Source organism: Microbulbifer sp. A4B17 (genome assembly GCF_003076275.1).
Taxonomy (GTDB): Bacteria; Pseudomonadota; Gammaproteobacteria; order Pseudomonadales; family Cellvibrionaceae; genus Microbulbifer.
The window spans coordinates 4,980,515-5,035,829 of sequence record NZ_CP029064.1; the positions used below are offsets into that span (position 1 = coordinate 4,980,515).

The window sequence follows — 55,315 nt, forward strand, 5'->3', positions numbered from 1 at the left end:
CAGGGGGTATATTGGGTGGACTGGTAAGCAGCCTGCATACAGGAACCCTGACACCTATTGCAGGATCAATGGCAGGTTGTGCCTTTGTGGCACTGCTATCCGCACTTTTCCTGGCCAGGGCACGCAAACCGATAGAATCAGATATACCGGCTAGCCGGAGGTTTACCCCACGTTAATTGAGGCTTTTTTATACAGCTTCCAACCCCTCTTCTTGAAGGGCCCGCTGTACTGCTGGCCGCTCTTCCATGCGCTTCTGGAAAGCCTGAAGCTGGGGCCAACGTGACATATCAAACTGCTGAAGCTTCAACCACCGCGAAAGCACATACAAGTAAGCATCGGCAACGCAGAAACTGTCCCCCATTAAATAGTCCTTATTCAGGCACCCCTCGATATAATCAAACCAGTGGATTAGCCGCTCCCTGGAGTACTCTTGTTCCTTCTCTGTACCATTCCAGAAAAGTGGTCTGAATAATTTATGGACCTCTGCGCTGAGAAAATTCAGCCACTCCAAGACCCGGTAGTGGGCCAGGGTACCCACCGCTGGCGCTAACTGTGCATCGGGTTTTTGCTCCGCCAGAAACTGAACAATCGCAGGACCTTCAGTAAGCACTTCACCCCCCTCAAGTTGCAGTGCGGGTACATATCCTTTTGGGTTTATCCTTGTGAAGTCGTCGCCGTTTCCCAGCTCGTGGTTTTTTAAATTGACCTTCTGCAGTTCCAGATCAATACCCGCCTCACAAGCGACTATATGAGGTGATAGAGAACACACACCCGGTGCATAAAAGAGCTTCATGGTGATCCCCTGGGGTAATAGCCCATTTCTCAGCAGTATAGGCGCAGATTAGTTTTTCCCGACAACACCTCAAGTGCTACAGATTTAACACCCTTAATCCCGCTGATGCAGAAATCTATTTACCGCGAATCCAATGATCCAGACTGAAGCGACCGGCACCGGCACAGGTGAGAATCAGGAAACCACCGGCAATAGTGATGTTTTTCATAAAGTTGGTCATCTCAGCCGCATCACCCGGGGCCAGGTGTATCAGAAAAGCTGAGGCAAGGCAGAAAAGGAAGAGGATAAAAGCTGAGATTCGGGTGAATATCCCCAGTAGAACTGCGAGCCCGCCCACCAGCTCTACTACGATCACCAGTGGCAGAATGAAACCGGGTATGCCCATGGACACCATGAAGTCTTCTGTCATTTCGTAGCCGCCAATTTTATTCCAGCCAGCACGAATAAAGATAAGCGACATCAGAACCCGGCCAACCAGCTTTGAGGTGTCGCACAATATCGGATGATTCACTACCACTTCCTCGATCTACATTGCGCATTGATGGGTATGGACTCACAAATAGTGTAGACACTGTCGCAGCATTTCCTGGTGTCGACCGAGGCTTCCTTTACCCCTAAAAGGTCAAAAGCTCCTTTTGGCGCAATAATCATCCTTTTATTTTTAATTACATGTGGAACTGTACTAACAGGCTGCGGAAAAGTAACGAAATGATATTTAAAAAGCTAAGGCATTTATGAGCTTTTTGTGGGGAGAGGGATGAAATCCGCTTGAACGCAAAAATGAAAAATGCAGTTGTGTGGTGCTCATGAGCCGCTACAATTGCGCGCCCATATAGAGGGAGTTGGCCGCTTGTGCCCGCGTGGTCCGCCCCAGTGTAATCCTGTTGCCCCATATCCATCCCAAGGAAATTCGAGCAGCCTCTGCACGACTACAATAACGGCACGCTTACCACCATATAAATTGCCGCAGGGGCGCTCCCCGATACGGCGTTAAACCACCCGAGAATTTTTCAGCGCTGGAGTCCACACACGGCATGGAAGTTTATTACACCTTTTGTTTTCTTGCCGCCGTATCAGTATTTCTGGGCTTCCTGAATCAATACGTATTGCGCGCTCAAAACACGATTGCCATTACTGCTGGCGCCCTGGCTTTGTCACTACTGGTCACCGCACTGGGTAAACTGGGGGTGGTGGAGCTGCGCACTTGGGCAGACCAGCTACTCCCTCTGCTCAACCTTGAGGATATCCTGCTTAAGGGAATGCTCGGGTTCCTTCTATTCGCCGGCAGCTTACATATCGACCTGCTGGAACTGCGCAACCAGAAACTCGAAATCGGTCTTCTCGCCATTGTCGGCACCCTGATTTCCACCTTTTTAGTGGGAGCACTGCTGTACTGGTTCCTGATGCTGATCAATATGCCAGTGGCATTTGTTTACTGCCTGTTATTTGGTGCGCTGATTTCGCCTACCGACCCTATCGCCGTACTGGCAATTATGAAAAACCTGAAGGCCCCGGAGCAGGTTTCTATCCAGGTGGAGGGTGAGTCCCTGTTTAACGATGGCTTCGGCATCGTAATTTTCGCGGTGATATACGCCCTCGCTTTCGAGGGCGGACAACCCACGGTGCCGGCAGTGGCAGAACTGTTCGCCGTTGAGGCTCTGGGAGGCATTCTGCTGGGACTGATCATTGGTGGTGTTTTCCACTGGGCCATTTGCTGCACCAATGATCACAGCCTGGAATTGATGCTGACCATGGTTATTCCCACCGCCGGTTTCTCCCTGGCCAATGTCCTCGGCGTCTCCGGTGCCTTGGCGATGGTGGTGAGCGGCATCATTATCGGCAACTTTACCCGCGAACGCGGCTTCTCCCGGGTGAGCCAGCACGAACTGGATAATTTCTGGAGTATTACCGAAGACTTCCTCAACGGCTTGCTCTTCCTGTTGGTGGGACTGTTCCTGATCACCATTGACCTGCGCCCCTCCGACTACCTGCTGATGGCTGTGGGTATTGTGATTGTCCTCACCGCCCGGGTTTTCGCTGTGGGCATTCCCTTTCTGTATTTGAAGAGCCGCCGCAAGTACCACCCCTATACCAACCGGATTTTAATCTGGGGGGGACTGAAAGGGGGATTGGCGCTGGCGCTGGCGATGTCTATCCCCGCCGGTAGTGCCTTTGTGCAGGGTCAGGACCTGCGCTACCTGTGGGTGGTAATGACCTATGGCGTGGTGCTCTTTTCTATCGTCGTACAGGGCTCTACCATAGCGCCATTGATCCGTCGCAGCCGGGAATTTGCTGAACCGGAGCGCGACAAACCCCAGCAACAGACAGCCAAATAGCGATAACGAACAAATGGAACACTCCGGCTTCCTTATTGAGGCAGTAATATTTATGGCTGCCGCAGTGATTGCGGTGCCTATTGCCACCCGCCTGGGCCTTGGCTCAGTTCTCGGTTACTTACTCGCCGGTGTGGCCATAGGCCCCAGCGCCCTCGGCCTGGTCGGCGATGCCAGCGATGAAATGCACGTCGCAGAATTTGGTGTGGCGCTGATGCTGTTCCTGATCGGCCTGGAGCTGCAACCCAAGAAACTGTGGAAAATGCGCGGCGCTATCCTAGGCACCGGTAGCGCCCAGCTGCTTTTCTCCGCTGCGGCTATCGCCGGGCTGGTACTGGCTTTTTCCGGGATGGACTGGCGCTCATCGGTCGCGATCGGACTGATCCTGGCACTCTCCTCTACAGCGATTGTATTGCAGTCCCTCAGTGAGAAGGGCCTTCTCAAAAGCCAGGGCGGGCGGGCTGCGTTTGCGGTATTGCTGTTCCAGGATATCGCTGTTATTCCCATTCTCGCGCTATTGCCGCTACTGGCGGGTACTGCAGCCAGCCCCCACGAGAGCGGCTTGAGTGGCTGGTATTACGCATCGGCGGTTATCGGCACCATGCTGGCTTTCATTTTTGCCGGGCGTTATCTGCTAGGTCCCTTGCTACGCCTGATGGCAGGCAGTCAGGTGCGCGAGTTGTTTACCGTCAGCGCTCTGCTAATCGTATTTGCCGCAGCTGCGGTAATGACCTGGCTGGACCTGTCTCCGGCACTGGGTACTTTCCTTGCCGGGGTACTGCTGGCCGAAAGCGAATTCCGACACGAACTGGAAGCGGACATACAGCCCTTCAAGGGCTTGCTTCTGGGCCTCTTCTTTATCGCCGTGGGCGCCAGCCTTAATTTCTCCCTGATCGCAGATAATCCGCTGGTGCTAATCGGGTTGGCACTGGCGTTGGTACTGGTTAAATTTACCGTTCTTTTTGTACTGGCGCGCAGCTTGAGAATGTCGAAGGGGGAGGATTGGCTATTCGCCCTGTCGCTGGCGCAAGCCGGTGAATTCGGTTTTGTACTGGTGGCATTCTCCACCCAGCTCCAAGTACTGAGTGCAGACATCGGCAACCTGCTTGTGGCACAAATTGCCCTGACCATGGCACTTACACCGGTGCTGCTGCTGGTCTATGAGCAGTTTATCCAGCCTCGTTTTGTCGCCGGCCCCGAGGTCCCTGACAACCTGGATACCTCACCACCAGTGGATTCCGGCTCACCGGTAATCATTATTGGCTATGGGCGCTTTGGGCAGATTGCCGGGCGACTTCTGAATGCCTGCGGTTTCAATACCACCCTGCTCGAACGCAATGCGGAGCAGTTGGATTTGGTACGGCGTTATGGCATCAAGGCTTATTACGGAGACGCTTCACGGGAAGATTTACTGCGCGCCGCCGGAGCCCAGAATGCAAAGCTGGTTATCCTGACTTTGAGCGACCAGGCCGCCTGCCTGGAAATTGTGGCCCAGCTGCAAAAGCACTTCCCCAATGTGACTATCCTCGCCCGCGCCCGCAACCGAATGCACCAATATGCTTTGATGGAAGCCGGGGTGCGCTATATCTTCCGCGAAACGGTGGATTCGGCCCTGACCATTGGGGAAAAAGCACTGGAGTTATTGGGGCTCAGCCCAATACAGGCGCGCCGCGCCGCGCTGAAGTTCAAGCAGCACGACCAGCGTATGCTGGAGGCGCTCTTTCCCTACTGGCGCGATGAGTCCCAGCATATTGCACAGACCCGGATTTATCGCGAACAACTGCTGCAGGCATTGCAACAAGATCGCCGCGACAAGGATCTACACCTGGATCACTACTGGGAAGAAGCCAAGCCTGAGATGGAAAAGCAGTAACCCGTTTAATGACTTTGAGGGCTATCACTGAGTACAACAATGGCAGCCCTTCCCGGACTCAGGCTTTCGCTGATATGCCCCTCTCCCTGCAAATCATTGGCTAACAAGATATCCCCGGGAGCAAAGGTATGTTGCGCGCCGGAACTGGTCGTTAGCTTTACTCTGCCTTCAAGATAAAGAATAAATTGTGCCTGTGGGGCGCAGTGCCAATCAAATCGCTGGCCCCCGGTAAATTCACGGAACTGCACCTGCTTGGCGGGGTAGGGGGTTGAATAATTACCCAAAGGCTCACGTTGTGGACTGTCTATAACTCTTTTCCGAAGCAGTGAAACCCCATCATCTGCATAAAGCTCTACGAATTCCATATTAAGAATTTTCCAGATCGACAATGATAGTTACAAGATAGAGATTTACTCTTTGCTTATTAAACTCGCCTCAACCAGATCAACTTCTAAAACAAGTTTGCGATGAAGTTCATCATCAATCTTTCTTGTGATACGTAACTCCAATAGTTGTTCACGTTCGGCAGAAAGTGCAGCGAGATGATAGTGGCGCTCTACTTTGGATCGCATCCAGATAATCTCTTCGCTTTCATCGTCTCCCAAAGTGATACGCCGCCGATAAATTGCCAAGAGGTGATCCACCGCCTCAAAAGCGAGATCCTGATTTAGTTCGCGTCGATCAATATCATGCCGCATATTTATCAATTGATTAACCGCTGCTTTCGCAGCAGAAATTCGCGCTCCCTTTTCATCTCCAATTGCAGCAAAATTCGGCGCTTCAGGTAAGTGACGTAAAAGAACAGGCAGTAAAAATCCAGCGAGTAATAACGACAGTAAAATAACCCCCATAGCAATAATTAATGCCAGATCACGACCAGGTAGGGGATTTCCATTATTCAAAGTAAGAGGAAGAGAAAAGGCTCCCGCCAGGGTGATAGCTCCTCTTACCCCAGCAATCGTCAACACGCTTACCAATAAAAAATGTGTACCAAAAGATTCGACTTTCTGACCAAAGCGCGAAAGGTATAGAGATACCCAGACCCAAACAAAACGTAAAAGCAGCAGCACAATAAATATTGCCAGGACATAATAAATGATCATCAAGTCACCGGTGTGACGCGCGCCAGAGAAATCCGCTCCGGTAATTCGAACCAATTGCTCTCCCAACAAAACAAAAATAATACCATCCAGAACAGCTTGTACCGTTTTCCACACTGCGCGGCGGTCCATTCGTGTAGTGGACATTTCCGCCCCATGTAAGGTGGTATAGTGAGTCGCAATACCTGCACTGGCTGCCGCTAAAATACCCGATACTTGTAATGTGTGAGCGGCGATATAAGCAGCAAATGGCACCAACAAGCTCACTAGAACTTGTACAGTAGTGTCCTCTCCTCCAATTCTGACCAGCAGACGTAAAATATATCCACAGGCAAATGCTGCTCCAGTGCCAATAACCACACCGCCAATAGCGACCCAGAAAAAACCAGCTAGTGCATGGGGAAATGAAAAAGTCCCGGTGAGAGCGGCAATGACTGCGAAACGGAAAATATCCAGGCCCGAGGCGTCATTAAAAAGGGATTCTCCGGCGAGGATATGCTCCAGGCGTGGCGGCATGGACGTTCCGCCGTGAACTACTGATACCGCCACGGGATCGGTCGGCGCCAGAATCGCAGCTACAGCAAAAGCTACCGCCAGCGGCATTACCGGCACCAACCAGGAGATAAAATATCCCATACCCACAACAGTAAAGAGCACCAAGCCAATAGCCAGGGTGACAATAACACCGATGTCTCGAAGCAGGGCGCCTTTAGGTATTCGCCAGCCGGCAACAAATAACAGGGGCGGCACAAACAGCAGGAAAAAAATTTCTGGCTCTAGGGGGATTTCAATCCCGAAAAAGCTACCTAATATTGCTCCCGCAGTAATTTGTAACAAAGGCAATGGGATGGGTAAGGGCAACAGGCGCGCAATAACCAGAGTAATGGCCACAACTAATAACAGCACCAGCGCGATAACCAGGTAGTGCATTACTCGTTAAAGTTCCCTGTAACATCTTATAAAAATAGATCTCTATCGAGTAACTATTGCAGTTCACTCAATATCAGGCAGTTTAAGCGAGTATAGAAAACAGGAGATAAATACTGAGAAAAAGAACCCGCGTTCTAAAGGATCTCAAAAATTCCGCTCTAAACTTGGCAGAATTTTCAATAATCTTTTACTCAAACATTTCTGGCTGTTCTTCTGCGATAACATTGTATAAAGGCTGAAAACTGAATAACCCCGCCAATTCGGTTCCCACAACCGCCCGAGTTCGTATCGCTACCTCTGGATCAATCAAAACAGGCTGACCAGCGGCTTCTGCCAGTAACTGCGCCTGGCAACTTCTTTCCATGGTGATATACCACCAGGCGGCTTCATCTACTGATTTGCCTACCGTCAATAAGCCGTGATTCTGCAATATCAGAGCTTTGTGATTATCCAAAGCTTTGGCCAGGGCCGCACCTTCTCCCATTTCCAATACCACGCCGGAAAAGGTATCCAGTAAACCGTGGTCCTGATAAAAGGCACAGGCATCCTGGGTAATTGGATCTAAAAGACGCCCGAGGGTTGACCAGCTTTTTCCATAGATCGAATGAGCATGCGCGGCGGCAACAATATCGGATCGGGTCTTGTGTATATGAGAATGAATAGTAAAAGCTGCGCCATTGAGATAGCCGTTACCTTCGACCACTTCACCCTGATGATTGACCAGCAACAACTGCGACATCGTCATCTGTTTAAAGGAAACTCCCATGGGGTTTACCCAGAAGTGGTCATCATGTTCAGGGTCTCGAACAGTGATATGACCGGCAACGCCTTCATCGAAACCAAACTTTCCAAACAAACGAAAAGCCGCTGTAAGCTTTCTCTTGCGCTCTTCACGTACTTGCTCTGGCGGCTGGGTTGGCTCGCCGAGCAACATACTGATGTCGCCATTCATAACAGCAGCACCAATACCAGTTTTTATTTTATTTTTTTCTGTTGTAGTCACCAAGCGGCCCTCTCATCATTGGAAAATGCCGAGGGATGGTTATAACATGACTTTTATTTTCTATGCGAGGGGAAATACCTTAATAGAACGTTGATTGCCTAACGCGGAAAAAATATAAAAGTGACTTTGATGCCTTTTCTATCAGTTTATTTTCTCTCGGTAGAAATATAAGAAAAAATTTACTTCCAAATAATGAAAAATAAGTATCTTAAACTTAACTTCTTTTATCGAATAATTAGGAATGCATACTCAAAGTAAATTCCTACCCAAATGTCATGTAAAAGACTCTGGGTAGGGTAGAGTTTACTCTATCAAAAACCTTCTAGGACTATCTTTCCTTTTGCAGCCTGGGATTCGATAAGCTGATGCGCTTTAAGAAGATTATTCGCGTTTATTTTCCCAAAATTCTGCCCCATAGTGGTTTTAATTAATCCCTGGTCAATTAATTCCGCAAGTTCATTCAACAGAACATGCTGGGCAACCATATCCTCGGTAGTAAACAGCGCGCGAGTAAACATAAACTCCCAATGCAGAGATACACTCTTCTGTTTCAGCGCTATAACATTCAGGGAGGCGGGGTCGTCAATCAAACCAAACTTTCCTTGAGGTCTGATACTTTTGATAATTTCCGCCAAGTGGTCTTCGGTATTAGTGAGGCTAACGACATAGTCGACGCCATCGATACCCTCGCGACTTAACTGCTCGCTAAGGGACTGCCGATGATTGATCACATGGTGGCTTCCAAGCTCTTCAAGCCAGCTTTTGGTTTCGGGACGGGAGGCAGTGCCGATCACAGTCAAATTGGTCAGACGACGGGCCAACTGGACCATAATCGAACCCACGCCACCAGCGGCACCAATGATCAGCAGTGACTTGTTGTTTGCCCCTTTACCCACCGCAACTTGCAGGCGGTCGAATAGCATTTCCCAGGCGGTAATTGCAGTGAGGGGCAGAGCCGCCGCCTCGGCACAGCCAATTGTCTTGGGGGCAGTACCAACGATTCTCTCATCCACGAGCTGATACTGGGCATTACTGCCCGAACGGGAGATATCTCCCGCATACCAAACCCGATCGCCAACCTTAAAGAGTCCCGCTTCCGGGCCTACCGCTTTCACTATGCCCACAGCATCCCAGCCAAGCACTTTCCACTGACCGGCATCCAGGCTGGCCCGCTGTCTCACTTTAGTATCCACCGGATTAACTGAAACGGCCTGTACTTCTACCAGCAGATCCCGGCCGGAGACTTGCGGTATGGGGAGGGTTATATCCTGTAGCGCTTCTTTATCGCTGCTTGGCAGAGACTGTTGATAACCGACGGCCTTCATCATCAGTTTTATCCTTTTCCAATGGGGTAACGAGTGTGGAGGTATCTTAAAAAGGAATATCCACAGGAAAAACTGCCTTCTCGCAGAAGCTGTTTCAATTATTTTTTTAAATTCCAGTAACTATGGATAACTCTATCCACAGTTATCCACAAAGCTGAACTAGGGCAAGGGGAAATGGCGATCTGTGGAAAACTTGAGAAGAAATTTACTCACCAAAGCATTAAATCTTTGTGCTGCTTCCAGAAACAGGAAATGGCTTCCTCCTTCCGCCACATCAAAGATCTCAAGCCTGGAACCCGCAACTTGCTGGTGAATCCACTGCTGGCACTCAATTGGGTGTGGACTGGCGCGACCGAAAGCCACTAGCGTCGGCTTATCAATCCTAGGGATAAAATCCCGCCAATCCTTTGTTACGTTATCCACAAAAAGCTTTGCAGCCCAGCGTCGGGGACACTGCAGATTAACCGCAACCAGCTCATCCCGTTGAGTTTTCCCCATTAAAGGCGTGACCATAGACATAAGAATTTGCCGAGTGGCCTCAACACCTTTATTTCCAACCAAGTTATCCACAAACTGGTAGAGGCTCTCCGGGGTCAGTATGCCTCCAGCTGCCAATCGCTCCGCTTCACTCCAGGCGGGATCTGCCAGTAGACAGGGGGGTTCATCGATAAGCACTAGTGCACTGACCCTATCCCCACCAAACATTTCCAGGTAACTCCATATCACCGAGCAGCCGGCGGAATGGCCGAGCAAATGAAGGGGTTCCAGTTGCAGACATGAGATCAGTTCTTGCAAGTCCTTGGCGAGGCGGGAAATCCGATAGCCATGATCGGGCTTATCAGACTGGCCATGACCGCGCATGTCCAGTGCGATCACACGAAACTGATCGCTGAGCCCAGCGAGCTGATGTTTGTACAACACCGCCCCCTGGGACCAGCCATGTAGCATCAATAATGTAGGGCCGTTGCCGGCCTCCAGATAGCGCAGGGTGACGCCATCAGAGGTGGTAAATTCGCACAGCCTTACTCGCTTGCGCATAAACCTTTTGCAGCTGGTGAGTGGTTATTCAACCGTGACTGATTTGGCTAGGTTTCTGGGTTGGTCCACATCCGTACCTTTCAACAGCGCTACATGGTAGCTAAGTAACTGTAGCGGCACGGTGTAGAGAATCGGCGCCAGACTCTCTGGGGAATCTGGAACTTCCACTACGGTAATACCTTCTTCACTGGTAAATCCGGCCTTGGGGCTGGCGAAAACAAATAGTTGCCCACCCCGCGCGCGCACTTCCTGCAAATTGGACTTGAGCTTTTCCAGCAACTCATCGTTGGGGGCAACGACAACCACGGGCATATCGCCGTCTACCAGTGCAAGGGGGCCGTGTTTCAATTCACCGGCGGGATAGGCCTCTGCGTGGATATAGGAAATTTCCTTCAGCTTTAGGGCACCTTCAAGGGCAATGGGAAACTCAACACCGCGACCCAAGAAAAGAGCATGATTCTTCTCTGCAAAGGCCTTGCTGGTGTTTTTAACCACCTTATCCAGACCGGTAAAACTCTCCATTAGCTCAGGTAACTGGTGCAAGGCGCTGACCAGTTCAGCTTCACGCTCCGCCGACAGGCCGTTGACCTTAGCGAGTGCAATACAGAATAGTTGTAATGCTACCAATTGGGTCGTAAAGGCCTTGGTCGAGGCCACACCAATCTCAGGGCCCGCCTCAGTCATTAGCGATAGCTCAGACTCTCGCACCAATGAGCTATTGGGCACATTACAGATAGCCATGGAGGCCAGATAGCCCAGGTCCTTGCCCTGGCGCAGGGCGGCGAGGGTATCGGCCGTTTCACCGGATTGGGAAATACTCACAAACAGCGTCCCCGGACGCACCACTTTCTTGCGATAGCGCAGTTCACTGGCCACTTCCACCGAGCAGGGAATACCGGCCCAGTCCTCCAGCCAATAGCGGGCTACCATACCCGCATGGTAACTGGTGCCACAGGCTACTATCTGTACCTGCTGCACCTTGGGCAAAATCTCCTGGGCGCGGGCACCGAGGGCCTGGGCCAACACTGAGCGCTCACCGATACGGCCCGCCAGAGTGGCTGCGACCACCTGGGGCTGCTCGAAAATCTCTTTCTGCATAAAGTGGCGATAGCGCCCTTTATCGGTAGCTTCATGACCACCGGTCAACTTGTGCACCGGGCGACTGACTTCCTCTCCCAACTTGTCTCGAACTGCGATGCCACCGCGACGCACTTCCGCAACATCGCCCTCTTCGAGGAATATAAAGCGATCAGTCACCTGCCGCAGGGCCATAGGGTCAGAGGCGATAAAGTTCTCTTCAATACCCACCCCCAAGACCAGGGGACTACCAGAGCGTGCACAGGCCAAAACTTCTGGCTCTTCATGACTAACAACCGCGAGGGCGTAGGCACCTTCCAGTATATGCGTGGCTTCAGTCACAGAGTCGACCAGGCTGCGGCCCTCGGCACTTAATGAGTGAATAAGATGAACTACAACTTCAGTATCGGTTTCGGACTCAAATTCATAGCCTTTTCCCTGAAGCTCTGAACGCAATTCCTGATGGTTTTCGATAATGCCGTTGTGAACCAGAGCAATATGGCCTGACAGATGGGGATGGGCATTTTCATCGGAGGGAACACCGTGGGTAGCCCAACGGGTATGGGCAATGCCAATATGGCCCTCGGCGCTCTCCTCACTTAATTTGGCCTCCAAATCTGCGACCTTGCCCAGGCTTTTGCGCAATTGCAGCTGGCCATCTCCACTGCTTAAGCAGACTCCAGCTGAGTCGTAACCGCGATACTCCAAGCGGCGCAGCCCTTCCAGAAGAATCCCCGTCACATTGCGCTGTGCCAGCGCGCCTACGATTCCGCACATAATTATTTCCTCATTAACCCAGGAGTCTCGCCGCCCATTAACATTTCAGGCTGAGCGCCTCTGCTCCTATCTTCAGCGGCACAAATGAGCTGGATCCCCAGCTGCTCCAGTTTTTGGCCCACGGCATCCGCCAGGCCATCATCAGTTACCAGGATATCGACCTGCTCCCAGGACAATTCCAGATTGGGAATCCGCTTCCCCACTTTACTGGACTCCGCCAATACAACCACTTCCCGCGCAACTTCCGCCATTACGCGGGAGAGGCCAATTTGTTCATTAAAAGTACAGGTACCGCGTTGCAAATCGATTCCATCGGCACCAATAAAAGCGCGATCGAAGTCGTATCCTCTCAGTACCTGTTCTGCAACCTGCCCCTGGAAGGCCTCAAAGTGTGGGTCCCAGGTGCCTCCGGTCATCAACAGCGTCGGTTCGTTTTCAAGTTCGCGCAGTGCATTGGCCACATGCAGCGAGTTGGTCATCACCACTAGGCCACGCTTGCTTTCAAGCTCTGGAATCATTGCCGCCGTGGTGCGACCGTAATCGATCACAATCCGGTGGTGATCCGGTATCAGCTCAGCAGCGGCTCGACCAATGGCCCGCTTACTCCCAGAGGGCCCTTCTTCACTGACCAACTCCCTCGGCACTGGGATAGCACCGCCGTGGCGGCGCAGCAACAAGCCGTGATTTTCCATTGCCGTCAGATCCTTTCGAATCGTAACTTCCGAAGTTCCGAACTGCCGCGCCAATTGCTCGACAGTGGTCTCTCCCACTTCATTTAACAAGTGGAGAATACCGTGGCGGCGCTGTTGGGTGTTGCGTTTGGACATAGGCATATAAGTTTCATTTCGAAACTTAAAGATAGCAAAACGAAACTAAAGTTCCCACAACTTTTATCAATAACCATTACTCAACAGATTAGATACCGGTATAGGACTCACTCAGACTGTCTGCTAGAGAGACAAAGTTTCCAACATTGTCTGAAGAAAGCGCGCCAACTCTCCACCGGTAACGGCCCGGTGATCGGCACTGATGGAGAGAGGGAGTAGGGGGCGAAGTGCCGGCCATCGATTTACCACCACAACTCCCTGGCACACCCGCCCGGCACCGACAATGGCAACAGTGGGCGGCATGACTACCGGAGTGGCATAACGACCGGCTATGGAGCCGAAGTTGGAGAGAAGTATGCTTGCCCCCTGAAGGTCTCGCTGGGCGATCCCGGTCTCGCGGGCCTGGTGTTTAAAGTCCGCCACCTGCTGGAGCAGATCTTCATCAGTACGCTGGGCGACATCCCTGAGTACCGGCACATAGAGCCCTCGTGGAGAGTCCACTGCCAAGCCAATATTGATACTGCCCTGCGGCGCCAGCTTCTCATCCTGATACAGGGCATTGAGGGTAGGTTCCGCCTCGCAAGCTTCCTGTACTGCACGAATCAATCGCAGTAGCGCCGGGGCACTACCCCACCAGTTGGAGATATCTGCATCGTCACACAGCGTTATCTGCTTTACCTCATCCCGCGCACGGCTCATGGACAAACCCATTGCGCGACGTGCAGGCGTCATGACTTCGGACTCAGAATCGAATTGGGGTGCAACGGCTGTAGTTTGTACGGCAGAAGCGCGGGCAGGTGATGGATGCTGCCCCTTCGCCACAGTTTTGGCCTTTGTTTCCGGCCCCACCGCAGTAAGTACCTGAGCTTCCGTTACCAGTGCACCCGCTGATGATATTGACTGTAAATCTACCCCCAAACGCCTGGCCAAGGCCCTTACTCTCGGGGTGGCCAGGCGCTTTAAGCCCACCTCCGGCCCCCGCTCAGCCCCCAACACACCTTGCCCTTGCTCTATTTTTCCCACCACCGTGCCGCTGTCGGCCCGAGGACTAGTCTCTTGTTCCGATTCTTCAGCTTTAGTGGGTGGGCTTTCATCTGCGACTTCTCCCTCGGCCATAAATCCCACCAGGGGGTCGCCAACATTCACGGTCTCATCCACTGCCGCAAACAACTTCTCAATAGTGCCGCCCCAAGGAGCCGGCACTTCCACCAGGGCCTTAGCGGTTTCCACTGTCACCAAGGTTTCGTGGGCGGCTATGGTATCCCCCTCAGACACATGCCACTCCCGCACTACCGCATCGGGCAGACCTTCGCCGAGATCCGGCAAGGTAAAAGTCTTCATTGTGCCCCTCCGTTGGCGTAGTCCAGCACTTCCTGTACGGCCGATAAAATACGCGGGACTCCGGGTAGATACTCATCCTCCAGTTGATAGTAGGGCATCACCGTATCGAAACCGGTCACCCTCTGTACCGGTGCCTTTAAAAGATCGAAGGCATACTCATTAATCTGTGCGACCAACTCGGCACCCAGGCCACAGAACCTGGCCGCCTCGTGCACAACGACACAGCACCCGGTTTTCTCCAGGGAGTCTATTACCGTGTGGATATCCAGGGGTTTCAGGGTGGCCGGGTCGATAACCTCAGCCTCTACCCCTTCCTCTGCGAGCTGCTCTGCGGCTTGCAGGGTCTCTTTGAGGGAAGCGCCCCAGGCAATAAGCGTAATATCGCAGCCCTCCCGCAACACAAAGGCGCGATCCAGCGGTAGAGCTTCACCAGAGTCGGGCACTTCCTGGCGAACTGCTCGGTAAATACGTTTAGGCTCCAGGAAAATTACCGGGTCCGGGTCTCTAATCGCCGCCAATAGTAAACCGTAGGCCCGTGCAGGAGAGGAGGGCACCACAAGGCGCAGACCTGGAATATGGGCGAACAGGGCCTCAGTGCTCTCAGAGTGATGCTCCGGTGCATGGATTCCACCTCCATAGGGGGCCCGATAGACAATCGGACAGGAGAGGCGGCCGCGAGTGCGATTGCGATAGCGCGAGGCGTGGCTGAGGATCTGATCGAGACCGGGATAGATAAAACCCATAAACTGGAATTCAGCCACCGGTCGCAGGCCCTGCACCGCCATACCGACAGCCATTCCGGCAATCATGGTCTCGGCTAAGGGGGTATCCATCACCCGGTCCCGACCAAACCTGGCCTGCAACCCTTCAGTTGAGCGAAATACGCCACCGTTCAGACCAACATCTTCACCAAATAGAACCACCATCGGGTCTGCTTGCATCTCGTAAGCCAGAGCCTGGGTGACAGCCTCGACCAAAGTTATCTCAGCCATTAGCTATCTCCCTGCAACTGTTGATACTGCTCCAGAAAAGGCTCCGGCAACTTTGCATAGAGGTGATCGAATATTGCCGTGGCGGCATCTCTGGGGGTTTCCCGGTAGATGTGGACCGCTCTCTCCAGCTTCTGGGTCAGCTCCCGTTGCAGCTCTTCTTCCTGCGCATCATCCCAGGCACCGCAGTTTTCCAGGTAGGATCGCAGGCGCCGCAGAGGCTCCCGAGACCAGGCTTCACTGACATCTTTTTTGGGCTGGTAGCGACTGGCATCATCGGCGGTGGTGTGGTCACACAGGCGATAGCTGATCGCCTCGATCAGAGCTGGGCCAGCACCACTGCGCGCCCGCTCCACGGCATCACCCACCGCCTCACGAACGGCAATCACATCGTTGCCGTCTACCTGCAAGCCAGGTATTCCGGCGGCAATAGCCTTCTGTGCCAAGGTCTTACAGGCAGTTTGCTCATCTCGCGGTAGGGAAATAGCCCATTGATTGTTGTTGATAACGATCACCAAAGGCAGGTGCCAATCCCCAGCCAGGTTTATCGCCTCGTAAAAGTCTCCCCGCGAAGTAGATCCATCGCCCCCGGTCGAGACAGCGACGCGCATGGGTTCACCGAAATGCTCATGTTTATATTTCAGGGCAAAGGCTACACCGGCACCGTGCAACATCTGGGTGGCTATAGGCACACTCAAGGGCAAATCTTCGCGGCTATGGCGAAAGTTCTGCCCCCGCTCATCGCCCCCCCAGATTGCGTAGATCTCCTCGATAGTGACGCCCCGTCCCAGAAGAGCGCCTGTCTCCCGATAATTGGGGCAGTAGATATCCTCTTTGGCCATGGCGGCTGCGAGACCAACACCAATAGCTTCCTGGCCGAGGCTGGAGGGATAGGTGCCAAGTTGACCGGTACGCTGCATTTTTACCGCGCGATCATCCACCATACGAGCCAGCGTCATCTGGCGGTAGTAAGCAATCAGGGTATCCGGGGTGGCAAATTCCGGTAGGGCTTGAGTCGTCTGTCCCTGTTCATCCAAATATTGCAGCGAAGCAATATCAAAACTGGCAAGCAGCTGTAATCTGGGCTTGTGCATCGGGCCATTCCTTTAGTTCCCGAAGCGCAAGTTTAATGGATAGGGTGGCTATCAACAGGCGTAGAGAGGGAAGGACCGCCGGAATTACAGTTTCCGAGGGGCAACCCAATTACGGTAAGGGTTATTTAGCTTTTCTTGGTCGGACGTTGCCAGCCGCTAATATTGCGCTGCTTGCTGCGCGCTACCGCCAACTCTTCGCTCCCCACCGCCTGGGTAATGGTGGAGCCAGCACCCACTGTGGCTCCAGCGCCCACAGTTACCGGGGCTACCAGAGCCGTGTTAGAGCCAATGAAAGCTTTATCGCCGATCTCGGTCAGGGACTTGTTCAAACCGTCGTAATTACAGGTAATGGTGCCAGCACCGATATTGACCGCTTCGCCCACCAGGGCATCACCTACATAAGAGAGATGATTAACCTTACTGCCCTCACCAATTTTGGCTTTTTTGGTTTCGACAAAGTTACCCACCTTGGCACCGGTGGCCAGCTCTGTGCCCGGACGCAAACGCGCAAAGGGACCGATAGTGCAAGCCTCACCAATCTCAGCGCCTTCGATGATGGAATTGGCCTCTACCTTGGTGCCATCTGCCAGGCGACAGTTTTTTAGCAGGCAATTAGGTCCAATTTGTACTCCCTTACCCAGTGAAACTGTCCCTTCGAAAATGCAATTAATATCAATAGAGACATCGGTATCGCACTCCAGGCTGCCGCGAACATCTATACGCATGGGGTCCAATAAAGTCACCCCCGCATTCATAAGACTGGTCGCATGGTTATGCTGCAAAGCACGCTCCATCTGCGCCTGCTGCGCACGGCTATTTACTCCCGCCACTTCCAGTGGATCACTGGCAATTACGCCCGTAACAGGAATCCCCTCACCGACCGAACGACCGATAATATCGGTCAGGTAGTATTCACCTTGAGCATTGTCACAGGACAACTCCGGCAACCAGCGAGCTAACAGTGCTCCAGGAGTCGCCAAAATGCCGGTATTAACCTCACGGATAGCCAGGGTATCCGCATCGGCATCCTTTTCCTCAACGATCGACTGCACACAGCCGCTGTTATCCCTCACGATGCGCCCGTAACCGGCGGGATTGGCCATTTCAACTGACAGCAGGGCAGGTCCGTGATCCGCTGCCGATAGCAGTGATTGCAAGCTGCCGGCCCTGACCAGAGGCACATCACCATAGAGCACCAAAACAGTGGCTCCCTCGCGGAAATAGGGCACGGCCTGGGCCACGGCATGCCCGGTACCCAGTTGCTGTTCCTGCTCCACAAACCTGACACCACGATCAGCAAAGCGGTCACGTATCAGGTCTGCGCCATGCCCGATTACCACGGTAATCTGCACCTCTCCCAACAACATGGCGGTATCAATTACCCGCTCAAGCATGGGAATACCGCCAATAGGATGCAGCACTTTAGGCAGGTCAGAGTGCATGCGGGTGCCTTTTCCGGCGGCCAAAACCACAACATCGATAGTCATAACGGGTCGATATTCCAATCGTCTACAAAATTTGAGTGCATTGTGGCCACTAGACCCGGTTTACTCAAGCGAACAACAGTTCGCCCCGGGGCCCTGGTATTCAACGCATTAAGATTGCTGCGCCGCTTTGATCCCGGTAATTTACCCCCTGTGAAATCAACCGGTTACTCAACCCAACAAAACAAATATAGCCGCCAAACACAGAATCGGGCGGAGGGATATTTCAATGAACACCACCAAGCAGAACAAGCCGCGCCGCCATTTGTTGGCTCTGGCTGTCCTGGCACTGACCCTGCCGATGGGTGCTGTGGCAGAAGCCGAAAGCGCTCTCGAAGCTACCAAAGAAAAGGAAGTAGAAAAGGCGGAAGCCCAGTCCTGGGATATCAACAAGCCACCCTACGAATTCAAACCGATCCAGTTGGACACCCGCGAGACCACCTGGAGCAACCTGGATATCAGCCCAGATGGCAAAACCATCTTGTTCGATATGCTCGGCGATATCTACACAGTGCCGGTAGCAGGCGGAGAGGCGGTAGCCCTGACCAATGAAATCGCCTGGAATATGCAGCCGCGCTTCAGCCCGGATGGCAAGACCATCGTGTTTATCAGCGACCGTGACGGCGCCGACAACATCTGGCTGATGGATCGTAATGGCGACAACCTTCGCCAGCTCACGACAGAGAAGGAAAACTTGCTGCACTCGCCCAACTGGAGCCCCGATGGCCAGTACCTGGTAGCACGTAAAGGCTTTATGTCTGGCCGCAGTATCCCCGCCGGTGAAATCTGGATGTACCACTACGGTGGGGGTGAAGGTCGCCAACTGAAAGAGCGCATCGGTGGCGATATCGCCCAGAAAAATATTGCTGATCCGGCCTTCTCCCCAGATGGACGCTATGTCTATTACTCCATAGACACCACCCCCGGCACCGTGTGGAAATACAACAAAAACTCCACCCAGGAAATTTTTGCTATCAACCGCTATGACCTCCAGGATGGTGAAGAGGAGACCTTTGTCTCCGGTCCCGGTGGCGCAGTGGCACCTGTACCCTCCCCGGATGGCAGTAAACTGGCCTTTATTCGCCGCCAGGACAACCAGACCTCCCTGTTCCTGAAAGATTTGGATACAGGACTGGAAACACCGGTTTACTCCGGCCTCGAACGCGACCTGCAGGAAATCTTTGGCCCCCATGGCAACTACGTTCAATACGACTGGATGCCCGATGGTGAGTCATTGGTCGTTTGGACTGGCGGTAAATTCCTGCGCATCTCCATCAACGGCGACAGCGTCGCACCGATTGCGGTCCATGTGAAAGTTGAGAAACAGGTAGCGGATGCCGTGCGCTTCCCGGTAGACGTAGCGCCGGAAACCTTCGATGTGAAGATGATTCGCTGGGCGCAGAAATCCCCCAACGGCAAGCAGGTCGCTTTCCAGGCATTGGGCAAAATTTATATTCAGGATGTCGCCAGTGGTGAGCGCCGTCGTCTGACCCGCCAGGACGAGCACTTTGAGTTCTATCCCAGCTGGTCCCGCGATGGTCGCGAGATCACCTATGTCTCTTGGGATGACCAAAACCTGGGCCATGTGAGGGTAGTTTCCGCTCGCAACGGTCGCGGTAAAAACATCACCAAGCAGCCGGGCCTGTACGTTGAACCAAGCTTTTCTCCAAGCGGTGACACAGTGGCCTACCGTCGCTTTACCGGCGGCTATCTGCTCAGCCCTGAATACTCCCTGGAACCGGGCATTTACCTGGCAGACGCCGACGGCGACTGGCAACGCCGGGTCGTAAAGTCCGGCTATGAGCCTCATTTCGGCGCCAGCGAAGACCGTATCTACTTCTCCGAGTACCAAAACGCAGACGGCGGACAGCGCGTGCTGAAGAGCACCAACCTGGAAGGCAAAGATGAGCGCGAGCACCTGCACGGCGCTGAAATTACTTCTTTCCGCCTGTCTCCGGACGGCAAGTGGGTTGCCTTCACCCAGGACTTCAAAGCCTTTGTCGCGCCCTTTATGCATACCGGCAAATCCGAGGTTATCGGCCCCGATAGCAAAGCGGTCAAAGTCACCCAGGTATCCAAGCGCGCCGGTGAAAACCTGCATTGGTCTGCCGATAGCGACACTTTGGGCTGGGCACACGGCCCCAAACTGTTCGAGCGCGAACTGAAGGATGCCTTCGAATTTGTCGCCGGCGCTCCGGAGGAACTGCCAGAGCCAGTTTCTGAAGGCATCGACCTCAGCTTTGAACAGTCCTTCGACAATCGTGCAGGTCTCGTTGCCCTCACCGGCGGCAAGATTGTCACTATGCGCGATGCGGAAAACACCCGTGAAATTATCGACAATGGTGTGGTTCTGTTCCGGGGCAACCGCATTGTCGCCGTGGGACCCGCCGCGGAAGTGGAGATTCCCACCGAAGCGAAGCGTATCGATATCACCGGCAAAACCGTTTTACCGGGGCTTATTGACGCTCATGCCCACGGTGCTCAGGGTCGCGAAGAAATTATCCCGCAGCAGAACTGGAACCTGTTCTCCAGCCTGGCATTTGGAGTGACTACTATTCACGACCCCTCCAATGACAGCAGCGAGATCTTCTCTGCCGCTGAAATGCAAAAGGCTGGCCTGATCACTGGGCCGCGTATTTTCTCCACCGGCACCATCCTCTATGGTGCCAAAGGTCCAGGCTACAAAGCCAAGATCAACTCCCTGGAGGACGCTCAGTTCCACGTGAACCGCCTCAAGGAAATGGGCGCCATCTCGGTGAAGAGCTACAACCAGCCCCGCCGCGACCAGCGCCAGCAAGTGCTGCAGGCAGCCCGCGAAGCCGGCATTATGGTAGTGCCCGAGGGCGGCGGTAAGTACCAGCACAATATGAACATGATTGTGGACGGGCACACCGGTATCGAGCACTCACTGCCGATCGCCAATGTCTACGGCGATGTGGAGCAACTGTGGAGCCAAACCCAAGTGGGTTATACACCGACCTTCGTCGTAGCCTACGGCGGTCTCTGGGGTGAAGAGTACTGGTATGACCGCACCGAAGTGTGGAAAAACGAGCGCCTGACCCGCTTTACTCCGGACTTTATTGTTAACCCCCGCTCTATCCGTCGCCCCACTGCACCGGATGCCCACTACAACCACTTTAATGTGGCCCGTCAGGCCAAGCAGCTGCGCGACGAAGGTGTCACCGTACATATTGGCGCCCACGGCCAGCGCGAAGGACTTGGAGCCCACTGGGAGATGTGGATGATGGAGCAGGGCGGCTTTACTCCCTGGGAAGCCTTCCGTGCCGGTACCATCGATGGTGCCCGCTACTTGGGTATGGACAGTGATATCGGCAGTATTGAAGCTGGTAAGCTGGCTGACCTGATCGTGGTTGACGGCAACCCCTTGGATAACCTGCGCCTGTCAGAGAACATTACCTACACGGTAATTAATGGCCGTGTGTTTGAGGCAGAAACCATGAACGAAGTAGGGGCTGGCGAACGCTTGGCATTCTTCCACGAACGCCTGCCTATCAGCGCTATGCCCGCTCCTACGGCAGAAGCGGTACAGGAGAAGATGGAACGCCACCACTGGGTACACTAATCTCAGGCACAAACTGAGATGCAAACAAAAGGCCGGGGACAAACCTCCCCGGCCTTTTTTGTATAAAGCCCTACCTGGTCCGGCGACGTCCTCCCAGCTTATGCCAGAGAATGGCACGATAGATTGCGACAGGCAGTCTAAAGATTCCCGTAACCAGCCACCAAAATGACTCATAGACGGCAATCGTCTGATCCACTAATGGATGATCCTGGTCGAGCCTTTCTGGATAATGATCGTGTCGCAATATGCCCCGATGAAACAGGAATCTGCGCAAGGGCCGGCTCAGTCGCCAACTAAAAGACTTGGTTATACGGGTCAGGTTATCGGCTAGAAAGCTCTCCGAGGCTACCTTTTGCTCTGTGAGCAGCTCAAAATAGTGGCTTTTGGACTTATTTTCATTCTGCCAATCAATATCAAAATCCATCTTTGTTAGCCAATCGCTTTCCCCGAATCCATCTATCTTGCGCAGATCCGATGTGTACCGAGGGATAGTTATCTGATTTTTAATGATGGCCTTGGAAATGCGATATACATCAGCATTCATTCGGTCAGGGTTCTGCAATTCCCGACTAAGCCTTTGCTGAAAGCCGGACCGGAATTTGAAATGGAGAAGATAAGCGCAATTTTTACTGAGAGGAACCGGCGTACATGAGTGGGTTGAACGTAAATATTGAAAACCCGCCCGCCAATAAACCAGCGGAATTTTATAGGATTTAACAAAGTAATCAGAAATACCAGCTATTTGCGCTCTGGCTTTGGAGCGAATTTCAAAAAAAGGAAAGGCTAATATGCTTTTTTTCTTAAAGTTTTTATAAGACACATAGTTAGGCGTTGCTTCCATTAATTCTAGAAGATTTTTTACGTCGGATGTATTTCCTTGTAGATTATCACTAAAAAAATCTATTAGTGGGGTATATAGAGCAAAAGCTAATTCGCTTTGCATAAGCTGAGTTGTAACTTTCAAGGAAGTTTTACCTGCAACTTCGGGTAACCAGAGAAATTCATCAGCATCTACCACAAGGGTCCATTTTCCCTGGCAGTAGTCCCGGGCAACCCTGTTAACCCAATCAACACCTGCGTTTGCCTGGGGGTAGCCACAATCAACTTCATATAGCTGGACATCATTCTGCTTCTGTAGATAGCTTACCGAGTTATCGCTACTGCCCGTGTCCACCAAGTGGAAACAGGTCACACCTAAAGAACGGTAGTGATCGAGAAAAGCCGGGAGAATATCCAATTCATCACGGAAGACACAAATAAGAGGGAAGCGTGTTTCACTAGCACCTTCAATGTACTTAACTACCTTCAAACTTTCACCCTAGCGAATTTACGCAGTCTTCGCATCGTTCTTTTTAAAAGTCCTGGCTTATATTTTCCTCTTTTATTATTTTTAGCATCTTTTTGCTGTTTTCTTAGTAGCAGGAGGCTTTTCTCTTCTGAGTCTAGCCCTTTAAGGTAAGGACTTATCTGCCTGAAATCTCCTTCTTCTTGAAGGTGATTTCTGGCTTTCATAGAGTTGTCACCGGTGCGATAGTAATATAAAGGATCAGGGTAATAGGACACTTTTTCCTTTGCTAAAATTAGCTTGCTATAGAACTCAATATCATCCTTACCCGTTCTATATCTCTCTGTATAACCTCCGTGATCTCTAAACTTAGTAGCTTTTATCAGACAAGTAGCATCTCCGACTATATTTACTTTCGTTGCCCAAGCTCTAGCTGGCCCCATGAAACGAATTTGAGTTCCGAGCTTACCTTCTGGAGTATTAGGTGCCCCCTTGCCGCTAAATCGGATAGAGCTACAGGTCAGGCAATCAATATCTGCAAAAGTTGCCGCGCTAACCAACTTATCCACCATTTCCGGCATCATGACATTGTCATCGTCAAAAAAAAGTAGATAATCTCCTCTTGCATTTTGTGCTGCAGTATTTCTAGCAGCCCCTACATATCGGTTTTCCTGGTATACAAACTGCCAGCCCTTCTTCTGGTAGTGACTTTCTATAATTTCCAGTGCGTGTAGCGCTTCTTGTGAATGGCTACCATCATCAACCACAATAACTTCTATGTTCTTATAAGTCTGATCTTCAACGCTTTTCAACGCTTGATAGAGAAAGTCTGGACGCTCAAAGTGAGTTACGCATATAGAAACCAAAGGATCATGTCTATTGGAAGATGGGGCGCTTTTAATAATTGAATGCTCTTGGCCATGCCATTTATTCCACACATCTAATGACTTCTTAAGCCGCTGGTGTTTTATACCCGGTGCAGGCAGTTTCTTCGCATGTAGTTCTAACTTTCTTGCTAAAGCAATATGATTTGGCTTGAACAGATTTTTTTTCCCATTTTCGTCATCAAGTAACTCTCGCGTACCACCAGTATCAGCAGCAATAAATGGTATTTTAGTTGCAAGGCATTCGTAGACAGAAATCGGAGAATTCTCTAACAGAGCTGGAATAACAGCTAGTCGTCCTTCTCCACTCAAATACTCTACAGCCTGCATAGCATTACAATCACATCTAAAGGATACTTCTGTACTCCAATGCTTCTGGTTTTCCTCTATGAATTTTCTCGCATCAAATCGATAAGAGTACCCTCCCAAAAAAGTAATCGATGGTAATCTAACTCCTCTTTTAGCAAGAGTGTTTAATGCATTCACAAAAAGAACGATTCCCTTGCGAGGCTCAAGACGCCCGAAAAACACCCATTCTTTTGTCTCTAAGTTACTATTTGTTATGACTTCATTATCAGGTAATAGATCGTCCAAAAATACATTTGGCCAATAGTAACTTCGCTCAGGCAGGCGGTATTTATTATTTTCCATCCAGCAGACTAAATGCTGACTCCCACAGATCAGAGTATCTGCCATCTCGGCACTTCTGCGCTCCATAAATACCCACCCCAATTGCCGTTCCTCTTTAAGGAATTGTTGGTTACCTTCGGCAGACCAGAGTGTTGGGGAAGAACCTTTGACAGCAAAATGTATATCTTGGAATGCAATACCAAGACTCTTGGCAAGTAACGCTATATAACCCATTCCACGCCATTCTGAGACATGGACAATATCAAAGCGATCATTTCTCTTGAGCCACTCATAGGCCGCATAGGGCATTGCCATAGTGCGAGCCATTGTCGTTTTAGCTAGTGCTTGCGGTGCAACTCCATAAAATTCAACATTGAGTTTTGCAAAAAATTTTTTTGTGATTTTCATTTTCACAGGATTTTTTGCTAAACCATTAACGAAACAGATGGTGACTTTGTGACCAGATCTCTGCAGAAAAACAGCCAAATGAAAGTAAGCTGTTCCAATACCACCATTTTTTATTGGACCAAACATATCCTCCGTTAGGATGCAAATACGTTTAGGTTTCTGAACAGCTTCAAGGCGTATATCCTCGTGAAGCTCTTTCATTATTCAAGCCACCTTAGATCGCAACTAACATTTGTTTAAGATAACGTAATCGGCCATTTCGTAAGACAAGTCCATTTTCCTTAATGCGGACGGTGATTTCTGAGTTTTCTTGTTTTATTTCCGGGGTTAAAGAAAACCGGAATCCATACCAAGCTAGTTTCGGGTTTCGAGTACCGAAACGTTCTACGTAACGATTAGCCGTGGTTTCAGCTACAATATTTCCATTCACCTCTAAAACAATCACTAAATTTTTAGCTATATTGCTTCTATCCCATGCCCATCCCTCAAGAACCCGCGGATCGAGTGCAAAAAGTTCTCGTGGCGGAATTGAACCCTTAATAGGTGAGCCGGTATACCCCTTAAATATGCGCTGCAAGGTAGTACCTGATTTTTGAATTACAGCCTGAAAACTAAACTTGGGTTTAAATTCAGTTTCATTGATTTTTCCCTGCTCATGAATAATTTTTGCAATATCATGTTCAGGCTCATCCTTACCTTCTTCTGTATAATCCTTGTCTACAAACTCTCCTGCCTCTGCGTGATTTTGCCCATATAAATTGGTATCTTCAGCATCTACTCCTGGATAGCTTTCAGCTGTGTTATTTTCTGATTTAGAGAAGAAACTCCAGGTATATTTCTGGTTAAATATCTCCTCAACAGCCACTTCGTTAAGTATTGGACTTCCAGAGACAGCTGCAAATACATTTTTAGAAAGTTTTATAACCCGTATAAAACGGGTATAAGTCATTTCTTGATCTTCTAACAGAAACTTAATATTAAACTTTTCACCTTCTTCCCATTTATCTGGAATTGGAAATCTATGTAAAGTAAGCTCGTTATCTTGTAGCTCTAAAGACATTGACTGGGGCTCCCCATTAACGATTAATTGCCTAGTTCCAGCACCTTTAGCTACACAGAGCAAATGGGAATTTCTCTCGTCCAAACCAAGGACCACCCTGGGATTGCGGTTTTTCATTTTACGAGGCCGGTCGGCATGTAAAAGCCATACAGGCTCCTCATCCAAACGATTCTTATCCCGATAAAGTGCCGGTCTTAGCTTAGCTCCAATCGGCTGAGCTGAAGGAAGAAGGGCCAGTTTACGATAGGCAATATTATCATTCTCAATCAACGACATTGACCGTAGATAAACTGAGTTAGCGTTATTTCGATATTCTTCCAGTTTCTCTAAGTAGTAATCACTACAAAGATGGCACTCAGGAATAACCATCAACTCAAACCCAAATTCTTTGTTCGCCCTTAAGATATACTCTTGTATCAAACCGTAGCGAATATCATAAGGGAGTATTGATCCTACCTTGCTCGATACCAGCTTGGGAATACAAATTATATTTGTGCCTATAGCATTTCCGAAGCTGATCTCAGAGATGATATCTCCACCTATCGGCATTACTACTTTATCGTCAGGTAGAGATAAAAAGCTAGTGATTATGAATTCATGGTTTATTTGAAGCGTTTTGCGTAGCTCACCACAAAATTTTCCACCTAATCGGGAGAATGTTCCATCACAGAGAATGCAAGCATCTAGAGTACTTTCAGAAAGACTTTTAGCCAGTGCAATCCCCGCTGGAAATCCAATGAAATCCATCAAACTACAATTGAGACCAGCTTCCAATAGAAAGTCAGAAGCTCTCTCAGCAATATTTTCCAGAGAGGGATCGATTAATAAAAATTTAATGGAGTCGGGCCTATCGACTAAAAGTGCTTCAGAAAACTCCATAACACTCTCAGTATCCCGCAATAGAACAACCACTTCTAGGGTCGGTAGCTTCAGCTCATTGGAAGCTGTTAAAGTGGGAGAGCCTGTAATCTTGGTGATCGCTTCAGCCCCACCAAACTGCTTAAAAAGATCTGCTAAGTAGGCATGAAAACCATACCAAACTTGAAGGTTATAATTGTTATCAAAACTGGGGTGCGCAATCCTATGTCCATTCTTCAGTACCTCTTCTAGCCTTTTCGCAAGCTCATATGCGTAGGGTGCTATAAGACAACTTTCATGATCTTCTTTTGCGATAAGCTCTGGAGTTCCTCCTACACGTGTTGCAATAAAAGGAATATTATTCTCTAATGTTTCATATACTGCCATGGTGGAATTTTCAATCAGAGAGGGCATTACCGCTATCATATCCCTGGAGCATAAGAATGAGAGAGCTTCCAGCTGGTTATAATCTGTGATGCAATTGATTTCAAAACTCCAAGTAGATGCTTTTCGCTCAATATAATCCGCAACCTTCTCATTGTTTTGATTAGGTAGGGCTTCACCATACTTACCTAAGAAATTAACTCTGCCAGGACAATTTCCCGTCCGCTCAAGTAAATCTAACGCGGTACAAAAGAGCTCCAACCCCTTCCGCATCTCCAAACGACCAAAGAAAGTCAATTCATTAGTATGAACTACATCACCAGGCAGTCGATTAATGCGTTTATCATCAACGGGAACTTCAGAAAAATCGAGAATATTAGGTTGAACATAAGTTGCTTTAGGTAACCTATAGCCCACATATCGCATAAAACAGAGCAAGTGAGCACTACCACCAATTACCATATCTGCTAACTCAACACATTTTTGCTCAGCAAAACTAGCCGGCAGTAATTCCCTCTTTACCAAAGGCTGCATCTGGTAGTGACGATTCCATAGATGAGGAGAAGATGTCTTTACAATAAACAGAGTATCTCGAAATGCCAGACCCAACTTCTTCGCCATTAATGCATAAATCAACCCGCCTCGCCATTCGGACGTGTGGATAACATCAAAGCGATCCTGGTCCGCTAACCAGCGATATGCTGCTCCATATCGTCGTTGCCAAGTCTGTGAAGGCCCTATAATCGTTTCCGTTGCATGAACCAGGTAGTGAAGCGACACCCCAAAACTGGAAAATTCATCAATCCAATGCTCAGGTGTTTCATTTTCGACAATCTCACCTTTTAGATAAAGGACATGGACTTGGTGCCCATTCGCAGCCAAACCTTTTGCGAGGTGGTAGTAGGTAGAGGCGATACCCCCGTTCCTCACCGGACCGAGTATCTCTTCTGTCGCAATACAAACACGCAACTTATGATCTGTTTCAAACCCAGCATAGTTATTAAGGTCAGGGAATGACTCTACTGAAAAATTGTCAATCTGCATTCTGTATGGCCCTATGAGTAAGACTGCTGTTCAGAATATCGTCCTTATTGATAAAGTAATCCCACGTAATTTGAATGCCGTCCCTTAAAGATACTTCCGGTTTAAAACCTAAATAATCTGTTGCTTTTGTAATATCAGTATAATTATGACGAACTTCACCTACCCTATAATCATGGTAGGCTAGTTCGAGATTATATTTATGGCCAGATACATCCTTTAGCAAATTTATTATTTCGTTAATAGTGGTTGGCTGGCCACTACCTAACTGAAATACTCCTCTTTCTTTTCTTTCCAGTGCCTTAATTATTCCTTGGCAGAGATCACTGACAAAAATAAAATCTCTTGTCTGGTAACCATCACCGTAAATATCACAGGCTTCTCCTCTTAGGATTTTCTTAATAAAAGCAGCTATAACACTCCCCTTATGAAGCGAAAGCGGACCATAAACATTGGAGAAGCGTAGAGAAGTTATTGATAGACCATAGCTCTGAGAATACGCAGAACAATATGCCTCAGCTGAAGCTTTAGAGGCACCATAAGCCGATGCAGGATTCACAGGCATCAATTCATGTACTGGAGGTTCTGTTTCTCCTATTATCGCCCCTCCTGTAGAGGCATTAATAAGATATTGAACTTTATGCCTTCGCATTGCTTCCAGAATATTTACTGTGCCATGGACATTTACTTCAAAGTTATAGACAGGGTTACTAATTGAATTAATTACACGTGTATCTGCTGCTAAGTGTACAATGACATCTACTTTCTTTACTGCTTCATCTACATCTCTCTGGTTTCTGATATCTCCTCTAATAAACTGATGAGGAACCCCCGCTAATGCTGCTGCAGTACCGGTGATCTCATTATCTAGAACAAAAATTTTGTCAAATAAGTTTAAGGTGCTGAGATATTTGATTAAATTTGAACCTATAAATCCACAGCCACCGGTAACAAGGATGTGCGTAGACATAGCGGAAGTCACCCATTAAGAAATGGTTGCGACAACTTCATTAGTTTTTTCTCGATAGGGTATATCGGCAAATTTATTGGATTTGGTCCAATAGGAGACACAAGGTATTTTAGAGTGATCAGCCCTATCCTTATACTGCATCGTTATATCAGTGATTTCTTTAAGAAGGCTATCTTTAATTAGAATAGGCTTCCAACCAAACGAACGAAGCAAATCATTTTTTACATTCAGATCATTTCTCTCTGCTTCTTTTCTTGGATTTGGTAGATAACTAATATCACAATCTGTCAGTAATTGAACTAACTCAGCCAGCTCCGAGAGTGTTTGTGTCTCTGCCATCTGATTTAGTATCATAGGACGTTCACCTGATGCAGGAGGGTGAAGCAGAGCCTGCTCCACACATTTACAAGTATCAGATATATGTATAAATGCACGAGTTTGTCCGCCAGTCCCATGTACAGTAAGCGGAAAACCTACAGTAGCCTGCATAAGAAACCTATTCAGGACTGTCCCGTAGTCTCCATCGTAATCAAATCGATTTATCAGGCGCTCATCTAAACGAGTAAGTTCGGTCTGGGTCCCCCAAACTATACCCTGGTGGAGGTCAGTTATACGAAGTCCATCATTCTTCGCATAGTATTGAAACATCTGGGAGTCCATCGTTTTGGTCATGTGATAAATAGAGCCGGGATTAGGCGGATAGACAATAGAGTCTGAGATTTGACGATTATCAATTGTCTCTATTTTTACATCCAGATACCCTTCAGGTATTGGGATAGGCTCTTCATGACCGTAGCCATATACCCCCATTGTGCCAAGGTGAACTAAATGTATATCCAGATGAGTTTCAACTATCGCATTAAGTATATTATGGGTACCACAAATGTTATTATAGATTGTATAATTTTTTGTTGCACTGCTTTTCATTGAGTATGGAGCAGCGCGTTGCTCTCCAAAATGAATGATAGTGTCAGGTTTTTCTTCCCTTATCAGATTTACTAGATCATTAAACTCCAGAGAAATATTCATCTCCACGAAACGAATATCTTTTCCTGTTAACTCAAACCAAGTGTCTATACGTTCTTTTAGCTCACGTATCGGCGTTAATGATCCTACATTGAGTTCAATATCAATTTTTCTTCTAGAAAAATCATCAATAATAATTACCTCATGACCTAGATTACTCAGATGTAAAGAGGTTGGCCATCCACAAAATCCATCGCCACCAACTATTATCAGTTTCAAGGATTACCCCCCATAAATTTTACTGATCAGATTACTGTCAGATCAATTTTTAAAAATTAGATGTTATCTTCAACCAAGAGCTTCTTTAATGGATAACGTGAAGTTTACAAAATTCAATTTATAACACAGGCTCCAATGGTTTACAGACTATACAAGTTAGTATCTGCGCCAACTTTCGCTAGCTATATCTTAAATAGTCTTGACAGAGAAAGTAAATTTATTATCTGATAGCTTTAACTTCACATTTTTGAGTAATTTATTCGATGATAAATATTCAGTGTAAGTTGCGGGCATGCACACAATAATAAGCAAGATTATTATATTTGATGTAAATAAAGAGCCATGGCACCTAATTGCTGCATGCAAGTCAATATCCACGCCAAAAAACCTGTTTACTATTACTTGGAAAATTGAATGTCTACTTTAGAAACCAATCAGCTAGATAGTTTTGAACAAGGTAAACAGGCTGCATTAGCTGGAGAGATAGACTTGGCAAGAGAGTTGTTACGCCCCATATCCAACCTCAATCCGTTCCATCCAGCGACATACTTTCTTTGCTATGCCGAATCAAAAAATGGATCAATTCTTAATTGTGATAAATATGTTCTGACATTTATATCTAGATACCCACACCATGTGGGGATGAGAATTATCTCCACTATGCTAAATATTGCTAAGGGAGATATCGATCAAGCTGAAAAAGATATAAAAATCGCTCTTAAATATAATCCTGAACACAAACGAGCATTAAAATTATTTGATCAGGTCAAAATAATGCGCATTGAAAAAAATGCCAGAGAGGCGATTGAAATATTAGACACCTCGCGTTCACACCCTGCCTTTTCAAGGCTGTCCAGATCAAAAGCAGCAAAACAATTAAAAAAGATTAAACCTCTGGAAGATTGGGATAACAACGAGCTTCAAGCTAAGATCGCATTTTTTCATAACTGCTCTAATATACGCCATGCACTAAAGAATTTTAATTCTGATCTTATTACCAGTGCGGTTGAGCTCGGTTATTGTTCTTGGCCAAAGAAATTACATAAATATGTACAAGGGTGCAATGTATTAGATGTAGGCTGTGGCTTTGGTGGCTATGCGATGGGTTATCTCTGCGCGGGGGCAAATAGTTATACTGGAGTTGATCCTGCTATGGTGTTGGATTCCAGGCGAGTTCGTAATAAGCGTATTAGGAAATGGGTAAATGCGCCAATGTCAGGACAGGATATAATAGATTTAATTCCAGATATTGATTTGCACCAGTGTTCCACACGAGACCTAGTTGGTGTAAAAACCTTTGATACTGTTTGCCTTCATAACGTTACAGAGCATCTATTAGAAATTGAGGATGTATTTGAAGATATTGCTGGGCTGCTGACAAAGGGTGGAAAAATTATATTTTTACACCATAACTTTTATGGTTGGAGTGGCCATCATATGCCACCTCATAACCTATCAGTTTTGGATGAGAATAACCCTGATCACCTTAAGTTTTGTGACTGGAACCATATTAATATTTTTCAACAATTACCGCATGATCACTACTTACATACCCATCTCAATCGCATTCGTATTGATGAATTGCGCTCACTAACACGAAAATACTTTAATATTGATACCTGGGAACTCCAGCCTTCTCACGATAATATTATGCAACGTCTAACTCCGGAGATAAAAACCAGAGCAAGAGAAGAAATTCCTGACATTACGTTGGATGAAATGAAAACCAATGTGGTTTTCTGTGTAGCTTATGCAAAATAAATAATTACTTTTGTTCTATCGGAGTTACCTAATGTACGAGATTGATAGTAAGCGTAACATAAACTACATACTTCATTAAATGCAACGGCTCGTGTACCACTTACCGTAATTCATTGGCTATACAAGGTGTTTCAAAAAAATGAACAATGTCATTGCATAATTGGAAGCCAGTTTTAAAAATATTTATGCTCGAGTTTGGTTAGCGACTCATTGCTTACCAATAACCGACTGGCATGGGTAGTTACACTGAATCATTTACACTCTTAAAATATACCAAATTTGGATATTTTGTAGCTGATCATTATTTCGCTGCTTGCTAGATGGAAATGTAACTACAGTGGGAATGTTTGGCATGTAAGTATTTATTGGGGGTCTCTTTTTTCGTTGTGAAAAATAGTGTGTGTGAAGGTTCGTATTTTCACGCCACTGTGCTTTATCTTTTATGACCTGGACAGAGGTTTCCTATATGTACTTATGCTTAATTCTACCTTCCTAATTTCTTTGATGTCAGGCATTCTAATTGCCTGGGCCATTTGCAAAATAGTTGATGATTGTAAGGGCGCCTGTTGTATGGTTGAATATTATAATCATTTGTAGCTCTACTTGATTTGCTGAAATTTTTTGGAATTCCTTTAGCCCTTTTGCGGGCCTAGGCCAAGCTCTCTTTGGTTTACGGCTTGACCATCTTCGTTATAAACTCAAAACGAAAGGAATATAGTATGAAAAATTTGAATGTTAATCTCTTGAAGGCATTGCTCCTGGCTGCTATAGGAGTTGTCAGTCTTTCTTTATCGGGTATGGCATCAGCTGTCAGCTGTGGAGATACTATCACTACGCCAAGTACTTTAACTGCCGCTCTTTCTTGTACGGAAAACCCTGCGGTGACTGTTGAGGGTGCTGGGAGCTTGGACTTAAATGGTTACAGCATTACCTGTACTAATGGATCAGGTATAGGAATAAAAGTGCTTGGTGCGGGCAGGATCATTAACGACTCAGTTGGAGGAAATTTCATAAAGAATTGTGACACAGGGGTGTTCGTGGACGGAATCGGAGGCCATATAATACAAAATGTAAATGCTTTAGAAAACCTTACATCAGGGTTTGCTCTTGTAAGTAACGGCAACCTACTTGAGTCGTCTACCGCAGATAGTAATGATGGGATAGGTGTGCGTATGTTAGGTATTGGAAATCAGGTCAGAAATTCTATAATCACTTTTAACACACTGCAAGGGGTTAGGGTTGCCGGGAATAGCAGTATAGTGTTACTAAATGATATTAGTTTAAACGATGCAAGCGGAGTTGTAATTGCCGATGCAAATAGTAGTTTAATTTCGAGCAATACAGCAAATGACAATGGAACGAATGGGATTTTGTTGCAGGACTTTAGCCAGGTGGGAAATGTTATTGTAGGAAACGATGCGACGGGTAATGCTGGAAATGACTTGGTCGATCAAAATCTTATTCCTTGCATCACTAATATATGGGTTCTAAACACTTTTGACGATTCTAATGACGCTTGCATTAACTAGAGTATAAGCACTTTGAATTGGACCTATATAGCTGAGTAGTTCGTAATATGCAGGCTCATTAAAATCTAAGATGTAGTGGTTCAGGCTTGCTCTGACAGTTACCAGTTTTTCAGAAGGTGTTCTTTCAGGTCAAATTCAGTTTACGGGTTTTTCCTTCCAGATCCTTTTTGCATCTCCAGGTGTTGCGATCGGTGTGCGGTCGCAACACTTTTAACCCTCATGGGTACGGTAATTATTGTAATATGTGAGCCATTCGTCCAGATCCTTTTGTAATTCTTCTCTTGACCCATAGATCTTGCGGCGCAATGAAGGCTGATAGAACTCTTGTAGAATGGTTTTATGGAAGTGCTCACAGATGCCATGCCTGGCTTTTGCCCTGGTGTGTTCTATTTCGTTCACACTCATATATAACTGGTAGTCGTGCTGCTCCAGTCTTTTGTTTGATGATGCGATCTTTTGTATAGATCATGGGGTTTATCCTTGGTTTTGATTTTAGGTTTAGGCACCTTCATCAAAACCGGTAAACCCCTCTTTTTCAAGAGAATGTGTCAGATTTGGTCTGAACTAATCCAGGTAAAATTTAAGTATGAAGTAAAAGGTCAGATATTCACTGCTCTAACCTTTCATTATTTATCTAGCAACTATTGCTTTAAACAGAATTAGTTTCTTTTATAAGAGTTTCATCAAGTTCTTGTGCTCGTTTGAATGCTTGTCGCTGAAATAACCGAGCAACATACTCTTGATCTCCTTCACGATTATCTATAGTAAAACGTTTCCCAGCAATATAAGGGTTTGACTTAATTGCGATAGATAGTACATCTAAGGCAAGTTTATAATTTCCATAACCCAGCATTTGCTGTTTTCTTTAGCCGCTTCTTCACCAAATATGCTTTTATTTACTATGACAGATTCCAGTGGTCCAGCGGAGTAGAACATCCACCGATAGTAGTTTGCGCGCTCTTCACTATTTTTAAGGGATAGACCGAAATCAGGAAATACATCTGCCAGATATACACATATTACAGCGGCTTCAGTAACTATCTTATTATTGTGTATTAGCGTGGGAATTTTTCCCATAGGATTTATCGCAAGGTAACTAGGCGATTTAATTTCTTCGCCATACTCAAGTAATTTTGTTTGGTAAGGTACTGAATGTTGTGGTCAACTCCAACCGGACACTGCAACCTCTCGATTGCGGATTAGTATAAAATATAATCTCGTTAGCCATTCCTAGATCTCGAAGTTAACTTGAGATTTAAATTTTAAGAGTGAATTAATAACCTATGCGAGAGATTTATATGTCAAAGTGGATTATAGGGTAACTATTATTTAATTCGAGATATCACTCAGCTAATTCAACAGTAATATTCTCAGGTCCCAGTAGAAACGCCAGTTTTTTATTTTGATACTCTAATATGCCACTCCTTGGTTTGAGACCATGTTTCGATAAATACTCTAATGTGTCCTTCAGATTATCTACTTTCAAACAAAGATGGTTATAACCAGGTCTCGATAAGTCTTGAATTGATGGATTTGACTCAACTTTTGGGTTTCGATAATGAAGTAACTGTATTTCAAATTTTGGTGAACACTCCTTTAAAACCATTGTAAAGTGATCAGCCTTTACATTATCGACTTGAAGATATCGCGATGCTTTTTCTCCAGATAATAAATTTTTGATTAACAGTTCAAATCCCAGCAACTCAAAAAAACAAACAGCTTCCTCTAAATTAGTAACAACTACTGTTACATGATCTGGATTTCTAAACATTCAATTGGTGCTCTTAATCTAAACACAGCTAAAAGTTTAGCGGTGATTTTTTAACTTTGTAAAAAAAACGAAATAAAAAACTTAGTTGACTTTATTAACCTGTGAATTTTCACTAAATAAACAGCTGGAATTTTTTTTATATTTAACTATATCTGAAAAATAGTGGCATAAACTTGTCATATTAATCATCAAGTGCTACATATATAGGTTTGCTTATCGTTTTAATGGAGTGAACAAGTGGTCATACATTTCCCCTCAAACCTCAATAGTAAACCCTTACTTGTAAAATTATTTTTATTTTTTACAGCTCTTAGTAACTTTGTTTATGCTGAGACTACTATTTATCAAGGAGACCTGCTTCATTTTATTAATGATCCAGCAGAGACAGATAACTCCCATCAATATATTAAAGATGGTGGGCTAATTGTCAAAGATGGAAAATTTGCGGGGATAGTTTCAGCTGAAGAAATTTTATCTAATCACAGAAATACAAAGATTATAGATTATCGAGGGAAATTAATTCTTCCCGGATTTATAGATTCTCATATTCACTATCCACAAACCGGGATGATCGCATCTCATGGTGAGCAATTATTAGATTGGCTTAAAGAATACACTTTTCCAACTGAAAGAAAATTTTCCGAAAAGGACTATGCAAAAGAAGTTGCAGAGTTCTTTATTGAGCAATTACAAAAAAATGGCACAACTTCAGCTCTGGTATTTGGTACGGTTCATCCGGAATCTGTAGATGCACTTTTTGAAGTCGCTCAGCGCGAGAACATGCGGTTAATTGCGGGTAAAGTTTTAATGGATCGTAATGCACCTGAGTACCTGCGAGATACGCCTGAAAGTGCATATACCGATAGCAAAAATCTGATTGAGAGGTGGCATAATAAGGACCGACTGGGCTATGCCATTACTCCCAGATTTGCTCCGACAAGCACTCCAAAGCAACTAATGCAAGCAGCTAAGCTCCTGGATGAATATCCCGATGTATATATGCATACTCATGTTTCTGAAAATAAAGATGAAATCAATTGGGTTAAATCACTGTTCCCACAAGCTCAAAGCTACCTTGATGTTTATAATCTGTATGGCCTGAATCGCGATCACTCTATATTTGCTCATGGTATCTATCTTGATGATCGAGAAATGAAGAGCATGGCTATGGTTGGTAGCGCACTCGCTTTTTGCCCAACTTCTAACCTATTTTTGGGAAGCGGTTTGTTTTCACTAACCAGAGCAGAAGAAACAAAAGTAGACGTAGGCCTGGGAACCGATGTAGGTGCCGGTACCAGCTTCTCAATGTTAGAGACTATGGGTGATGCCTATAAGGTAATTCAGCTACAGAAATCCACTGGCACAAATATTAAAGTAAAAACACTCTCGCCACTCAAAGCATTCTATCTTGCAACTTTAGGATCTGCCAAAACACTGGATATCGATGATAAAGTAGGTAACTTTGAGATAGGTAAGGAAGCAGACTTTATTGTTATTGATTTAGAAGCCACTGATTTAATGAAATTTAGAATGGAGTCTGCGAAATCACTTGAAGAAAAGCTATTTGCACTTCAAGTACTAGGCGATGATCGGGCTATACACAGCACCTACATAATGGGCGAAAAAAAATAGTTTATCTAGATTTTGATATCGCGTGACCTATTTTTCGATATTCTTCCTGTACTCGATCCAGGTTGTCAACCCCAAGGTAGTAGTCACCATTACCGAAAATACTTTCCCAAACAAAAGGGTAAATGGCGATAATCTTGGGGTTTGCTCTGGCAAAATCATAAGCCTGTCTTGCCTGACTAATCAATTGTGATTCTGAAATACTACCGAAGCCTCTATTCGATGTCTTGAATGCTCTTGGTATTAAGTAATAATTAACATCCAAATGGGATGTTTTTATCATTAGCTTTTCTACCAGTTGTTGTTGAAAATTGTCTCCTACATAGTAATTTACAGCAAATAAATTATATTTTTTAGGAATTATTTTCTTGAACTTTGACTTCCTAACCGTTTCATTCATAAATGTAATTGCTCTTTTTGCTTTTGGAAAGCTCTCTTTAACTAATTGAGCAATTTCCTCAAGGTAGAGCTTTAGCGTTAGATTACTTAATTTTGAGCGATGAAACGGTTCATCCAGTGGATCGAAGGCCATAATAATGTCACTAAATGGCTCCAACCGTTTCTTCGCTATTTCCCAGCGCTCCAAATAATCCGCTCGTTTCCTATAGGTAGGATAACCATCAAAAAATATCGGAGCTAATTGTACCCATACCTTTAATCCATGGCTCCTTGCGGCCCTCATAATATCTATTTCATTGTAATAGACGTCAACAAAAGTCGTAAATTGAGACACCTCAGCAATTTCATCTATTGTCCATCCGGAATGAAAGAAGCCAAATTCCACCAGATGTTCAGGCACAGTATTTCCTGGATCCACATATGTAACTGAAGTAATACTTCCATGAATTAGCAGAGCTTTTGGGGGTTCTAGATTTTCAGCTGTAGTAGGTTTTTTACTGGCTTTAATAGAGGCCATAGCCACTGCGCTAGGGGTAGCTAGCAGATGGGAGAACGTGAAAAGTAAATAAGCGACAGTTAACATCCATTTCATAGTTGAAAACTTCTTCAATCCATAAACATACAACCATCACTTGTAACTATAGTCATTAGAAGGTTCGTGCAGGGTAGGGGTGATGATAGGCTTTGGGAAATTTTTCCAGAGAAATAAAAAAAGCAGCCGAAGCTGCTTTTTTGTCGCCTGGAAACAGGCCTTACGAGAAGGTAAAAACTGTTTACTTACCGGCCGCCTTGCGGATTGCCTGCAGGGTACGCAGACGCGCTTCGGCTTCGGCCAGCTGGGCTGAGATGCGCGCGTAGTCGACTTCAGACGGTGCCTTGTGCAGGGCATGTTCCGCTTCTTCGCGGGCCTTCTGCGCGGCGTCTTCATCGATCTCACGTTCGGCTACATCGGCGAGGATAGTCACCATATTAGGTTGTACCTCGGCGTAGCCACCGCTGACGAACAGTACTTCCTCTTCACCACCGGGCTTGATGATGCGCACCGGACCGGCTTTCAGAGCGGTGAGCAACTGGGCGTGACCGTAGGAGAGACCCAGCTCACCCTCGATACCACTCACAATCACCATCTCTACCAGTCCGGAGAAGAGAGACTGCTCGGCGCTGACAATGTCACAATGTACTGTCATGGCCATAGTATATGCCTCTCTCGATTAGCCCTTGGCTTTGTTGGCTTTTTCCACAGCTTCGTCGATGGTTCCCACCATGTAGAAGGCCTGTTCCGGCATGTGGTCATATTCACCGTTCAGGATGCCCTGGAAGCCACGGATGGTTTCTTTCAGGGAAACGTATTTACCTGGTGCACCGGTGAAGATTTCCGCAACGTGGAACGGCTGGGACAGGAAGCGTTCGATCTTACGGGCGCGGGCTACGGTCTGCTTGTCTTCTTCAGACAGCTCGTCCATACCCAGGATCGCGATGATGTCCTTCAGCTCTTTGTAGCGCTGCAGTACAGACTGTACGCCGCGAGCCACTTCGTAGTGCTCCTGACCGATTACCTGCGGGTCCAGCTGACGAGAGGTGGAGTCCAGCGGGTCAACAGCCGGGTAGATACCTTTAGCGGCGATATCACGGCTCAGTACTACGGTGGAGTCCAAGTGCGCGAAGGTGGTCGCCGGAGACGGGTCAGTCAAGTCATCCGCCGGTACGTATACCGCCTGGATAGAGGTGATAGAGCCAGTCTTGGTGGAGGTAATACGCTCCTGCAGAACGCCCATTTCTTCCGCCAGGGTCGGCTGGTAACCTACCGCAGAAGGCATACGGCCCAGCAGTGCGGATACTTCGGTACCGGCCAGGGTGTAGCGGTAGATGTTGTCGACGAACAACAGTACGTCTTTGCCTTCATCACGGAATTTCTCCGCCATGGTCAGGCCGGTCAGGGCTACGCGCAGACGGTTGCCGGGCGGCTCATTCATCTGGCCGTAAACCATCGCCACTTTGGAGTTGGCTTTGTTTTCCAGGTCGACAACGCCGGATTCAGCCATCTCGTAGTAGAAGTCGTTACCTTCACGGGTACGCTCACCAACACCTGCGAACACGGACAGACCGGAGTGCTCGGTAGCGATGTTGTTGATCAGTTCCATCATGTTTACGGTTTTACCTACACCGGCACCACCGAACAGACCAACCTTACCACCCTTGGCGAACGGGCAAACCAGGTCAATTACCTTAATGCCGGTTTCCAGCAGCTCGGTAGAGCTGGACTGCTCTTCGTAGGTCGGTGCAGCGCGGTGGATAGAGGAGCGCTCTTTCTCACCGATAGGGCCACACTCGTCAATCGGGTTGCCGAGCACGTCCATGATGCGACCGAGGGTTTCCAGGCCAACCGGTACAGAAACCGGAGCGCCGGTATTGCGCACGGACAGACCGCGGCTGATACCTTCGGATGAACCCATGGCAATAGCGCGTACCACGCCGTCACCCAACTGCTGCTGCACTTCCATGGTGAGGTTCTTGTCCTCAACCACCAGTGCGTCGTATACATTCGGAACAGAATCGCGTGGGAATTCCACGTCGATGACCGCTCCGATCACTTGCACAATTTGCCCGTTACTCATTTCCGGATCCTCAGCTTTAAATTCTTTCTAGGCTGACCATTACTGGTAGGGGCAGCGGATTAAACCGCCGCCGCACCGCCGACAATTTCGGACAGTTCCTGGGTAATGGCCGCCTGGCGCGCCTTGTTGTAGACAAGCTGCAACTGATCGATCAGCTCACCGGCGTTATCGGTGGCGCTCTTCATCGCGATCATACGCGCTGCCTGTTCACAGGCTTTGTTTTCAACTACTGCCTGGTATACCTGGGACTCGATGTAGCGAGCCAGCAATCCATCCAGCAATTCAACCGGATCCGGCTCGTAGAGGTAGTCCCACTCGTGCATGAGTTTTTCATCTTCGTCCTTCGGCAGCGGCAGCAATTGCTCAACCTGCGGCTTCTGGGACATGGTGTTGATAAACTCATTGGATACCAGGAACAGGCGATCGATATCGCCTTGTGCGTAACGGTCCAGCATTACCTTAACTGAGCCAATCAGCTGGTTGGCCTGGGGCGCATCGCCCAGATCGCGCACCGCTGCGACAACCTTGCTGCCGATGGCATTAAAGAAACTGGCCGCCTTGTTACCTACCGCGCAGACTTCGACGTCGACACCCTTCTCGGACCACGCCTGCATCTCGCGAATAGCGGCTTTGAACATATTGACGTTCAAGCCACCACAGAGTCCGCGGTCAGTGGATACCAGGATAAACCCGACCCGCTTGGCCTCGCGCTCTTGCAGGTAAATATGCTGGTACTCGGCCGAAGCGTTGGCGACGTGGCCGATCACTGCGCGTATGCGCTGGGCGTAGGGACGCCCCAGTGCCATGCGATCCTGAGCCCTGCGCATCTTACTGGCTGCAACCATTTCCATTGCGGCAGTAATTTTCTGCGTGCTCTTGATGCTGGCAATTTTTGTGCGTACTTCTTTTCCGCCTGCCATAGTGATTTACCTTGTTCGCTGGAAGTTAGATTCCGAAAGAGCGGACACGCCGCTCTTTCGCGCTCTCCAGGGAGTTCTTACCAGCTGCTAGTAGCGACGAACTTCTCGATAGCGGCTTTGAAAGCTGCGTCGATTTCGTCGTTGTAGTTACCAGTGCTGTTCACTTTCTCCATCAGCTCTGCGTGTTCGCTGTTCATATAAGCGAGCAGGGCGGCTTCGAAATCGAGAACCTTGGCAACTTCTACTTCTTTCAGGTAACCCTTGTCGGCGGCGTAAACGGAAACAGCCATGTCCGCGATAGACAGCGGAGAGTACTGTTTCTGCTTCATCAGCTCGGTTACGCGCTCACCGTGATCCAGCTGGGCTTTGGTAGCTTCATCCAGGTCAGAGGCAAACTGGGAGAATGCCGCCAGTTCGCGGTACTGAGCCAGAGCGGTACGGATACCACCGGACAGCTTCTTGATCACCTTGGTCTGCGCTGCACCACCTACACGGGATACCGAGATACCCGGGTTGATCGCTGGGCGGATACCGGAGTTGAACAGATCGGTCTCGAGGAAGATCTGGCCGTCGGTAATGGAAATCACGTTGGTCGGTACGAACGCAGATACGTCACCGGCCTGGGTTTCGATGATCGGCAGGGCGGTCAGAGAGCCGGTCTTTCCTTTCACTTCACCGTTGGTGAACTTCTCTACGTAGTCGGCGTTTACACGCGCGGCGCGCTCCAGCAGACGGGAGTGCAAGTAGAAAACGTCACCGGGGTAGGCTTCACGTCCAGGCGGACGCTTCAGCAACAGGGAGATCTGACGGTAGGCCCAAGCCTGCTTGGTCAGGTCATCGTATACGATCAGGGCGTCTTCACCGCGGTCGCGGAAGTACTCACCCATGGTACAGCCCACGTAGGGAGCCAGGAACTGCATCGCTGCCGGATCGGCGGCGCCAGCGGCTACTACGATGGTGTGATCCATAGCGCCGTGCTCTTCGAGCTTGCGCACTACGTTGGCAATAGAGGACTGCTTCTGGCCCACGGCAACGTAGACACACTTAACGCCGGTGCCTTTCTGGTTGATGATGGCGTCGATCGCCACAGCAGTCTTACCAATCTGACGGTCACCGATGATCAGCTCACGCTGGCCACGGCCAATCGGGATCATGGTATCAACCGCTTTCAAACCGGTTTGTACAGGCTGGTCAACGGACTGACGGGCAATAACGCCAGGCGCTACTTTTTCTACCGCGTCGGTCAGCTTGTTGTTCAGCGGGCCCTTGCCGTCGATCGGGTTACCCAGCGCATCTACAACGCGGCCGAGCAGTTCCGGACCAACGGGGGTTTCCAGGATACGGCCGGTGCAACGGCACTTCTGGCCTTCAGCCAGCGCCTTGTAGTCGCCCAGGATTACAGCACCAACGGAGTCGCGCTCCAGGTTCAGCGCCATACCGTAAACGCCGCCTTCGAACTCGATCATCTCGCCGTACATCACATCGGCCAGGCCGTGGATGCGGATGATGCCGTCGGATACGGAAACAATGGTGCCCTCATTTTGGGCTTCAGTGCTCACATCGAGATTTTCGATGCGGCTCTTGATGATTTCACTGATCTCAGAGGGATTCAGTTGCTGCATGCTCTGTTCCTCAAGTCCCCGCCGGCTAACGCCAACGGGGAGAGTAATTTAGGAGTTCATCGCCTCGGCGAGCTTGGCCAGACGGCCGCGTACGGTACCGTCGATGACTGTATCACCGGCGCGGATGATCGCGCCGCCCAGCAGGCTCTCGTCCACCGAGCTGTGCAGATGTATTTCGCGTTCAAACTTCGCGCTGAGCTTTTGGCCCAGTGCTTGCGCCTGTGCATCGCTCAAGGCGTGCGCGGAAACAACTTCCACCTCGAGGGTGGCTTCCGCTTGCGCTTTCAGCTCTTCGAACAGTTCGGAAATTTCCGGCAGCAGCTGCAGGCGGTTGTTTTCCGCCAGCAACCGGATGAAGTTCCTTCCGTGCTCGCCGAGTTCGTCTGAACAGATCGACAGGAATTTATCTGCGCGCTCTTCACTGGTGAGCTGGGGATTATCCAGCAGCTCACGCACTTTTTCGTTCTGGCTGACCGCTGCCGCAGTGCTCAGCGCAGTGCTCCAACCACCTAAGTGGGAGGCTTCCTGCGCATAAGAGAATGCAGCTTTAGCGTAGGGCCGGGCCAGTGTGCTGAGTTCCGCCATGGGGTTCCTCGCTTACAGCTCGGCTGCCAGTTTATCGATCAGGTCGTCGTGCGCCTTAGCGTCGATATTGACCGCGAGAATCTTCTCCGCACCCAGGACAGACAGGTCTGCCACACGGCTGCGCAGTTGCTCTTTAGCGCGATTCACTTCCTGGTCGATCTCAGCTTTGGCCGCAGCTTTCAGGCGATCGCCTTCAGACTGAGCCGCTTGCTTGGCTTCATCGAGAATCTGGTTGGCGCGCTTGTTGGCACCATCGATAATCTCGTTAGCCTGATCTTTGGCTTCCTTCAACTGCTCGGCAGCTTTGCGCTTGGCCAGTTCCAGATCTTTCTGCGCGTGTTCAGCGTCAGCGAGACCATCTGCGATCTTCTGCTCACGTTCTTTCATCACGCCCAAAAGCGGCGGCCAAACAAACTTCCAGCAAAACCAGACGAAAAACAGGAAAGTAATCGACTGGCCGATTAGAGTCAGGTTGATATTCACTCCGACACCTCTTGCTCTTTAAATAGGGTTAAGGGCAATTGGAACGGCGTAATTAAACCAGACCAGGAGCTACGGCGAAGATCAGGTACATAGCGATACCAACACCGATCATCGGAACCGCGTCAAGCAGACCAGCCATCAGGAACATTTTGCCCTGCAGAGCCGGAGCCTGTTCAGGCTGACGAGCGGAACCTTCCAGCAGCTTGCCACCCAGAGTACCGAAACCGATAGCGGTGCCCAGGGCGCCCAGACCGATCAGCAGTGCACTTGCGATGTAAACCAGACCTAATGCTTCCATTGTGTTCTCCAAATCAAAGTTAAAGAGTTGTTGTAAAGGTCGAAAAAAGGGTTAAAAACTTATTGATCGTGCTCGTGCTCATCGTCGCGATGGTGCGCCATCGCCATGTACACGGTGCTCAATACCATAAATACGAACGCCTGCAGGGTAATTACCAGTACGTGGAAAATGGCCCAGCCCATGTGCAGGAGGCCCGCACCGATAAAGCCGAGAACACCAACACCAAAGACAATTGCGATCAGGATAAAGATCATTTCACCGGCGTAGAGGTTTCCGAACAGACGCAGCCCCAGAGAAATCGGCTTGGCGACCAAAGAAACGGCTTCCAGTATGAAGTTCACCGGGATCAGCAGGACATCGAAGAACCACTTGCCGGTATGGAATGGGTGCAAGGTCAGCTCTTTGATAAATCCGAGTGCGCCTTTTTCACGGATACTGAAAAAGATCATCAAAACGAATACCGCCAGCGCCATGCCCAGGGTGGCATTGGGGTCAGTCGTGGGCACGACTTTAAAGAAGATATGCTCGTTACCGGAGATTTTCGCAGCCAATTGCGGCAGCCAATCCACGGGTACCAGGTCCATCAGGTTCATCAGGAATACCCACACAAAGATGGTGAGAGCCATGGGGGCCACCATACTGTTGCGGTGTGGAAAGCTCTCCTTAACCAGCTTGTCGATAAACTCCGTCACCAGCTCCACAAAGCTCTGGAAGCCGGAGGGTCTGTCCACACTGGCTTTCTTCGCTGCGCGAGCGAACAGAAAACAGAAAACAAGACCCAGCCCGATAGCCCAGCCCAGAGTGTCCACGTGCACGGCCCAAAAGCCCATATCCGTGGCTTCCTGAGAGGAATGTGCCATAGTCCAGGTAGACTCATTCAGCACAGTGCCATCGGCGCGGGTGTACCCGGCCGGCAGCTTGCCGTAGGTCATGTTTTGCAGGTGGTGTTGGATATATTCCGTCGCGGTTTGAGCTTCGCCTGCCATAATTCCTCAACAATCGTAAAAGTAAGAATTCTTTTTTTGTCCCGGCTAGCGGACCATGCGCGCTACCAAAATCCACTGCACGATTACACAGAGGGCGTAGCTGATAAAAAGCGCCGCGGCATTGAGTGGTTTGACGGTGGCAAACACCGCTGCAAAACCAGCCATGGTCAATATAAATTTGCCGGTTTCCGCGCGGTAGAAGTTGCCTACCACACGAGGGGCCGCGCGCGCGCCGCTGTCGCGAAAGGCGCGCCTGCCAAAATATGCTCCAGGCAGTGCACATAGGGCACCACCAATAAATACGGAAAGCGCCGTCACCGGTTTGCCACTCAAGTGCAGTACCGCACTGGCCACCGATACCAGCAAAAGCTGTACCGCGGCTATTCGTAATACCGGGGGTTTTGTCATAGACGGGATAAGCCGACTTTTTTACGCTGTCCGCCCAAAATTTGGGCGTGCGAATTATGCGGCAACAGCATCGCCGATTCAACCGGCAAATGTCGTCAACTTATTTGATTTTCAGGAGGTTTTGCACGGAATTACTCGCCGCAGTGAGTATTTGCCAACAGTTATTGCGCGCGCCACTAGGACGCGCATTTCCCTGTGGCCTTAGTCCTCGGCGTAACCCAGGTGGGCGAGGATTCCATCCAGCTCTTCCAGAGTGGTGTATTTGAGTACCAGACGGCCGTTGCCTTTATCGTTGTGATCGATAGACACGGGCACTCCGACTTTTTCTGCCAGGCGCTCAGTAAGGCGGCGGATATTGGGGTCGGGCTTCGGTTTTTCCGGTGCAGGGGCAGCCGGCTGCTGTAAACGGCGCACCAGCGCCTCTGTCTGGCGCACGGTAAAGCTGCGCTCGACCACCTGGCGCGCAGCGGAGCGCTGGGTGGCACCGGATAGGCCGAGCAGGGCTTTGGCGTGCCCCAACTCCAGATCGCCACGCTCCAGGAAAGTCCGCACTTCTTCACTGAGGCTTAACAGTCGCAGCAGGTTGGTTACTGCAGTACGGGATTTACCCACTGCATCGGCCACTTCCTGCTGGGTCAGCTTGAACTCATCCTGCAGACGCTTGAGAGCTACAGCTTCCTCTATCGGATTCAGGTCTTCGCGCTGGATATTTTCAATCAGCGCCATAGCGATGGCAGCTTCATCGGAAACGCTGCGCACCAGTGCCGGCACTTTCTCCAGTCCCGCCAATTGGGCTGCGCGCCAGCGCCGCTCACCGGCGATGATTTCATAACTCTGTTCACCGATACCGCGCACGACGATAGGCTGCATAATGCCCTGGGCGCGTATCGAGTCCGCCAGCTCTTGCAAGGATTCCTGTGGAAAATCCCGGCGTGGCTGGTAGCGGCCGCGCTGCAAAAACTCTATCGGCAACTCCTTCAACTCACCGTCGACCACGGCGGTTTCTGTTTCAGCTTCACCGGTAGCCTCGGCGATCGCGGTGCTGTTTTTATTGCTGATCAGGTGGGATAAACCCCGGCCCAGTCCTTTGCGTTTGGCGGCCATAGTAATTACCCCTTATACGGCTTCCGCCACAGGGCGGCTTTTCTTATTGGAAGATTGATTGGCGGGATGGCGGCGATTGATTTCGCAAGCCAGTGCCAGGTAGGCAATAGCCCCTTTCGAGTGGCGGTCGTAATCCAGCGCCGGCTTGCCGAAGCTGGGAGCCTCTGCCAAACGGACATTGCGCGGGATACAGGTTCGATACAGGCGATCGCCGAAAAACTCCTGCAACTGCGCCGACACTTCGCTGGTGAGGCTGTTGCGCGGATCGTACATGGTGCGCAAGATGCCCTCGATTTTCAGGTCCGGATTGGCGGCCTGCTGGATCTGGGTGATGGTATCCACCAGTGCTGATAACCCCTCCAGGGCATAGTATTCACACTGCATGGGAATCAATACGCCGTGAGCTGCACAGAGGGCGTTTACCGTCAGCATATTCAACGATGGCGGACAGTCGATAATCACGTAGTCGTAACGATTACTCACCGCAGCCAGGGCGCGGCGCAGGCGGGATTCGCGCCCCTCCAGATTCAGCAACTCCACCTCTGCCGCAGACAGATCACCGTTGCCCGGGATCAAATCAAAACCGCTCTCTGTGGATACAATGGCCTGCTCAACGGGTAATTCAGCGGCCAGCACATCGTAACCGGACACCTCCAGGTCACTTTTATCCACACCACTGCCCATGGTGGCATTGCCCTGGGGGTCCAGGTCGATCAGCAATACGCGCCGCTTGTTGGCAACCAAAGATGCGGCCAGATTGACGCAGGTAGTGGTCTTGCCAACCCCGCCTTTCTGGTTGGCCACAGCAAATATCTTGCTCAAGATTCTTGTCCTTTGTTGTTTCCGGGTGCGTTTGCCCCGACGCCGGCTCGGCTTCGGGCGGCGGCTGTTGTGCCCCACGACAGGGGAGCAGGATTGGGCGGGCGACAAACCCGCCAAACTATCATCTTATTCTGTGCGACAGAGCTGAATCATATGTCGCTCACCGTCGCAGCCGGGCACCGACAACCGGTGCACCTGCTCGACCTTAATGCCTTTTGGCAGAGCGCTCAACTCATCCTCAGGCAGCTTGCCCTTCATGGCATAAAAACGACCCTTGGGTGCCAACATGTGCTCACTGCCATTGACCATATCTTCGATGGAGGCAAAGGCGCGGGACACCACACCGGCAAAAGGCTGTTCTGGCACAAAGGCTTCTACCCGCTCATTGACTACCGTGATATTGGGCAGGGGCAGGGTGCTGGCCACTTGGAACAGGAAGCGGGTCTTCTTGCCATTGCTGTCGAGCAGGGTGATGGCGCGCTCCGGATGCACAATTGCCAGGGGAATTCCAGGCAGGCCGCCACCGCTACCCACATCAATTAAAGAGCCTTCGCCACAGAGATTTACCACACTGAGGCTGTCGATAATATGGCGCTCCAGCATCTGCTCTGGGTCGCGTATGGCGGACAGGTTGTAGGCACTGTTCCAGCGGGCAAAAAGCGCTAGGTATTCCAGTAGCTGATCCTGCTGCCGGTCACTGAGTACCACCGACATCTGTGCCGCCGCCTCTAACAGGCGCGGACGAAACTGTTCCATTGAGTGAGAAATGGGTCTATCCCCCAGTAGTCCCGCGAAACTCAAACCCCGCAGGGCCTCGCGGGATACCCTGTGGAAAACCGATTTATACCGCTTTTTTACGCTTCAGCAGCCCGCGCTTTTTCAACTGAATCAGCAGCAGGGATATGGATGCGGGCGTCACACCCGGTATCCGCGAGGCCCGCGCCAGGGTATCCGGGCGGGTCTCTCCCAGCTTTTGCTTAACCTCATTGGACAGACCAGAAATATCGCTGTAGTCGAAGTCCGCTGGGATCGGGGTATCTTCGTAGGCCTGCAAGCGCTCAATTTCCTCGCGCTGGCGATCGATATAGCCGGCGTACTTGGCCGAAATTTCAACCTGTTCGGCAACCTGCTCGTCGGTTACCGCTTCCCCTTTGAGGCCCGCCACATCCTGATAGCCCAGTTCCGGACGGCGCAGCAGGTCCATCAGGCTGTATTCCCGCGCCAATGGCTGCGGCAATTTGGTTTCTACAGAGGCGGCCTGGGGCGTCTTTGGGTGCACCCAGGTATCTTGTAGTCGCTGGGTTTCCCGAGCGATCGCCTCGCGCTTTTCACTGAACGCTGCCCAGCGGGTATCGTCGACCAGGCCCAATTCGCGACCTTTTTCGGTCAGGCGCAGGTCAGCATTGTCCTCACGGAGCAGCAAGCGATATTCTGCACGGCTGGTAAACATTCGGTAGGGCTCTTTGGTGCCACTGGTGATCAAATCATCCACAAGCACGCCCAGGTAGGCTTCATCCCGGCGCGGGGACCAGGCTTCGCGCTCTTGAGCCTGCAGGGCGGCGTTGGCGCCAGCCAGAAGTCCCTGGGCGGCCGCTTCTTCGTAGCCGGTGGTGCCATTGATCTGGCCGGCAAAGTAGAGCCCCTGGATAAATTTGGTTTGCAGGGACGGCAATAGGTCGCGCGGGTCAAAGAAATCGTACTCAATCGCATAGCCAGGGCGAGTGATATGTGCCTTTTCAAAGCCTTTGATGGAGTGCACCAGCTCAATCTGTACGTCGAAGGGCAGACTGGTGGAAATACCATTGGGGTACAGCTCGTTGGTAGTCAGCCCTTCCGGCTCGATAAACACCTGGTGGCTATCTTTGTCCGCAAAACGGTGCACCTTGTCCTCGATGGAAGGACAGTAGCGCGGGCCAATCCCCTCAATCACGCCGGAGTACATGGGCGAGCGGTCGAGCCCGCCCTGGATAATTTCGTGGGTGCGGGCATTGGTGTGGGTAATCCAGCAGCAGACCTGGCGCGGGTGTTGATCGCGGCTACCCAAATAAGACATCACCGGTGTGGGGCTATCTCCCCACTGTTCCTCCAGCTCACTGAAATCTACTGAGCGGGCATCAATACGGGGAGGGGTACCGGTTTTCAGACGGTCGACGCGGAAAGGCAACTCGCGCAGACGATCCGCCAGGGCAATCGAGGGCGGATCTCCCGCGCGGCCGCCGGCATGGTTATCCAGGCCAATATGGATACGCCCACCGAGGAAAGTCCCGGCGGTCAGCACTACGGTCTTGGCGCGAAAGCACACTCCGGCATTGGTGACAACGCCAACAACCCGTTCACCTTCGACAATCAGATCATCCGCCGCTTGCTGGAAGATCTCCAGATTTTCCTGCCCCTCCAGAATGGAGCGGATCGCAGCGCGATACAGGGCTCTATCGGCCTGGGCCCGAGTTGCCCTTACTGCGGGGCCTTTGCGGGCATTGAGGACCCGGAACTGAATTCCGCCCAGGTCTGTTGCCGTTGCCATAGCGCCACCGAGGGCATCGACCTCCTTCACCAGATGACTCTTGCCGATACCGCCGATCGCTGGGTTGCAGGACATTTGCCCAAGCGTCTCGATATTGTGGGTCAGCAGCAGAGTGGAAGCTCCCATACGTGCCGCTGCCAGTGAGGCTTCGGTACCTGCGTGGCCTCCGCCGATCACGATCACATCATAGGTCTTAGGGAATTCCATAGTGGCTGCTACTGGTTACAACTGGGGGCGCACATTTTATAGGCAGTAGGTGTGAGTCAGCAATTGGCTACAAGCATATTCCTGCACTCTAGTTGGTAGAGGCTTGAAAAGCTGTAAAAACGGAGACTATCCAGTCCCATGCAGATCGGGCTCTTTCTCTAAAGAAACCTTCTTGAGCTAGCCTCAGAGGAAATCATTTTTTTGGACTCTCTTAAGTTTATATAAATGAATAAATGTATTTCTTAGAGAGAGGTTTTTGATTTAGTTATTTTTATTAGTGCCCGGCAAATCATGTATAAGCGAAAAAAAGGCATATAAATCAACAGGTTGCGTTGATGAAAACATGGGCAATAACCCCTTGGCTGAAGGGGGGGCAACCCCGGTAGACAATTGTGGAAAGCAGGGACAACTTTGCGCGCCTAGCGCTGGCGGGAAAGTTATCATCATAACGTTCGTTGCTTACGCAGGTGTTTATCCCCTTTTTTACTCACACCTGGCAATTTCAGGTTTTAGCTTGTGTGTAGAAGGTAATAAGACTTGGGGGTTAATTGTGTGTAAGGATGAATATTGTATAAGTCTGTGAATTTCGTTGCTGAATCTATGTGATTTATAGGTGATTGAAGCAATTGAAAAGATATCCACGGGAAATCCCCGTGGACATGTATAACTCTATCGACGCCATATCTTATTTTGCCGAGCTTTTTGCCAGATTTTTTCGCGAGTCTATTTAATAAGATCGGGAAAAAATGGGGACTTAATTTACCGGACCTGAAAGTCGGGGTTAAGCCTGTGTAAAAGAAGTGAGAAATATGTTGGGAAGCTGGAAGGAGAGAAGCGAGGGAGGATAAAATTGCCTCCCCCTTGGGATAACTTGGAAGTTGGGCTGGGGAGTTTACTTACCGATACAAAAACTGCCGAAGATTTTGCCGAGTAATTCGTCGGCACTGACGGTGCCAGTAATTTCCCCCAGAGACTGCTGGGCCTGGCGCAAGTCTTCGGCGAGCAGTTCGCCTGCACCGCTAGTGTGAAGTTGCCGCTGGCCCTGATGTATAAAAGCTTGTGCCCGGCCAAGTGCGTCCAGGTGCCGACGCCTGGCACTGAATGTTCCCTCTCCAGCACCGCTGAAACCAATACTCTGTTTTAAATGCTCTTTTAACGCATCGAGTCCGGCACCTGTTTTTGCACTGATGGCAATCACAGGCACGCCTTCAGTATGTGCCTGAAATCCAGCGCTGTAGTCGGTGAGGTCAATCTTATTCAGTACCAAGGTCAGTTTGTTGAGATCTTTCAGCTGACTGGTAAATTCTGGCCAAACTTGTGTGGGGTCCAGGGAGTGGAGCTGCTCTGCATCCATGACAAGTAGTACCCGGTCTGCGCCGTGGATTTCCTCCCAGGCGCGTTCGATACCAATTTGCTCAACTCTATCCGGGGCATCTCTTAATCCCGCAGTATCGGCAAACTGGAGGGGCATACCGTCGATATGAATATGTTCACGCAGGATATCCCGAGTGGTACCGGCGATATCGGTGACAATAGCGGCGTCGTGTCCGGCCAGTGTGTTGAGAAGGCTGGATTTCCCCGCATTGGGGCGGCCTGCGATAGCAACTCGCATTCCCTCGCGCATTATCGCGCCCTGACGCGCCTGGGTTTCCACACCCACCATTTGTGCCAGTAGGGTCTCTATATCGGCTGCCACTTTGCCATCGGCGAGGAAGTCGATTTCCTCTTCGGGGAAATCAATGGCGGCCTCCACGTAGATACGCAGGTGGGTAAGGTTTTCCACCAGGTCTTCGATTTTCTCGGAAAACGCGCCCTGCAGTGAACGCATGGCATTTCGCGCTGCCTGGGCACTGCCGGCGTCGATTAAATCGGCGATTGCTTCGGCCTGAGTTAAATCCATTTTGTCGTTGAGGAAAGCCCGCTCGGAGAATTCTCCGGGCCGGGCTTGTCGAGCGCCCAACTCTATAGCGGCTTGAAGTAACTGATCGAGAATTACCGGACCGCCGTGTCCCTGGAGCTCCACCACATCCTCCCCGGTAAAGGAGTTGGGACCGGGGAAAAAGAGCGCCAATCCCTGGTCGATTAACTGCTCTTTGTGGGTAAAGTTCCGGTAGTGGGCAGAGCGGGGTTGGAGGGATTTCTCCCCGCAGACTTGTTGGGCAATTTGCAGGGCTCTTGTGCCCGACAGTCGGATAACGCCGATACCGCCGCGCCCGGGCGCGGTGGCAACAGCGGCAATAGTGTCGCGATTGAGGCTTTCTTGTGTCATCGGCTGAGTTTACTCGACAGAACGGAAAAGGGCCGCATTTGCGGCCCTTGTTTATTGTGTTGCTGCAGATCGGTACTGGTTAGTACTTACCGGCATCCACCTGTTTATTGATATACCAGGTTTGCGCAATGGTAATCAGGTTGTTGGCGATCCAGTACAGAACCAGACCCGCTGGGAACCACAGGAAGAACACTGTCATCATCACCGGCATCAGCTGCATGATGCGGGCTTGGGTTGGGTCGGTGGGTGCCGGGTTCAGCTTTTGCATAAACCACATAGACAGGCCCATCAATACCGGCAGGATAAAGTAGGGGTCCTTCGCCGATAGATCGTGAATCCAGAAGATCCAGGGCGCGTGGCGCAGCTCAACGGTTTCGGTAAGCATCCAGTAGAGCGCGATAAATACCGGCATCTGCAACAGGATCGGCAGACAGCCACCCATCGGATTGATCTTTTCGCGGCGGTAGAGTTTCATCGTCTCTTCCGCCAGCTTTTGCCGGTTATCCTTGTACTGCTCCTGCAGCTTTTTCATCTGCGGCGCAAACTTGCGCATACGCGCCATGGACTTGGTGCCAGCGGCGGACAGAGGTAGAAGCAGCGTTTTGATAAATACGGTGAGCAGGATGATCGCCCAGCCCCAGTTGCTGACAATATGTTCCTGGATAAAGTGCAGGACACCGAACAGTGGTTTTGCGATCCACCAGAGCCAGCCGTAATCGACGGTCAGGTCGAGGCCGGGGGAGATTTCTTCCAGACGGTAGACATCTTTCGGGCCAGCGTAGAAAGAAGCGCTCAGCTCGCCTTGGGTGGCAGCGGGGATTTGCACTTGAGGTGCGGTAAAGCCCATGCGGAAGAGGCCGTTGGAAAGCTCTTTTAATTCAAAGGTATTGCGCTCGTCTTGGGGGGGAACCCAGGCACTGATAAAGTAGTGCTGAACCATAGCTACCCAGCCACCTTCGATAGTTTCGCGGGTGGGGCTTTCAGCGATTTCCTCGAAATCCTGCTTGAAGTAGTTCTTTTCGTTGGTGCGGATGGCAGCGCCTAGGAAAGGCGACATGCCGAAACCGGTGTCGGTTACGGGTTCACTGGCGTCGCGCTTAATCTGACCAAACATGGCCGCAGACCAGGGCTTGTCGCTGGTGTTATCCACCAGGTAGGCCACTTGGATCAGGTAGTCTCCACGATTGAAGGTGAAGCGCTTGGTGATATTGGCGCCGTCCTGTTGCAGAGTCAGGTCTACTATCAGAGTATCGTCGCCCTCAACCATCGCATATTCAGTTTTTGCCACCTTGAAAACTGGGCGGCCAGCGGCGCTGTCGGTTCCGTTTCTACCGATAAGGCCGCTCTGGGCAATATAGGTATGGTTGCGGGTCTGGTTCAACAGGATCAGGGGTTGGTCCGGGGTATCCAACTTCTCTTGATAGTTGCGCAGTGCCACTTTGACGATATCGCCGCCGCGAGGATTGATGAGCAGATCAAAAACATCGGTGGTAACACTGATCAGCTTGTTCTCAGTACTGCTGCCTTCATCGGAAGCGGGCACCTGGGTGCGAAGTTGGGGAACATCACTGTCGCCGGTGCTCGCGGGTGTTTCGCTGGGTATTTGGCTGACAGTCTCGCCGCCAGTCTGTACGACGGTTTCGCGGTCGAGTTCAGGAGTGTGTTGCTCTTGAAATGCATTCCACTGGAAGATAAGTGCCAGGAGAACCGCGAGAATTCCGCCGAGCAGCGTATAGCGTTGCCAATCCATCTTAATACCTAGAGCGTGTTCTTGTGTCTGGTAGGGGGAACCGGGTCCAATCCACCAGGGTGCCAGGGGTGGCATTTTATAAGGCGGCGCAGAGTTAAATAACCCCCTTTTATCGCTCCATGGGTTTCAATGGCCTCTTCAGAGTACCGGGAGCAAGTGGGGTAGAAGCGACATTGGTTGCCTACCCAAGGGCTGGCCAGGTAGCGGTATACATGGATCAGCTTGATCAGTATCCACTTCATGATCGGGGTTGCGGCTGTCGAGCCCGCTTGGCCAGTTTACGCCAGAGTTTATTCAGTACTTTCGCCAACTCGGCCTTATCCAGATCTGCGACCCCAGGGCGCGCCAGAACCACGGCATCCAGCGGCGGCAAATCATATTGCTGCAGGCGGAAGGTTTCCCGGGTTATACGCTTGATTTGATTGCGGTCGGAGGCGTTGCGTACATGCTTCTTGGCAATAACGAGACCGAGACGCGGGTGTTCCAAAGAGTTGGGACGAGCGAGGATCAACAGATGAGGGTGTGCGGCGCGCACCTGGTTTTCATTGAATACCAAGCGATACTGCGCCGCATTGAGCAGGCGCAGCGTCTTGGCAAATCCGAAGCTGCTGCGCACCTGCTGCATAAAGAGATATCTCTAAAAGGGAAGAGATCTTATGCAGACAGTACTTTGCGGCCTTTAGCGCGACGGCGGGCCAGAATCTTACGGCCGTTTTTGGTTGCCATGCGAGCGCGGAAACCGTGAGTGCGCTTGCGCTTCAAGTTGCTTGGTTGAAATGTGCGTTTCATAGTCTTGCTACCTGAGACTTTGTGTTCAAAATTTCTCGGGACCTTTCCCGGCCGCGGCCTGGACTCCGGTCCGGCACAAAGCCGGTGCAGACGGAGCTACGCGCTGCGAAGGCCGCGGATTGTATAGAAAGCCAGCGGTGAAAGCAACGCGCTGAACAGGGAAATTCTTTTTCTAGCGGTATGAGTCCGCTGTAATTTTTTACGCCAACTAAAGAAGTCGTTGAGTCATCAGGGGTATCTCTGGATGCCCACTGATTGACCCCAAGATATCCACAGTATTCTGTGTATAACTTTTACTGGAATTACATTGCAGCTGTTTAATTCTTATCCAAATCGTTGATTGTGTGGATCTTTTTACGCTATTTTTTCAACAGATACGGTCTTTCTTGTGGATAACATTGAGGTGGAAAGGTATACTGCGCCGATCTTATTTGACGGCCTCGGGTGATTCCTTACCCGACCTTACCGTCTCTCCTTGGTCTTACCATTTTGGGGTTTTTTGGGGGGGTTTC

Annotated in this window: 47 protein-coding genes and 1 pseudogene (1 of these 48 only partly in view); 7 read left to right on the forward strand and 41 right to left on the reverse strand. The window is 49.7% G+C overall.

The annotated features are described in order from the left end of the window. On the forward strand, window positions 1-176 hold the end of the coding sequence (locus BTJ40_RS21845) for a multidrug effflux MFS transporter (RefSeq protein ID WP_108735064.1). The gene continues 1,084 nt to the left of window position 1, outside the view; only the last 176 of its 1,260 coding nucleotides appear in the window; its start codon lies beyond the left edge, outside the window; it ends in the stop codon at window positions 174-176. Between the two features lie 11 nt (window positions 177-187). On the opposite strand, the gene gstA is transcribed toward BTJ40_RS21845, so the two are convergent. Further along, window positions 188-793, reverse strand: a complete 606-nt coding sequence (gstA, locus tag BTJ40_RS21850) for a glutathione transferase GstA (RefSeq protein ID WP_108735065.1) — start codon at window positions 791-793, stop codon at window positions 188-190. Window positions 794-908: 115 nt separating this feature from the next. Continuing rightward, window positions 909-1,304, reverse strand: coding sequence for a DoxX family protein (locus tag BTJ40_RS21855; protein WP_108735066.1), 396 nt, complete (start codon window positions 1,302-1,304; stop codon window positions 909-911). A 523-nt stretch (window positions 1,305-1,827) separates the two neighbouring features. Between BTJ40_RS21855 and BTJ40_RS21865 the strand changes: the two genes are divergently transcribed. Together BTJ40_RS21865 and BTJ40_RS21870 are read left to right on the forward strand one after the other, a co-directional pair. Continuing rightward, window positions 1,828-3,129 (forward strand): sodium:proton antiporter, encoded by a 1,302-nt coding sequence (locus BTJ40_RS21865; RefSeq protein WP_108735068.1) that lies wholly within the window; start codon window positions 1,828-1,830, stop codon window positions 3,127-3,129. Between the two features lie 13 nt (window positions 3,130-3,142). Further along, window positions 3,143-4,999, forward strand: coding sequence for a monovalent cation:proton antiporter-2 (CPA2) family protein (locus BTJ40_RS21870; protein WP_108735069.1), 1,857 nt, complete (start codon window positions 3,143-3,145; stop codon window positions 4,997-4,999). A 5-nt stretch (window positions 5,000-5,004) separates the two neighbouring features. Here BTJ40_RS21870 and BTJ40_RS21875 read toward each other — a convergent pair whose 3' ends face one another. From BTJ40_RS21875 to glmU, 11 genes are all read right to left on the reverse strand, one after another. Continuing rightward, window positions 5,005-5,364: a hypothetical protein gene (locus BTJ40_RS21875; protein ID WP_108735070.1), complete on the reverse strand. Its 360-nt coding sequence runs from the start codon at window positions 5,362-5,364 to the stop codon at window positions 5,005-5,007. A 45-nt stretch (window positions 5,365-5,409) separates the two neighbouring features. Beyond that, window positions 5,410-7,029 (reverse strand): Na+/H+ antiporter, encoded by a 1,620-nt coding sequence (locus tag BTJ40_RS21880; RefSeq protein WP_108735071.1) that lies wholly within the window; start codon window positions 7,027-7,029, stop codon window positions 5,410-5,412. A gap of 187 nt (window positions 7,030-7,216) precedes the next feature. Continuing rightward, window positions 7,217-8,032 (reverse strand): class II aldolase/adducin family protein, encoded by an 816-nt coding sequence (locus BTJ40_RS21885; protein WP_238152091.1) that lies wholly within the window; start codon window positions 8,030-8,032, stop codon window positions 7,217-7,219. 311 nt (window positions 8,033-8,343) lie between these two features. Then, on the reverse strand, window positions 8,344-9,357 hold the full coding sequence (locus BTJ40_RS21890; RefSeq protein WP_108735394.1) for a zinc-binding alcohol dehydrogenase family protein: 1,014 nt from the start codon (window positions 9,355-9,357) through the stop codon (window positions 8,344-8,346). A 159-nt stretch (window positions 9,358-9,516) separates the two neighbouring features. Then, window positions 9,517-10,395 carry an alpha/beta fold hydrolase gene (locus BTJ40_RS21895; protein ID WP_108735072.1) on the reverse strand — a complete coding sequence of 293 codons (879 nt, stop codon included), beginning with the start codon at window positions 10,393-10,395 and terminating at the stop codon, window positions 9,517-9,519. A gap of 24 nt (window positions 10,396-10,419) precedes the next feature. Continuing rightward, a complete protein-coding gene (gene glmS / locus BTJ40_RS21900; RefSeq protein ID WP_108735073.1) occupies window positions 10,420-12,249 on the reverse strand; it encodes a glutamine--fructose-6-phosphate transaminase (isomerizing) in 1,830 nt (609 codons plus the stop codon). A 2-nt stretch (window positions 12,250-12,251) separates the two neighbouring features. Then, on the reverse strand, window positions 12,252-13,076 hold the full coding sequence (locus BTJ40_RS21905; protein ID WP_108735395.1) for a DeoR/GlpR family DNA-binding transcription regulator: 825 nt from the start codon (window positions 13,074-13,076) through the stop codon (window positions 12,252-12,254). 123 nt (window positions 13,077-13,199) lie between these two features. Then, entirely contained in the window at window positions 13,200-14,417 is a 1,218-nt protein-coding gene (locus BTJ40_RS21910) for a dihydrolipoamide acetyltransferase family protein (protein ID WP_108735074.1), read from the reverse strand. Continuing rightward, entirely contained in the window at window positions 14,414-15,409 is a 996-nt protein-coding gene (locus BTJ40_RS21915; RefSeq protein ID WP_108735075.1) for an alpha-ketoacid dehydrogenase subunit beta, read from the reverse strand. Before BTJ40_RS21915 ends, BTJ40_RS21910 begins: the two co-directional genes overlap by 4 nt. Continuing rightward, window positions 15,409-16,500: a pyruvate dehydrogenase (acetyl-transferring) E1 component subunit alpha gene (gene pdhA / locus BTJ40_RS21920; protein ID WP_108735076.1), complete on the reverse strand. Its 1,092-nt coding sequence runs from the start codon at window positions 16,498-16,500 to the stop codon at window positions 15,409-15,411. Before pdhA ends, BTJ40_RS21915 begins: the two co-directional genes overlap by 1 nt. A gap of 125 nt (window positions 16,501-16,625) precedes the next feature. Further along, on the reverse strand, window positions 16,626-17,987 hold the full coding sequence (glmU, locus tag BTJ40_RS21925; protein ID WP_108735077.1) for a bifunctional UDP-N-acetylglucosamine diphosphorylase/glucosamine-1-phosphate N-acetyltransferase GlmU: 1,362 nt from the start codon (window positions 17,985-17,987) through the stop codon (window positions 16,626-16,628). 226 nt (window positions 17,988-18,213) lie between these two features. Between glmU and BTJ40_RS21930 the strand changes: the two genes are divergently transcribed. After that, window positions 18,214-21,567, forward strand: coding sequence for an amidohydrolase family protein (locus tag BTJ40_RS21930; protein WP_108735078.1), 3,354 nt, complete (start codon window positions 18,214-18,216; stop codon window positions 21,565-21,567). 70 nt (window positions 21,568-21,637) lie between these two features. On the opposite strand, the gene BTJ40_RS21935 is transcribed toward BTJ40_RS21930, so the two are convergent. From BTJ40_RS21935 to BTJ40_RS21955, 5 genes are read right to left on the reverse strand one after another with little or no spacing between them, the layout of a single operon-like run. Further along, complete coding sequence (locus BTJ40_RS21935; RefSeq protein ID WP_369974264.1) at window positions 21,638-22,876, reverse strand: glycosyltransferase family 2 protein; 1,239 nt, start codon at window positions 22,874-22,876, stop codon at window positions 21,638-21,640. Further along, window positions 22,873-24,975 (reverse strand): glycosyltransferase, encoded by a 2,103-nt coding sequence (locus BTJ40_RS21940; RefSeq protein WP_108735079.1) that lies wholly within the window; start codon window positions 24,973-24,975, stop codon window positions 22,873-22,875. The genes BTJ40_RS21935 and BTJ40_RS21940 overlap by 4 nt, the downstream gene beginning before the upstream one ends. Before the next feature lie 13 nt (window positions 24,976-24,988). Beyond that, window positions 24,989-28,120: a glycosyltransferase family 4 protein gene (locus BTJ40_RS21945; RefSeq protein ID WP_108735080.1), complete on the reverse strand. Its 3,132-nt coding sequence runs from the start codon at window positions 28,118-28,120 to the stop codon at window positions 24,989-24,991. Continuing rightward, window positions 28,110-29,087, reverse strand: coding sequence for an NAD-dependent epimerase/dehydratase family protein (locus tag BTJ40_RS21950; protein ID WP_108735081.1), 978 nt, complete (start codon window positions 29,085-29,087; stop codon window positions 28,110-28,112). The genes BTJ40_RS21945 and BTJ40_RS21950 overlap by 11 nt, the downstream gene beginning before the upstream one ends. 15 nt (window positions 29,088-29,102) lie before the next feature. After that, a complete protein-coding gene (locus BTJ40_RS21955; RefSeq protein WP_108735082.1) occupies window positions 29,103-30,332 on the reverse strand; it encodes an NAD-dependent epimerase/dehydratase family protein in 1,230 nt (409 codons plus the stop codon). Between the two features lie 414 nt (window positions 30,333-30,746). On the opposite strand from BTJ40_RS21955, the gene BTJ40_RS21960 reads away from it, so the two are divergent. Both BTJ40_RS21960 and BTJ40_RS21965 read left to right on the forward strand, forming a co-directional pair. Then, window positions 30,747-32,093 carry a methyltransferase gene (locus BTJ40_RS21960; protein WP_108735083.1) on the forward strand — a complete coding sequence of 449 codons (1,347 nt, stop codon included), beginning with the start codon at window positions 30,747-30,749 and terminating at the stop codon, window positions 32,091-32,093. A gap of 719 nt (window positions 32,094-32,812) precedes the next feature. After that, the gene (locus tag BTJ40_RS21965; RefSeq protein WP_108735084.1) at window positions 32,813-33,622 is read left to right on the forward strand and encodes a right-handed parallel beta-helix repeat-containing protein; all 810 of its coding nucleotides are present in this window, start codon (window positions 32,813-32,815) and stop codon (window positions 33,620-33,622) included. Between the two features lie 135 nt (window positions 33,623-33,757). Here BTJ40_RS21965 and BTJ40_RS21970 read toward each other — a convergent pair. The 4 genes and pseudogenes from BTJ40_RS21970 to BTJ40_RS21980 form a co-directional block, all read right to left on the reverse strand. Next, a pseudogene (locus tag BTJ40_RS21970) lies at window positions 33,758-34,057 on the reverse strand (integrase core domain-containing protein); the annotation flags it as partial. A gap of 214 nt (window positions 34,058-34,271) precedes the next feature. Next, a complete protein-coding gene (locus tag BTJ40_RS22640) occupies window positions 34,272-34,475 on the reverse strand; it encodes a hypothetical protein (RefSeq protein ID WP_202862842.1) in 204 nt (67 codons plus the stop codon). Further along, window positions 34,442-34,732, reverse strand: coding sequence for a glutathione S-transferase family protein (locus BTJ40_RS23220; protein ID WP_202862924.1), 291 nt, complete (start codon window positions 34,730-34,732; stop codon window positions 34,442-34,444). The genes BTJ40_RS22640 and BTJ40_RS23220 overlap by 34 nt, the downstream gene beginning before the upstream one ends. Before the next feature lie 232 nt (window positions 34,733-34,964). After that, on the reverse strand, window positions 34,965-35,393 hold the full coding sequence (locus BTJ40_RS21980; RefSeq protein WP_108735085.1) for a VOC family protein: 429 nt from the start codon (window positions 35,391-35,393) through the stop codon (window positions 34,965-34,967). Window positions 35,394-35,630: 237 nt separating this feature from the next. On the opposite strand from BTJ40_RS21980, the gene guaD reads away from it, so the two are divergent. Beyond that, the gene (guaD, locus tag BTJ40_RS21985; protein ID WP_202862843.1) at window positions 35,631-37,025 is read left to right on the forward strand and encodes a guanine deaminase; all 1,395 of its coding nucleotides are present in this window, start codon (window positions 35,631-35,633) and stop codon (window positions 37,023-37,025) included. Between the two features lies 1 nt (window position 37,026). Here the strand turns inward: guaD and BTJ40_RS21990 are convergent, their stop codons facing one another. The 19 genes from BTJ40_RS21990 to rpmH all read right to left on the reverse strand — a co-directional run bounded on the left by BTJ40_RS21990 (window position 37,027) and on the right by rpmH (window position 54,803). Continuing rightward, entirely contained in the window at window positions 37,027-38,013 is a 987-nt protein-coding gene (locus BTJ40_RS21990; protein ID WP_108735086.1) for a hypothetical protein, read from the reverse strand. 181 nt (window positions 38,014-38,194) lie between these two features. After that, entirely contained in the window at window positions 38,195-38,614 is a 420-nt protein-coding gene (locus BTJ40_RS21995) for a F0F1 ATP synthase subunit epsilon (protein ID WP_108735087.1), read from the reverse strand. Between the two features lie 18 nt (window positions 38,615-38,632). Further along, window positions 38,633-40,036: a F0F1 ATP synthase subunit beta gene (gene atpD / locus BTJ40_RS22000; protein WP_108735088.1), complete on the reverse strand. Its 1,404-nt coding sequence runs from the start codon at window positions 40,034-40,036 to the stop codon at window positions 38,633-38,635. 59 nt (window positions 40,037-40,095) lie between these two features. After that, window positions 40,096-40,956, reverse strand: coding sequence for a F0F1 ATP synthase subunit gamma (atpG, locus tag BTJ40_RS22005; RefSeq protein ID WP_108735089.1), 861 nt, complete (start codon window positions 40,954-40,956; stop codon window positions 40,096-40,098). A gap of 77 nt (window positions 40,957-41,033) precedes the next feature. Continuing rightward, window positions 41,034-42,578 carry a F0F1 ATP synthase subunit alpha gene (atpA, locus tag BTJ40_RS22010; protein WP_108735090.1) on the reverse strand — a complete coding sequence of 515 codons (1,545 nt, stop codon included), beginning with the start codon at window positions 42,576-42,578 and terminating at the stop codon, window positions 41,034-41,036. 48 nt (window positions 42,579-42,626) lie between these two features. Further along, window positions 42,627-43,163: a F0F1 ATP synthase subunit delta gene (locus tag BTJ40_RS22015; RefSeq protein WP_108735091.1), complete on the reverse strand. Its 537-nt coding sequence runs from the start codon at window positions 43,161-43,163 to the stop codon at window positions 42,627-42,629. Between the two features lie 12 nt (window positions 43,164-43,175). After that, window positions 43,176-43,646: a F0F1 ATP synthase subunit B gene (locus BTJ40_RS22020; RefSeq protein WP_108735092.1), complete on the reverse strand. Its 471-nt coding sequence runs from the start codon at window positions 43,644-43,646 to the stop codon at window positions 43,176-43,178. 52 nt (window positions 43,647-43,698) lie between these two features. Then, entirely contained in the window at window positions 43,699-43,944 is a 246-nt protein-coding gene (gene atpE, locus BTJ40_RS22025) for a F0F1 ATP synthase subunit C (protein ID WP_020413895.1), read from the reverse strand. Window positions 43,945-44,003: 59 nt separating this feature from the next. Continuing rightward, window positions 44,004-44,930, reverse strand: coding sequence for a F0F1 ATP synthase subunit A (gene atpB, locus BTJ40_RS22030; protein ID WP_108735093.1), 927 nt, complete (start codon window positions 44,928-44,930; stop codon window positions 44,004-44,006). 45 nt (window positions 44,931-44,975) lie between these two features. Further along, window positions 44,976-45,338 carry an ATP synthase subunit I gene (locus BTJ40_RS22035; RefSeq protein ID WP_108735094.1) on the reverse strand — a complete coding sequence of 121 codons (363 nt, stop codon included), beginning with the start codon at window positions 45,336-45,338 and terminating at the stop codon, window positions 44,976-44,978. A gap of 201 nt (window positions 45,339-45,539) precedes the next feature. Then, window positions 45,540-46,442 carry a ParB/RepB/Spo0J family partition protein gene (locus tag BTJ40_RS22040; RefSeq protein WP_108735095.1) on the reverse strand — a complete coding sequence of 301 codons (903 nt, stop codon included), beginning with the start codon at window positions 46,440-46,442 and terminating at the stop codon, window positions 45,540-45,542. A gap of 12 nt (window positions 46,443-46,454) precedes the next feature. Then, window positions 46,455-47,264: a ParA family protein gene (locus tag BTJ40_RS22045; protein WP_020413891.1), complete on the reverse strand. Its 810-nt coding sequence runs from the start codon at window positions 47,262-47,264 to the stop codon at window positions 46,455-46,457. A gap of 126 nt (window positions 47,265-47,390) precedes the next feature. Next, window positions 47,391-48,020, reverse strand: coding sequence for a 16S rRNA (guanine(527)-N(7))-methyltransferase RsmG (gene rsmG / locus BTJ40_RS22050; protein WP_108735096.1), 630 nt, complete (start codon window positions 48,018-48,020; stop codon window positions 47,391-47,393). Between the two features lie 85 nt (window positions 48,021-48,105). Beyond that, window positions 48,106-49,995 carry a tRNA uridine-5-carboxymethylaminomethyl(34) synthesis enzyme MnmG gene (mnmG, locus tag BTJ40_RS22055; protein WP_108735097.1) on the reverse strand — a complete coding sequence of 630 codons (1,890 nt, stop codon included), beginning with the start codon at window positions 49,993-49,995 and terminating at the stop codon, window positions 48,106-48,108. Window positions 49,996-50,887: 892 nt separating this feature from the next. Next, window positions 50,888-52,264, reverse strand: coding sequence for a tRNA uridine-5-carboxymethylaminomethyl(34) synthesis GTPase MnmE (gene mnmE, locus BTJ40_RS22060; RefSeq protein ID WP_108735098.1), 1,377 nt, complete (start codon window positions 52,262-52,264; stop codon window positions 50,888-50,890). A gap of 79 nt (window positions 52,265-52,343) precedes the next feature. Continuing rightward, window positions 52,344-54,014 carry a membrane protein insertase YidC gene (gene yidC, locus BTJ40_RS22065; protein WP_192879364.1) on the reverse strand — a complete coding sequence of 557 codons (1,671 nt, stop codon included), beginning with the start codon at window positions 54,012-54,014 and terminating at the stop codon, window positions 52,344-52,346. An 8-nt stretch (window positions 54,015-54,022) separates the two neighbouring features. After that, window positions 54,023-54,256: a membrane protein insertion efficiency factor YidD gene (gene yidD, locus BTJ40_RS22070; RefSeq protein ID WP_108735100.1), complete on the reverse strand. Its 234-nt coding sequence runs from the start codon at window positions 54,254-54,256 to the stop codon at window positions 54,023-54,025. Next, window positions 54,253-54,639, reverse strand: a complete 387-nt coding sequence (gene rnpA, locus BTJ40_RS22075; protein WP_108735101.1) for a ribonuclease P protein component — start codon at window positions 54,637-54,639, stop codon at window positions 54,253-54,255. The genes yidD and rnpA overlap by 4 nt, the downstream gene beginning before the upstream one ends. A 29-nt stretch (window positions 54,640-54,668) precedes the next feature. Further along, complete coding sequence (gene rpmH / locus BTJ40_RS22080; protein ID WP_020413885.1) at window positions 54,669-54,803, reverse strand: 50S ribosomal protein L34; 135 nt, start codon at window positions 54,801-54,803, stop codon at window positions 54,669-54,671. Between the last annotated feature and the right edge of the window lie 512 nt (window positions 54,804-55,315).

Excerpts from the sequence above, each read along its gene's own strand:
- BTJ40_RS21865 (WP_108735068.1), top strand. The coding sequence starts at position 1,828 with ATGGAAGTTTATTACACCTTTTGTTTTCTTGCCGCCGTATCAGTATTT.
- glmS (WP_108735073.1), bottom strand. The coding sequence starts at position 12,249 with ATGTGCGGAATCGTAGGCGCGCTGGCACAGCGCAATGTGACGGGGATT.
- BTJ40_RS21875 (WP_108735070.1), bottom strand. The coding sequence starts at position 5,364 with ATGGAATTCGTAGAGCTTTATGCAGATGATGGGGTTTCACTGCTTCGG.
- atpD (WP_108735088.1), bottom strand. The coding sequence starts at position 40,036 with ATGAGTAACGGGCAAATTGTGCAAGTGATCGGAGCGGTCATCGACGTG.
- BTJ40_RS21895 (WP_108735072.1), bottom strand. The coding sequence starts at position 10,395 with ATGCGCAAGCGAGTAAGGCTGTGCGAATTTACCACCTCTGATGGCGTC.
- BTJ40_RS21940 (WP_108735079.1), bottom strand. The coding sequence starts at position 24,975 with ATGAAAGAGCTTCACGAGGATATACGCCTTGAAGCTGTTCAGAAACCT.
- BTJ40_RS21950 (WP_108735081.1), bottom strand. The coding sequence starts at position 29,087 with ATGTCTACGCACATCCTTGTTACCGGTGGCTGTGGATTTATAGGTTCA.
- BTJ40_RS21980 (WP_108735085.1), bottom strand. The coding sequence starts at position 35,393 with ATGTTTAGAAATCCAGATCATGTAACAGTAGTTGTTACTAATTTAGAG.
- BTJ40_RS22015 (WP_108735091.1), bottom strand. The coding sequence starts at position 43,163 with ATGGCGGAACTCAGCACACTGGCCCGGCCCTACGCTAAAGCTGCATTC.
- BTJ40_RS21965 (WP_108735084.1), top strand. The coding sequence starts at position 32,813 with ATGAAAAATTTGAATGTTAATCTCTTGAAGGCATTGCTCCTGGCTGCT.
- BTJ40_RS21915 (WP_108735075.1), bottom strand. The coding sequence starts at position 15,409 with ATGGCTGAGATAACTTTGGTCGAGGCTGTCACCCAGGCTCTGGCTTAC.
- mnmG (WP_108735097.1), bottom strand. The coding sequence starts at position 49,995 with ATGGAATTCCCTAAGACCTATGATGTGATCGTGATCGGCGGAGGCCAC.
- BTJ40_RS21930 (WP_108735078.1), top strand. The coding sequence starts at position 18,214 with ATGAACACCACCAAGCAGAACAAGCCGCGCCGCCATTTGTTGGCTCTG.
- BTJ40_RS22640 (WP_202862842.1), bottom strand. The coding sequence starts at position 34,475 with ATGCTGGGTTATGGAAATTATAAACTTGCCTTAGATGTACTATCTATC.
- atpA (WP_108735090.1), bottom strand. The coding sequence starts at position 42,578 with ATGCAGCAACTGAATCCCTCTGAGATCAGTGAAATCATCAAGAGCCGC.
- BTJ40_RS21945 (WP_108735080.1), bottom strand. The coding sequence starts at position 28,120 with ATGCAGATTGACAATTTTTCAGTAGAGTCATTCCCTGACCTTAATAAC.
- yidD (WP_108735100.1), bottom strand. The coding sequence starts at position 54,256 with ATGAAGTGGATACTGATCAAGCTGATCCATGTATACCGCTACCTGGCC.
- BTJ40_RS21905 (WP_108735395.1), bottom strand. The coding sequence starts at position 13,076 with ATGTCCAAACGCAACACCCAACAGCGCCGCCACGGTATTCTCCACTTG.
- rsmG (WP_108735096.1), bottom strand. The coding sequence starts at position 48,020 with ATGGAACAGTTTCGTCCGCGCCTGTTAGAGGCGGCGGCACAGATGTCG.
- BTJ40_RS21995 (WP_108735087.1), bottom strand. The coding sequence starts at position 38,614 with ATGGCCATGACAGTACATTGTGACATTGTCAGCGCCGAGCAGTCTCTC.
- BTJ40_RS22035 (WP_108735094.1), bottom strand. The coding sequence starts at position 45,338 with ATGACAAAACCCCCGGTATTACGAATAGCCGCGGTACAGCTTTTGCTG.
- atpB (WP_108735093.1), bottom strand. The coding sequence starts at position 44,930 with ATGGCAGGCGAAGCTCAAACCGCGACGGAATATATCCAACACCACCTG.
- BTJ40_RS21880 (WP_108735071.1), bottom strand. The coding sequence starts at position 7,029 with ATGCACTACCTGGTTATCGCGCTGGTGCTGTTATTAGTTGTGGCCATT.
- rpmH (WP_020413885.1), bottom strand. The coding sequence starts at position 54,803 with ATGAAACGCACATTTCAACCAAGCAACTTGAAGCGCAAGCGCACTCAC.
- glmU (WP_108735077.1), bottom strand. The coding sequence starts at position 17,987 with ATGACTATCGATGTTGTGGTTTTGGCCGCCGGAAAAGGCACCCGCATG.
- rnpA (WP_108735101.1), bottom strand. The coding sequence starts at position 54,639 with ATGCAGCAGGTGCGCAGCAGCTTCGGATTTGCCAAGACGCTGCGCCTG.
- mnmE (WP_108735098.1), bottom strand. The coding sequence starts at position 52,264 with ATGACACAAGAAAGCCTCAATCGCGACACTATTGCCGCTGTTGCCACC.
- atpG (WP_108735089.1), bottom strand. The coding sequence starts at position 40,956 with ATGGCAGGCGGAAAAGAAGTACGCACAAAAATTGCCAGCATCAAGAGC.
- gstA (WP_108735065.1), bottom strand. The coding sequence starts at position 793 with ATGAAGCTCTTTTATGCACCGGGTGTGTGTTCTCTATCACCTCATATA.
- yidC (WP_192879364.1), bottom strand. The coding sequence starts at position 54,014 with ATGGATTGGCAACGCTATACGCTGCTCGGCGGAATTCTCGCGGTTCTC.
- BTJ40_RS22040 (WP_108735095.1), bottom strand. The coding sequence starts at position 46,442 with ATGGCCGCCAAACGCAAAGGACTGGGCCGGGGTTTATCCCACCTGATC.
- atpE (WP_020413895.1), bottom strand. The coding sequence starts at position 43,944 with ATGGAAGCATTAGGTCTGGTTTACATCGCAAGTGCACTGCTGATCGGT.
- BTJ40_RS21960 (WP_108735083.1), top strand. The coding sequence starts at position 30,747 with ATGTCTACTTTAGAAACCAATCAGCTAGATAGTTTTGAACAAGGTAAA.
- BTJ40_RS21870 (WP_108735069.1), top strand. The coding sequence starts at position 3,143 with ATGGAACACTCCGGCTTCCTTATTGAGGCAGTAATATTTATGGCTGCC.
- BTJ40_RS21910 (WP_108735074.1), bottom strand. The coding sequence starts at position 14,417 with ATGAAGACTTTTACCTTGCCGGATCTCGGCGAAGGTCTGCCCGATGCG.
- pdhA (WP_108735076.1), bottom strand. The coding sequence starts at position 16,500 with ATGCACAAGCCCAGATTACAGCTGCTTGCCAGTTTTGATATTGCTTCG.
- BTJ40_RS21990 (WP_108735086.1), bottom strand. The coding sequence starts at position 38,013 with ATGAAATGGATGTTAACTGTCGCTTATTTACTTTTCACGTTCTCCCAT.
- BTJ40_RS21890 (WP_108735394.1), bottom strand. The coding sequence starts at position 9,357 with ATGAAGGCCGTCGGTTATCAACAGTCTCTGCCAAGCAGCGATAAAGAA.